The following is a 42502-nucleotide window of genomic DNA, read 5'->3' as shown; positions in this document are numbered from 1 at the left end:
CGCCCAATCCGGCCACCCCGCCCGCAGACGCCACCACCTCCCCCGCGCCCGCAGCTGCCCCCGCAGAGCCCGCGGCCGTGGCCGCAGAGCCCGCGGCGGGCGCAGAGTTGTGGGCAAACGCGATCGGGCGCGACCCGAACCGGACTTCGCCACAACTTTCCGCAGCGGGAGCCGCCGGTGCGACGCAGCTGCGGCTTCTGCTCGCCGGTGAGGTCGCACTCGACGGCGACAAGGACAGCGCCAGCGACGGCGCCAGCGCCAGCGCCAGCGCCAGCGACGAGGACAGCGCCAGCGCCAGCGACGGCGACAAGGACAGCGCCAGCGACGGCGACGAGGACAGCGCCAGCGCCGGCCCCGCTCGCCGCGGCGCGACGGTGACCCCGCTCGCCGGCGCCCCGCGCATCCGCATCACATGGGACGAGGGCGTGCACGCGAGCCTGACGCCCATCGAGTTCGACGATCCGATGCTCACGGACGTGTGGGGCCCTAGACTCGTGCGACTCGACCTCGACGTCGCACACCGGTCAACGCTGACCGTCACCGCGCGACAAGAGCACTCGACACTGCCCCTCGGGCAGACAGAAGCTGTGGGGGTCACAGAATGATGGAACAGGGATCACGACTCGCGACCGAGCGGCGGGACCTCATCCTCGAGCGGCTACTCGCGTCCGGCGCGGTGCGGGTCGCCGAGCTCACCGACGCTCTGGATGTCACCCCCGTAACGCTGCGACGCGACCTGCAGCAGCTGGAAGCGGAGGGGCTGCTCGTGCGCGTGCACGGCGGCGCGGTGCTCCCGCCCGACGGCGCACCGGCCCTGCAGGCGCGCCAGGCGAACAACGGCGCGCAGCAGACCATCGGCGTGCTCGTGCCGTCACTCGACTTCTACTGGCCGCGCGTCATCCGCGGCATGGAGCAGGCGGCCCGCGAGCAGGGCGCGAAGCTCCTGCTCCGCGGCACGTCCTACGAGATGCAGGATGAGCGGCCCGTGCTCGAGCGCATGGTCGAGCACGAGGGCGTCACCGGCCTTGTCGTCGCGCCCAACACCGATACCGACCACGCGCGCGAGGTCATGGAGTGGCTGCACGAATCCGGCCTGCCGTTTGTGCTCGCCGAACGCGACGCCGTCGTCGGCCCCGACCGCACCCCGGCCGAATCGGTCACCACCGACCACGCGCTGGGGGCCGTGCTCGCGGCCCGGCACCTCGCGCAGCTCGGGCACCGCAAGGTCGGCCTCTTCATCTCGCGGAACTCCCCCACCTCGCGCAAGATCATCGCGGGCTGGTCCGCCGCGTGCCGCGAGCTCGGCCTCACGCCAGGTGAGCATGTCGAGCGCATCCTGCCCGACCGCCGCGACCCGCGATTCTCGGGGGCAGTGGATGCCGTGCTCGACGCGGTCCTCGAGGCGGGCGTCACGGCCCTCCTCGTGCACTCCGACCGGGAGGCGATGGCGATCATCGACGTCGCCCTCGCCCGCGGGCTGAGCGTGCCGGAGGACCTGTCGGTGGTCGCCTACGACGACGAGGTCGCCGACCTCTTCACCCCGGCGCTGACCGCGGTCACGCCGCCCCGGTCCTCACTCGGGCGGGCCGCCGTGACGACCCTGCTCGCGCGCATCGCCGACCCGACGCGCCCCGTGCACCGCACCGTGCTCAGCCCGAGCTTCAACTCGCGACTCTCCACGGCGCCGCCTCGCGACAGCTGAGCCGCTTGCGGGCGTTCTCCCAGCCTTCCTGCCCGCACATCCCCCTAAGCTCTTCCGAAGCAAGGGGAGTACTCCCGTCTGCGGTGTGCCCGTCAATACGAGCGTGATTCCACGTTCCGGGGCATCGGCTCCACCATGTCAGCGTCGCTGATCTGGTCGGGGCGGAGGAGACCTTGGTGTCGTTGTCGAACACCAATCCCCCTTTGGAGTACCCCCATGCAGGTCACGACCTCTGTCTGGCTGATCACGATCGCGGTGACGATCGGATTCTTCGTCTACGAGTTCTTCGCGCACGTGCGGAAGCCGCACGAGCCGACCATCCGCGAATCCGCTCGCTGGTCGGCGTTCTACATCGGCCTCGCGCTGCTGTTCGGCGTCGGCATCGGCTTCGTCACCGACTGGCGCTACGGCGGCGAGTACTTCGCCGGCTACCTGACCGAGAAGGCGCTGTCGCTGGACAACCTCTTCCTGTTCCTCATCATCATGACCGGCTTCGCGGTGCCCAAGATCTACCAGCAGAAGGTGCTCATGATCGGCATCGTCATCGCGCTCATCATGCGCGGTGGCTTCATCGCTGTGGGGGCCGCCCTCATCGAGAACTTCTCCTGGGTGTTCTACCTGTTCGGCGCGCTGCTGTTCGTGCTCGCCTACCAGCAGATCAAGGGCGACCACGGAGACCCCTCGAACAACGCCTTCATGCGCTTCGTACGCCGCATCCTGCCCGTCACGGATGAGTACCACGGCGACAAGATGACCGTGAAGAAGGACGGCAAGCGCTTCGTCACCCCGATGCTCCTCACGATCGTCGCGATCGGCTTCATCGACCTGGTCTTCGCGCTCGACTCGATCCCCGCGATCTACGGGCTCACCAACGAGGCGTACATCGTGTTCACCGCGAACGCCTTCGCGCTCATGGGCCTGCGCCAGCTGTTCTTCCTCATCGGCGGACTGCTCGAGCGCCTCGTCTACCTCAGCCAGGGCCTCGCCGTGATCCTCGGCTTCATCGCCGTGAAGCTCGTCTTCCACGCCCTGCACGTCAACGAGGTGCCGTTCATCAACGGCGGCGAGCCGCTGCTGTGGGTGCCGGAGATCCCGATCTGGTTCTCGCTCACGTTCATCGGAGCGACCATCGCGGTCGCCACGATCGCGAGCCTCCTCAAGACGCGGAACGACCGCAGCAAGTCCGAGCGCTCCACGGTGCAGGACGAGCCCATCGAGACGGCGGCCGACGCTGCGGATGCGCCCCGCGCCGCCAGCGCGGGCCGCGCCGCGAGCGACGCGACCTCGAGCGGGTCCCCCGTCTCCGGCGGCGACTCCCGCGACGCCTAGCCGCCGCAGAACCCAGACACCGCAAACGCTGCCCGGCGTTTCACCCTCTGAGACCACTCTCAGAGGGCGAAACGCCGGGCAGCGTCGCAGATGGGGCGAAAGCTACGATGCGACGCCTCGGCGAGGACAGGGCCAGCGCTCCAGTTGACGCGCGTTAGTCAGTGTCGTACTGTGCTCCTATCGCTCGCATTAACGCGAGTTAGTCAACGAAGACAGGATTCCAATGAGCGGTCAGAATGCGTCGGCACACGGGGGTCCCGTGCGTGCGAAGGCAGTCACGATGGCCGACGTGGCACGCCACGCGGGCGTCAGCCGGACGGCAGTCTCCTTCGCTCTGAACGGTACGGACGCGGCCATCCCGGAGGGCACCAGGCGCCGCATCCGCGATGCCGCAGCCGAGCTCGGGTACCGCCCGAACGCGGCAGCCAGAGCACTCGCCGTCCAGCGCACCGGATGGTACGGCCTCGTCACGGAGATCGTGACGGCCCCGTTCGCCGTCGACATCGTGAAGGGCGCCCAGGCCGCCGCGTGGGAGCTCGGCAGCTTCCTCCTCATCGCCCCGAGCGACGAGGAGCCGACCATGGAGTCGCTCGCGATCGAGAAGCTGCTCGAGCAGCGGGTCGAGGGCATCATCATCGCCGCGACCTGGCATCGCGGCATCCGCGTGCCGGACAACGCGCACGACGTGCCCTGCGTGCTGGTGAACTGCTACGACCTCGACAACCGAGTGCCGAGCATCGTCCCCGATGAACGCCAGGGCGGGCGCACGGCTGCTCGCGCGCTCCTCGACGCCGGACACGAGCGCATCGGCCACATCACGCTCTCCCCCGGTATCGCGGCGACGGTCGGCCGCCTCGCGGGCCTCCGCGACGAGATGCGCCTGGCGGGGCTCCCCCTCGGCGACGAGCTCATCGAGTCGAGCGACGGGACAGCGGATGGTGGCTACGCCGCGGCCACCAGACTCCTCGATCTGCCCGAGCGACCGACCGCGATCTTCTGCGGCAACGACCGCGTCGCGATGGGCGCCTATGACGCCATCAAGGAACGCGGGCTCCGGATTCCCGAGGACATCTCCGTCGTGGGCTTCGACGACCAGGAGATCCTGGCCGGCTACCTGCGACCCGGCCTGACCACCGTCGCCCTTCCCTTCGAGGAGATGGGCGCGGCAGGGGTGACCATGCTCACCTCGCTGGCAGCGGGCGAGACGATCACCGATCGACAGATCGAGATCGCCTGCCCGCTGCGCTCGCGCTCGTCCATCGGAGGTCGAATCCGATGATCGAGCAAATCCCTGCCCTGCGAACTCCTACGCACGCGAAGAAAGAGACACCATGACCCTATCCATCAGACAGCGCGTCGTCACCGTGGTCGGCATGGGCGCCGTTGCCGCGGTCGCCATGTCCGGCTGCACTGCGTCCGCTTCCGGCGCCGGTGAAGCACTCCTGACGATCCCTCGCGAGGACATGGGGACGTTCAGCCAGAACTTCAACCCGTTCTCGCCGACCGCCGCCCCGATGACGCAGCAGGCGATCTACGAGTCGATGCTCATCTACAACCCCGCCGCTGGGGACACCGTGCCGTGGCTCGCCGAGTCCTGGGAGACGAGCGGTGACGGCCTCACGCAGACCTTCGACCTCCGCGACGGCGTGCTGTGGTCCGACGGCGAGGCGTTCACCGCCGACGACGTCGTGTTCACCGTCGACCTGCAGCGCGAGCTGCTCGGCGGATTCGACTACCTCGCCGACGCCAAGGCCGTCGATGCGGACACAGTCGAGTTCACGCTCTCGAAGCCGTACAGCCCGGCGCTCTACGAGCTGGGCCAGCTGACGCTCGTCCCCGAGCACATCTGGGCGGCCGAGGAAGATCCCGGCAACTTCGAGAACCCTCTGCCCGTCGGCACCGGCCCCTACACGGAGGTCACGAACTTCCAGGCGCAGTCGTTCGACCTCCTGCCGAACCCGAACTACTGGCAGGAGGGCGCCCAGAACATCCCCGGCATCCGGATGCTGGCGTTCGCCGGAAACGACGGGGCCAACCTGGCGGCCATCAACGGCGATGTCGATTGGGCCCCGCAGTACATTCCGAACATCCAGACCGCGTTCGTCGACCGCGACCCCGAGAAGCGGCACTACTGGTTCCCGCCGACGGGATCGATGATCAACTGGCAGCTCAACACGACGCTCCCGATGTTCTCCGACGTCCGCGTCCGGCAGGCGCTGTCCATGGCACTCGACCGCGAGCAGATCGTCGACGTCGGCATGTCCGGCTACACGAAGGCGGCGGACTGCACCGGGCTCTCTGGCGCGTATGACACCTGGCGCGACGAGGCGGTCGCGAGCTCCTGCGGCTGGGCCTCGCTCGACCTCGCAGCGGCGGCAGACCTCCTCGACGCGGCTGGATACCCGGAGGGCGCAGACGGGACGCGGACCACCCCGGACGGCCAGCCGTTCTCCTTCACCATCTCGGTCGGCTCGACGTCGAGCGACTGGCTCTCGGTCGCGAACATCATCGCGCAGAACCTGGGCGAGCTCGGCATCCAGGCGACCGTCGATTCGCCAGACTGGGCCTCGGTCGTCGCCGGATACGAGACCGGCGACTTCGAGACCGGCATCGTCTGGAGCGCCGCCGCGCCGACTCCGTACCAGTACTACCGCAACACGATGTCGACGGAGACCGTCGTTCCCGTCGGCGAGCAGACCTTCGACAACTACCACCGCTTCGGCAGTGCGGACGCCGATGCGCTGCTCGCCGAGCTGGCCAGCGCGTCCGAGCCGGAGCAGCAGGCAGCCGCGACCTCGGGCCTGCAGCAGCTCTTCGCGGAGCAGACCCCGGTCGTCCCCCTATTCTCGGGCCCTGAATGGGGTGCGTACACGACCGAGCGCTTCGTCGGCTGGCCGACGGAGGAGGACCCGTACGCGACCCTCGCGACCCGTTCCTCCACCACCGTGCTCGTGCTCACGAAGCTGACACCCGCCGAGTAGCAGCCGCCTTCTCTCGCCGCCGGCCGGGCCGTACCCCGGTCGGCGGCCCAGCCGCCGCCTGCCCTGAAGGGGCCGCGTCGCCATCCCATCAACTCCACCCGCTCCATCCATCGAGGAGGATGTCGTGAGCTTCATTCTGCGCAGGCTCGGGTTCTACCTGCTGGCCTTCTGGGTCTCCATAACCCTCAATTTTCTCCTCCCGCGTCTCATGCCGGGAGACCCCGTGACGCGCATGCTCTCGCGTTCTCAGCAGCGGCTCGACCCTGAGCAGGTCGATTCCCTTCGCGAGATGCTCGGCGTCAACGGCGGCCCATGGTGGCAGGAGTACCCCGAGTACCTGGTGCGCATCCTCACCGGCGACTTCGGCGTCTCCATCTCGAGGTTCCCGACCCCCGTCACGGAGGTCATCGCCCAGCAGCTGCCGTGGACGCTGCTCCTCGGCGCCGTGTCCCTGTTCATCGCCGTGATCATCGGCAACCTCCTCGGCATCCTGGCCGCGTGGCGTCGGGGCGGCGTGCTCGACTCGATCGTCCCGCCCCTACTGGTCTTCATCGGCTCGTTCCCCTACTTCTGGCTCGCGATGGGCGCGCTCTACGTCTTCGGAGTCATGCTCGGGTGGGCCCCGCTGCGGCACGCGTTCAGCGTCGGCCTCACCCCGTCGTGGGATCCGGTGTTCATCAGCGACGTCGCGGCGCACCTCGTCCTGCCTGCGCTCTCCATCGTGCTCGTGTCGATCGGCGGGTGGATGCTCGGCATGCGCAACACGATGATCGCCACGAACTCGGAGGACTACATCCTCATGGCGGAAGCGAAGGGGCTCAGCTCGTCGCGCGTCATGCTCCGGTACGGGGCCAGGAACGCGCTGCTCCCGAGCGTCACCTCCATCGGGATGAGCCTCGGCTTCATCGTCGGCGGGGCTCTGCTCACCGAGGTCGTCTTCGCCTACCCGGGCGTCGGCTACCAGCTGCTCGCTGCCGTCCAGGGCCTCGACTACCCGCTCATGCAGGGCCTGTTCCTCACGATCACCGCCGCGGTGCTCCTCGCGAATTTCCTCGTCGACCTCATCTACGTCCGACTCGACCCGCGCGTTCGCGTGCGCTGAGAGGTACCCATGTCGATCCAAAGCCCCGAGTCGCTCGCGCACGCCTCAGCCGTCCGCGACGCGAGCCAACCGCCGAGCACCAGCTCGATCGCCACCCGTGAGCCGGATGCGCAGAACCGCTCGCGCGGACGTCAGCTGACGCGCCTGCTCCGCGCCCTGCTGCGCAACAAGAAGGCGCTATCCGGGCTCATCATCCTGCTGGTGTTCGTGGTGCTCGCGCTCACCGCACCCGTGATCTTCCCAGGTGACCCGTCTCGGATCGGGTCGGGCGGAGCAACGCCACCCAGCGCGGATCACCTGCTGGGCACCACCGCGAAGGGGCAGGATGTGCTCGCGCTCACCGTCTGGGGTGCTCGCTCGAGCCTGCTCGTCGGGTTCGTCGCGGGTGTGCTCTCGACGCTCGTCGGCATCGTGGTCGGGCTCACGAGCGCCTTCTTCGGCAAGCGCGTGGACGATGCGCTCTCGCTGGTGACGAACGTCTTCCTCCTGATTCCCGGCCTCCCGCTGCTCGTGCTGCTCGCCGCGTTCCTCCCGCCGGGACTCGGCACGGTCATCGCGGTGCTCGTCATCACGGGCTGGGCTGGCAGCGCTCGGGTGCTCCGCGCTCAGGGCCTCTCGATCCGCGGCAAGGACTACATCGGCGCCGCCATCACCTCCGGAGAGCGACCGCTGTCGATCATCCTGCGGGAGATGCTGCCCAACGTGGCATCGATCGTGATGACCACGCTCCTCGCCTGCATCATCGGAGCGATCGGAGCGCAGGCCGGCCTCGAGTTCCTCGGGCTCGGCGACCCGAACACCCTCTCGTGGGGCACCAACCTGTTCTGGGCGTCCAGCGACGGCGCGCTCATGATCGGCCAGTGGTGGATCTTCGTCCCCTCCGGTCTCGCGATCGCGCTCGTCGCTTTCGCCCTCGCCCTCTGCAACTACGCGGTCGACGAGGTCACCAACCCACGGCTCCGGAGGCCGCGCACCGCGCGGACCGCAACGGCACCCACGACCGTCGACCGCAAGGAGCAGGCACGATGAGCGTCCTCGAAGTCCGCGACCTCACGGTCGACTACGTCAGCGACGAGCGGTCCGTCCGCGGCGCCGACCGCGTGTCCTTCTCGATCGCGCAGGGTGAGATCCTCGGCCTCGCCGGGGAGTCCGGCTGCGGGAAGTCGACGTGCGCGAACGCCATCATGCGGCTGCTGAAGGAGCCGGCCCGGATCACGGGCGGCAGCATCCTCTTCGACGGCCAGGATGTGCTGAGCATTGACGCCGGGCGCCTTCGCGATTGGCGCTGGCGGGAGGTGGCCATGGTCTTCCAATCGGCGATGAGCTCGCTCAACCCGGTGATGCGCATCGGCGACCAGCTCGTCGACACGCTGCGGGCTCACGAGCGCATCTCGAAGCGCGACGCATGGCGCCGCGCAGGGGAGCTCCTCGAGATGGTCAGGGTGGGCGCGGACCGTCTCCGCTCGTACCCGCACCAGCTCTCCGGCGGCCAGCGACAGCGGGTGGTCATCGCGATGGCCTGCTCGCTCCGCCCCCGCCTGCTGATCCTCGATGAGCCCACGACGGCCCTCGATGTCGTGGTGCAGCAGGACATCCTGCAGCAGATCCGGGACCTCCAGCAGGAGCTCGACTTCGCCGTGCTGTTCATCACCCACGACATGTCGCTCATGCTCGAGCTGTCCGATCGCATCGGCATCATGGTCGCCGGCCGCATCGTGGAGGTCGCGCCCGCCGCGGTCATCCGGAACGGCGCGCGTCATCCGTACACCCGGGCGCTGCTCGGGGCGTTCCCACCGATCAGCGGCCCGAGGACGAAGCTCTCCGGCCTGGCTGAGGGTGTGCGCTTCACCGATGTCCCCGACCTCGTCGAGGTCGCCCCTGGCCACCTCGTCGCTCCGAGCGGCGCACTGATCGAGGAGGAGACGCGATGAGCGTCGTCACCGAGCACGAACCCGTCCTGCGCGTGCGGGGCCTCTCCAAGCGGTTCCCCGGTGCCGGCCTCTTCGGCCGCCGCGGCGCGGTGGATGCCCTGTCCGACGTCGACCTGTCGATCGGCCGCGGTGAGATCGTCGCGCTCGTCGGCGAGTCCGGGTCGGGCAAGTCGACGCTGGCGCGGTGCGTCGCGCGCCTCGAGCAGCCGACTTCGGGAACCGTCGAGCTCGACGGAGTGGATGTCCTGCGCTCCGAGCGCCGCTCAGCCTCCCGCGCCTACCGGAACCGCGTGCAGATGGTGTTCCAGGACCCCTTCGGATCGCTCAACCCGGCCCACCGCGTCGGGGCGGTCCTCGAGCGGACCTTCCAGCTGCACGGCATGGGCCAGGGCGACGTGCACGAACGCTGCGCCCAGCTCGTCGAGTCGGTGGGCCTGGATCGCCAGGTCCTGAGCGCATTCCCGCACGAGCTCTCGGGCGGCCAACGGCAGCGCATCGCCATCGCGCGTGTGCTGGCCGTGGAACCCGATGTCATCCTCGCCGACGAACCGACGTCGATGCTCGACGTCTCCGTGCGCATCGGCGTGCTGAACCTGCTCGCCGGGCTCAGGGACGAACGCGGCATCGCCATGCTCTACGTCACGCACGACCTCGCCTCGGCGAGGTACCTCGCCGATCGGATCCTGGTCATGCACCGCGGACGGATCGTCGAGGGCGGCGAGTCGACCACGCTGCTCGCCAACCCCAGCCACCCCTACACGCGCCTGCTCGTCGGCGCCGTCCCCGACCCCAATCGGAGCTCCGCGCCGGATGTCGGCGTTCGCGCCCGCCTGCGGGAGGAGATCGCCGCGTGGACTTCCGGGCCAGCGCTCTCGCGCCGCATCGTCGACGCCGACAACGACCACTGGGTGCTCGCACCCGAGGAGAACGAATGACCGACACCACCGTCCGCGCCGACGAGCAGCTCATGAGAGCTCAATCGGACCGGCTTCGCCCCGCCTTCCACTTCACCTCGCCGGCCGGCTGGCTCAACGACCCGAACGGGGTCGCGCAGATCGACGGCCTCCACCACCTCTTCTACCAGCACAACCCGGAAGCTCCGGTGCACAACCGCATCCACTGGGGTCACGCCGTCAGCGACGATCTCGTGCACTGGCGCGATCGTCCGATCGCGCTCCGCCCCGGAGAGGGCGCCGACGGCGACGGCTGCTGGTCCGGCGTGCTCGTCGACGACGCTGGCACGCCGACGCTCGTCTACTCTGGCCGCCAGGGGCTCCGCGAGCTGCCGTGCCTCGCCGTCGGCTCGGCCGATCTCGAGGAGTGGTCGCCGCTGCCTGAGCCGGTCATCTCGACCCCTCCCGAAGGTGACCTCACGGCGTACCGCGACCACTGCGTGTGGCGCGAGGGCGACGTGTGGCGCCAGCTCATCGGCTCGGGGGTGCGCGGAGACGGTGGGTGCGCATTCCTCTACGAGTCCACGGACCTCCGCGAGTGGCGGCTCATCGGCCCGCTCGCGTCGCTCCCCGCTGGCCAGATCGCTCTCGACGACCCGGACTGGACGGGAACGATGTGGGAGTGCGTCGACTTCTTCCGGCTGCTCCCCGGCGACTCAGCTGGAACCGCGGCGACGGCAGCGCCGGACGCCGCGAGCGGCGACCCGCACGCGCTCATCTTCTCCGCCTGGCACGAGGGCGCGACCCTGCATCCGCTGATCGCCCTCGGGAGGTATCGGGATGACCGGTTCCAGATCGACCGTGTCCAGCGGCTCGATCTCGGGAGGCGCCACGCCTACGCCCCGCAGACGTACCGCGACGAGGCGGGCCGACGCATCCTCTGGTCGTGGATGCAGGAGGGGCGCACCGACGAGGCCATGATCGCCTCGGGCTGGTCGGGGGCCATGGCCCTCCCCCGGACCCTGTGGCTCGACCGTGACGGCGTCGTCCGACAGGAGCCGGTTCCGGAGTTCGCCGCCCTGCGAACGCACGAGCTCGCCGGCGACTGGTCTGGCGACACCCTCGACATCGAGGTGGATGCGCTCGTCGGGGACGGTCGCCGGCTCGCCGTGACCGTTCTCGCCACCCCGGACGGCGAGGAGGCGTGTGTCGTCGAGCTCGCTCGCCGGGACGGAGCGCTGCACCTGAGCCTCGACCGATCCCGGTCCTCCGCCGACACGACCGCGGACCGTTCGCGCCTCGCCGGCACGGTGCCGGAGCCGGGCACCGCCGACGACCGCGAGCGCCCCTCGCGTCTCCGCATCGTCGTCGATCGGTCCTCGATCGAGGTGTTCTGCGATGGCATCGCCCTGACGGCTCGTGTCTACCCCACCCGCACCGATGCGCTCGGCGCGAGAGTCGAGGGGAACGCGGCGGTCACGCGCGCGACCGCGTGGCACATGGCAGGCGCCGAGGAGCACAACCGGATCCAGCTGCACTGAACACGGCACCGACCCACCCCCGAGGGAACCTGATGACGAGCACCGCACCGACCACCTTCCGTCCCGCGTTCCACATGAGCGTGCCCCGCGGGTGGAAGAACGATCCGCAGCGCCCCATCCGCGTGGGCGACGAGTACCTCTCCTACTACCTGGCGAACGACGACTACGTCGAGGGCGGGATCGGAACTTCGTGGCGGCTCGCGACCACGCGGGACCACGTTCGCTTCAGCGATCAGGGAACGGCGATCCCCAAGTTCGCGAACGGGAACGGGGACTGCTGGTCGGGCTCCGTCGTCGTCGATGCGCACAACACGGCCGGGTACGGACGTGACGCGGTTGTCGGGCTGGTCACGCAGGCGCCGGCTGGCGTGCAGGCGGTGTACCTCTGGGTCTCGACGGATGGCGGGCGCACCTTCACGCCTGGCCCGCCCGACCCCGTCCTCGCGAACCCCGGGGTCGTCGACTTCCGCGACCCGAAGGTCGTGTGGGATGACGACCGTGCGCGCTGGTGCATGCTCCACGCGGAGGGCGACACGATCGGCTTCTACGTGTCGGCTGACCTGCACGGTTGGCGGCGGGTCGGCGAGCATCGCATCGAGGGCATCGGCCTCCTCGAATGCCCCGACCTGTTCCGGATGCGCGCGAGCGACGGCACGCGGCACTGGGTCCTCGGCACGAGTGCGAACGGCAAGGCTAGGGGCCTGCCCGCGACGTACGCCTACTGGGTCGGCGAGTTCGATGGCTCGGCCTTCACCTGCGACGAGCGGGAGGCCCTGTGGCTCGACCACGGGTTCGACTTCTACGGCGCCGTCACCTACGACGCGCATGACGCGGGCGGAGACGTCGACGAGTCGCTGCGCCGCGCCATCGGCTGGGCGAACTTCTGGGACTACCCGCACAATGCGCCATCGATGGTGACCGACGGGTACAACGGCGACGACATGATCGTGCGGGAGCTTCGCCTGCACCGACGCGGCAGCGGCTACGCGCTGAGCGCTCAGCCACCGGCCGCGCTCCTGGAGCACGCCACTCGACGCCATGCGCTGGGGACCGTCGCCGTCGCCGGGTTCTCGGACCTCGAGGTGCGGGCGGTGGCGTACGAGCTGCGCTGCGAACTGCGCTGGGACCCGAGCTCGCCACCCACCGGTGCCGGGCTGGAGCTCCGTCGCGCGAGCGGGGGTGCTCGGCGCATCGGGGTAGGGCTGTCGTTCGCGGATGCCTCGATCTCCGTGGACCGCGGTGAGACGTGGAGCCCGAGCGGCGGCGCGACGACGACGAGCATCGACGCGTCGACGGGATCGCTCCACCTTCGGATCCTCGTCGACCGGTCCAGCATCGAGGTCTTCGTCGGCGAGGGGTTCGAGGTGCACTCGCATCGTGTGTTCCCGCTGCCAGCCGACGACGGCATCCGGCTGCTCGCCGCGGGCGGCCAGATGACCTTCGCGGACCTCGAGATCATCGAGCTCGAGGTCCGCTGAGGCGCATTCGCCCGTGTGCTCAGTCCAGCGCGGCCGAGACGGGCACGCGTGGCCGGGGCTCTTCAGCCAGCTCGGCAGATGAGGGCGGGTCTGCGCCGGGACGGGAGACGGTGATCGCCGCCGCCCTTGCCGCTCGTTCCAGCAGGCTGCTCAGGTCTCCGCGATCGATGCGGCGGAGGGCCCCGCGGGCCGCGCCGTCCCTGAAGCCGAGCCGGAGCATGCCCTCGATGATCGCCGACATGAACGTGTCGCCGGCGCCCACCGTGTCGGCCACCGCAACCGAGGCCGCGGCGACGTCCGTCGTTCCGGCCTCGGTCACTGCGGTGGCACCGCTGCCCCCTGCGGTGACGACGACGACCGAGGGGCCCATCGCACGCCAGGCGCTGGCGACGTCGACGAGGCGTTCCCCGGGGTAGAGCCAGGCGAGGTCCTCGTCGCTGGCCTTCACGACATCCGCGAGCGCCACGATCTCCTCGACGCGCCCACGGACCTCGCGGTGATCGCCGAGGAGTGCAGGCCTGATGTTCGGGTCGTAGGTGACGAGCGCACCTCCGCGCAGTCGCCGGATCGCCTGGAGCACCTCGCGTGCGCCCGGCTCGAGCAGGGCCGCGATGGACCCGGTGTGCACGATGCCGGCAGTCACGGCGTCATCGACTCGGACGTCCCAGTCGAGCTGGAAGTCGTAGCGCGCCGACCCCGACTCGTCGAGGAACGCGGTGGCCGTCGACGTGGCGCCGGCGCTCGATCCCCCTCCGGTCAGGATCTCGACGCCGGACGCCTGCAGCCACGCGCGGACGCCCTCGCCGCGCCGGTCGTCGCCGATCCGCGTCAGCAGGCGGGGGCGACAGCCGAGTCGTCCGAGCGCGAGCGCCACGTTCGCGGGGCTTCCCCCTGGGCTCTCGTCGATGCTCCCGTCCACCCGGTGGACGACATCGACGAGCGCCTCGCCGATGACGAGGACGCTGGCGGTTGACAGTCCGGGCGCCACGTCTGCGGTGTCTGCGGTGCCTCGCATCCCGATCAACGCTCCGTCGAGCGCAGGAAGCTCAGCTCGCTCTGCGCCTCTTCGATGAGCGGGGTGAGCCGGTCGTTGAAGGCCTGCCCTGCAGGATGCGCCAGGTGGGCCTGGAACGCGGCGTCGTCCGCGTAGATCTCGAAGACCAGGAATCGGGCAGGCGCCTCCTGCCTGCGGTAGACCTGGAACTCCAGATTGCCTGGCTCGGCTCGCACGACCTCGGCGTAGGCGAGGATCAGCTCCAGGACTGCGGCCTCGGTGCCGGGCCTGGCCGTGAACTCCGCGTAGAGCGTCGTCTGCTCAGCGCCCGATGCGCCGTCCTCGCCCTCACGCATCAGCGGCCCCCGTCATGATCGCGACGGCGTCGGTCATGGTGTGCGACTGCGGCGTTATGGTCGCCGCTCGCTTCCCGAGGCGCTGGATGTGGATCCGGTCGGCGACCTGGAAGACGTGCGGCATGTTGTGCGAGATCAGGATGACGGGAACGCCCTGCTCGCGGAGCCGCTCGATGAGCTCGAGCACCTGCTTCGACTCCCGGACGCCCAGGGCCGCCGTCGGCTCGTCGAGCACGACGACCTTCGATCCGAACGCCGCTGCCCGCGCGACCGCGACCGCCTGCCGCTGACCGCCTGACAGGTTCTCGACGGCGACCGTGACGTCCTGCAGCGTCGAGATGCCGAGGCGCTGGACCTGCTCGCGGGCCTCCTTGCGCATCCCCGAGGTGTCGAGGGCACGGAACACCGTGCCCGCGATGCCGGGCTTGCGCCGTTCACGCCCGAGGAAGAGGTTGGATGCCACGTCGAGCGCAGGCGACACCGCGAGGTTCTGGTACACGGTCTCGATGCCAGCGTCGCGTGCATCCTGCGGTCGCTTGAAGTGGACCGGCTCGCCGTCCAGCAGCAGCTCCCCCTGGTCCGGCACGTAGGCGCCGGTGAGGCACTTGATGAGCGTCGACTTCCCGGCGCCGTTGTCGCCGATGATCGCGAGCACCTCTCCGGCGTGCAGCTGAAGGCTCACCCCATCCAGCCCCACGACCTTGCCGAAGGTCTTGACCAGCCGCTTCGCCTCGAGGACCGGGACCCCCTTCGGTGCTGTCGTGGGCTCGACCGCGTCTGCTACGAGGCTCATTTGCGTACCTTCCTGATCCACTGGTCGACGGAGACCGCGACGATGACGAGAATTCCGATGGCGAGGGTCTGATAGAGACCGTCGACGCCTGCAAGGAAGAGGCCGTTTCGGAAGACGCCCACGATGATCGCCCCGAGCAGCGTTCCCCAGATGATTCCCCGCCCGCCGAAGAGCGAGGTTCCGCCGATGACGACGGCGGTGATCGAGTCGAGGTTGAGGTCGGCGCCGGCGTTGGGGCTGGCGGCACCCGATCGGCCGATCTGGATCCACGCGGCGACCGCGAGGACGGCACCGGCGACGACGTAGACGCTCATGAGCACCTTCGTCGTGGAGATGCCCGCCAGTCGCGCGGCCTCGGCATCGTCACCGACCGCGTAGACGTGCCTCCCCCACGCGGTCCGCCCGAGTACGTACGCGACGAGCACGTAGAGCGCGAACATGATGATGACGCCGACGGTGAGCATGACGTCGCCGACCGGGAAGGCCGTGGCCGTCCACGTGAGCAGCTCCGGCATCTCCGCCTTGCGGATCGTCTGCCCGCCGCTGTACAGCAGCGTCAGCGCGACGAAGACGTTCAGCGTGCCGAGCGTCGCGATGAAGGGCGGCAGCTTGACCCTCGTGACCAGGAACCCGTTGAGGGTGCCCGCGGCCAGCGCGGCGAGCAGGCCAGCGAGCAGCGCCAGCGGGGCCGGGAACCCGTTCTGGACCGCGGTCTGCGCGGTGACCATCGACGCCAGGATCATGGCAGCCCCGACCGACAGGTCGATGCCTGCGGTCAGGATGATGAGCGTCTGGGCGATGGCGACCGTGCCTACGACCGAGACCTGGTCGAGGATGAGCGACAGGTTCCCCGGGGCGAAGAACCTGGGGTTGATCGTGCCGAAGACGATGATGGCGATCACGAGCACGACGGCCGGGCTGATGGCCGGATAGCGGTGGAGGACGCCGCGGACCCGATCGAGCGGGGTCCGCCGGTCGAGGAATTCGGCGGCGAGGTCGAGAGATGAGGTGGGAGGAGAGGTCTGAGTCACGAGTTCACTTCCTTGCAGTGGCGAGAGGCGTCGCGGCGCCGTGCGGCTGTCGCGACGGGTGCTGGACTACTTCGTGCCCCAGCAGAGCTCCGCACCCTCGGTCGTGTCGATGGACTCCACGCCGTCAGCGGGCTGGTCGGTCACCAGCGAGACACCCGTGTTGAAGAAGTCCAGGCCTTCGCTGGTCTCCGGGGTGCTGCCCGTTCCGACGAGCTCGGCGATCGCCTCGACGCCGAGCTCCGCCATCTTCACGGGGTACTGCTGGCTCGTGGCGTCGATGATGCCGTCGGCGACCTGGCCGACACCGGCGCATCCGCCGTCGATCGAGACGATCGTGACATCGTCCTTGCTCTTGCCCGCTGCCTCGAGAGCCTGGTAGGCGCCGTAGGCGGCGGGTTCGTTGATGGTGTAGACGACGTTGATGTCCGGGTTCTTGGCGAGGAGGTTCTCCATCGCCGTGCGCCCACCGTCCTCGGCACCCTGGGATGCCTCGTTCCCGACGATCGTGTACTTGCCGCCCTGTCCGCCGGAGTAGTTCCCCTGCGGGGCTTCGTCGCCGTTGACCGTGTCACTGCCGAGCTCGATGCCCATGCCCTGGAGGAACCCCTGGTTCCGGTTGTAGTCGACCGAGACCGCCTTGTCGTCGAAGAGGTCGATGAGGCCGATGACGGCATCCTTGCCACCAAGCGAGTCCGCTGCCCACTCGCCGACGTACTGCCCGGCGAGGAAGTTGTCGGTCGCGAAGGTGATGTCGACGGAGTCCGCCGGGTCCGGCACGGTGTCGAGGGCGATGACGAACAGGCCGGCGTCGCGAGCCTTCTGGACTGCGTCGAGCACGGCCGGCCCGTTCGGGGTGATGAGGATTCCCGCGTCGCCCTTGGAGATGGCCGCCTCGATGGCCTGGATCTGCGTGTCCTCGTCGCCGTCCTCCTTGCCTGCAGCGAGGGTGAGCGTCACCCCGTTCGCATCCGCTGCCGTCTGCGCGCCGTCCTGCATCGCGATGAAGAACGGGTTCGAGTTGGTCTTGACGATGAGCGAGACGCCGATGTCGCCATCTCCCCCACCCTGCGCGCCCTGGTCGGCTCCGGCGCATCCCGTCAGCGTCAGCGCTGCGATGGCGAGCACCGAGGAGGCGGCGAGAAATGGCTTCCGAGCGATTGGATTGCGGTTCTTCATTGAATTCCCCTGATCGTCTGCGTTGATTGACAACGTTGTCAACGACGTTTGTACTCCATGCGCCGAGTAGAGTCAACAGGCCGTCGAAAGAAAGGTCGATCGTGACAACAGCACCTCGGCGAGACGACCCCGCGAGCGGGCGCTCGCGCACGACCATGAAGCAGGTCGCCTCCCTCGCAGGCGTCGGAGTGAAGACCGTCTCCCGCGTCGTCAACAACGAGCCGAACGTGTCCGCGACCACCACCGAGCGAGTGTGGAACGCCGTCAGGGCCCTGAACTACCACGTGGACCTCGCCGCCGGGAACCTCCGCAGAGCCGACGGACGCAGCCGGACGATCGGCCTCCTGGTCGGCAGCGTCGACAACCCGTTCGCGGCCGCGATCCACCGCGCGGTGGAGGACGCGGCATTGCACCACAGCGTGGCCGTGTTCGCATCGTCGCTCGACGACGACGCCACCCGCGAGGAGGGTGCCGTCAGCGCATTCATGCGACGGCGCGTGGACGGCCTGATCCTGACGACGACCCAGCAGCCCACCTACCTCACCACCCTCCGCGACCGGGACATCCCGGCCGTGTTCGTCGACCGCGTCCCCCAGGGGCTTGACCTCGACGTGGTCTCGAGCGACAACCAGGCCGCGGCAGCACGGGCGACGGCACACCTGATCGAGCACGGCCACCAGCGGATCGCGCTCCTCACCGACCGGCTCTCGATCCAGACGGCCGAAGAGCGCCGTCGAGGCTTCCTCGAAGCCCTGGGTGAGGCCGGCATCCCCACACGGCTCGCCACGATCGTCACGGAGCTCCACGACGAGGAGACCTCGCGCGCGGCGCTCGGCCGACTGCTCGACTCCGAAACGCCACCGACGGCGGTCTTCAGCGCCCAGAACCTCGTCACAATCGGGGCCCTGCGCGCCCTCCGGGAGCGGGGCCTGCAGAACGAGATCGCACTGGTCGGCTTCGATGACCTCCCGCTTGCAGACCTGCTGGTTCCCGGCGTCACCGTGATCGCCCAGGACCCACAGCAGATCGGGCAGCGCGCCGCCGAGCTGCTCTTCGACCGCCTCGGCGGCGACCGTGGCCCCGCCCAGCGCGTCACCGTCCCAACCCGCCTCATCGAGCGCGGCAGCGGCGAGATCCTCGCCCCCACCTCCTGACGAGGCCATCACCCCCTCCCATCGAGGTCGACGCCAATCGACTCTTGCTTTGTCCGGTGGACAGTCTCTAGCATCGCTCGAAATGGATTGACATCGTTGTCAGTCCAGTCCGTTGCATTCGACGCACTGAGAAGAAATCGAGCGAATCCATGACATCGACGTCACCGAGACACCCGAGACCGATGCGGAAGGCTCTCGCCGCGCTGGCAGCAACCAGCATCGCGTTCGCCGTCCTCGCCGGCACAGCCGCCACAGCCACCGCCGAGGAGTCGGCCGAGGCGGGACAGGAGCAGTTCCGCCCGCAGTTCCACTTCTCCCCCGAGAAGAACTGGATGAACGACCCCAACGGCATGGTGTACGTCGACGGCGTCTATCACCTCTACTACCAGCACAACCCAGAGGGCACACGCTGGGGGAACATGAGCTGGGGCCACGCGACCTCCACCGACCTCATGCACTGGGAGGAGCAGCCGCTCGCACTCCCCCAGACCTTCGACGATTCCGGAGTCGCGATCGAGGACATCTTCTCTGGCTCCATCGTCGTCGACGAGACCAACAGCTCCGGTTTCGGCACCGGAGACAAGCCCCCGCTCGTCGCCATCTACACGAGCGCGTACACCCAGGATCATCCGACGCACCCCGGGCTCCAGGCCCAGTCGCTCGCCTACAGCAATGACGGCGGATACACCTGGACGAAGCACGAGGGCAACCCCGTCTACGACCGCGGCTCCGCCAACTTCCGAGACCCGAAGGTCTTCTGGTACGACGGTCCGGCCGGTGCGTACTGGGTCATGGCGGCCGTCGAGGCGGTCGACCACAAGGTGATCCTCGCGAAGAGCACCGACCTGCGCTCCTGGGAGCACCTCTCGGAGTTCGGGCCCGCGAACTCCACGGAGGGCATCTGGGAGTGCCCGGAGCTCTTCGAGCTGCCCGTCGACGGCAACCCGGATGAGACGAAATGGGTCATGGTCGTCAATCTCAACCCAGGTGCCGTGGCTGGCGGCAGCGGGGGCCAGTACTTCGTCGGCGACTTCGACGGCACCGAGTTCACGAGCGAGACCACCGTCGAGCCAGGCACCACGGCAGAAGGAACCCCGTTCGCGACCTTCGACGGCGGAGACTTCAGCGGGTGGACCGTCACCAACGAGTCCGGGAACGAGGCCGATGGCCCGTGGGGGCTTGCACCGGCGGCCGGGGCGCTGCCAGGCCAGGGCCCCGTCAAGGGCGCCATCGGAGCCGGCTTCGCGAACGGCTTCCACGGCGGGGACTGGCCGGTGGGCTCGCTCGAGTCCCCGCAGTTCACGATCGAATCCGACGTCATCAACCTGCTCGTCGGCGGAGGCAACCACCCGCACGTGGACGGCTCGCAGCTCGGGAACGAACCGCCGGCGGGCACCACCGTCTTCGACTTCGAGCTCGCCGATGGCGAGAACCTCCTCGGCTCAGGCTGGGAGGCGACGGGCGACTTCGCCCTCGACCCGGCACGCAGTCCCTCGACGACGAGCGGCGAGTACGCGCTCGGCGACAAGCGCGTCAACACGTGGGAGGGCGGGCCGCTCGGAGACGACAACACGGGCACGATCACGTCGCCCTCCTTCACGCTCGACGGCGATTTCGCTTCCTTCCTCGTCGGCGGGGGCAACCGCACCGACGGCACCCTCCAGGTCGAGCTGCTCGTCGATGGCAGCGTCGTGCGCACGCAGACCGGTGCCAACGCCGGGCAGATGACGTGGCAGTCGTGGGACATCAGCGAGTTCGCCGGCAAGGATGCGCAGCTCCGCGTTCGAGACGAGGCGACAGGAGGCTGGGGGCACCTCACCTTCGATCACCTCGTGATCGGCGACGAGCCCTCGCAGCTTCGCTCGGAGGAGACCGCGGTCAACCTCATCGTCGACGGCGAAGTCGTGCGCACGGCGACCGGCAGGAACAGCGAGACGCTCGACTGGTCGAGCTGGGACGTCTCCGACCTCCGCGGACAGCAGGCCACGATTCAGGCGGTCGATCAGAACAGGTCGGGCTGGGGCCACCTGATGCTGGACCAGATCATGTTCGCCGACACGAGCGTCCCATCGACGCTCGAGAGCTACGACTGGCTCGACTGGGGCCGCGACTACTACGCGACGGTCTCGTACTTCGGCACCCCGGACGGGAGCCGGATCATGCAGGGCTGGATGAACAACTGGGATTACGCCAACGACATTCCCACCTCGACGTGGCGCAGCTCGATGACGCTCCCGCGCGAGGTCGTCCTGACCTCGACTCCAGCGGGACCGCGCCTCAAGCAGCAGGTCGTCCCCCAGGTCGATGAGCAGCTCGACGTGGCAGGCGCGGCCACGCGCACGGACGTCGCCCTCAATGGCGCGGTGGATCTCGGGCTCTCGGGAGACGTCGTGAAACTCGAGGTGACCCTGGAACCGGGCGAGGCGCAGCGGGCGGGAATCACGGTCTTCGGGGACGCCGAGTCGGGAACCCGCATCGGCTACGACGCCGCGCAGGGACGCCTGTTCGTCGACCGGACGAACTCCGGCAACGTGGACTTCCACCCCGCCTTCGCATCGGTGGAGGATGCGCCGGTCGCCCTCGACGACGACGGCTCGGTCACCTTCTCCCTCTACCTGGATCGCGCATCCGTCGAGCTCTTCACGGCGGACGGGATGGTGACCATCACCGATCAGGTGTTCCCGAACGAGGGCGCGGACGCCATCACCGCCTGGTCCGAGGGCGGAGCGGCGACGCTACGACGCATCACCGTCACGCCGGTCACGCCGACGATGTGGCAGGAGCCCGGACCCGTCGTTACCCCGCCGACCGCGACGGCCACGGCAGCTCCGACCGGGGGCGCCACGCCCTCGCCGTCAGCCACCTCCGCATCCACATCCGCACCCACGTCCACGTCCGCACCCACATCCACGCCTCAGGGTGGATCGGACACCGGGACGCCGACTCCGGAGGGGCTGGCGTCGACCGGCGCGGACTTCCCCCTGGCGGCGGTCCTCTTCGGCCTGGCGCTTGTCGGCGGCGGAGCGGTGCTGGGTGCTCGACGACTCGGTCGCCGAGGTCAGTAGCAAGAGCCTCCCGGCAATAGGGCCCGGCGGGCCCTATCGCCGATCACTGCCCGGCGTTTCGCCCTCTGAGACCGCTCCCAGAGGGCGAAACGCCGGGCAGCGTCGCAGACGGGGCGGGCGCAGGGGCCGGCGGGTGTGCGGGGCGCGGGGCGGACCCCGGTTACTCCTCGAGGGGGCCGAGCGTGGCCTGCGCGACGAAGCGAGCGACGGGAGACGCCGTCACCTCGAGCTCGACGATCGCGACCGTGTTGACGCCGGCGCGGAGCACCGAGCCCGGCACGTAGAGCGTCTGCTGCGGTCCGCTGCGCCAATAGCGCCCGAGCAGGAAGCCGTTCACCAGGGCGTACCCCTTGCCCCACTTGGCGGTGTCGAGGTAGAGGTCGCTCGGCGCTTCGAGCTCGAACTCTCCGCGAAGCCCTGTGAGCCCGAGCGGCGTCTCGGGATGAGCCAGTGGCGCGGATGCGTCGGCCGCAGCAAGAGCAGCGCCGGGTGCGCTGGTGAGCGCCGAGCCGATCGCGATTCCGGCCTCAGCGACGTCGATGGGCGTCGCCGTCCAGCCTTCGAGGGGAGCCCCGTCGAGGAGCGGCGTGCCGATGATGCCCTTCTCCTCGCCGATGCGCTCGGCGTAGTTGACGCGACCCTGCTCCTCCACGAGCACGCGCAGCCGCGTCCCGGCGGGCACGACGATCGACGTCTCGTGGAGGGTGCGCGACAGCGTGCCGAAGGGGACGCCGTCGATGGAGAGCCAAGCGAAGTCGCGCACTTCCTCGAACTCCAGCAGGCGGGGTGCGGATGCGCGCGGCAGCTCGGCCTCGTAGGCGACCAGGGCGCTCAGGTGCTGCAGGGCATCGAAGGTCGGGGGCGTCGTGTGGCGTTCGGGACTGACGGGCGGGAGCCACGCATCCGGTGCCACGACGGAGAGCGGAACCTCGAACGCGGGAGCTGGGACCGCGAGGGCGGGGGTCTCCGCCGGCACGTCGGCGTACTTCGCGATGACGTCCCTGAACGCGAAGAACTTCGGGGTGGGGTTCCCTGCCTCGTCGAGCGGCGCGTCGTAGTCGTAGGAGGTCGCGATGGGCAGGTACCTGCCCTTGTGGTTCGCCCCGTTGGTGAGGCCGAAGTTGGTGCCGCCGTGGACCATGTAGAAGTTCACGGAGGCGCCGGCGGCGAGCAGAGCGTCGAGCTCGCGAGCCGCATCCTCGACGCTCGTCGTGTGATGGAAGGCACCCCACCAGTCGAACCAGCCGTCCCAGAACTCGGCGCACATGAGCGGGCCGGTCGGCTGGTGGCGCCGCAGGGTGGCGAGGCGCTCGTCGGCGCGCGACCCGAACGAGCCGGTGAGGTGCACGCCGTCGACGCTGCCGTCGCTCAGCATCTGGTCGGTGGGCTGATCGATCGTCGTGAGCGGCACCGTGATGCCAGCCTCGCGGGTGACCTCGACGAGCCGCTCGAGGTAGGCGGTGTCGTTGCCGTAGGCGCCGTACTCGTTCTCGATCTGCACGAGCACCACGGGGCCGCCGACGTCGATCTGCCGCGGCGCGACGATGTCGTAGACGCGCTGCAAGTAGGTCTCGACCTCGTGCAGGTAGCTGGGTTCCGAGCGTCGCAGCCCCACCCCGGGCATCGCGGTGAGCCACGTCGGGAGCCCGCCGTTGTGCCATTCCGCGCAGATGTAGGGGCCTGGGCGCACGATGGCGTGCATCCCCTCGGCCGCGATCAGGTCGAGGAACCGGCCGAGGTCGTTCCAGCCGGTCACATCCCACTCCCTCTTGCGGGGCTCGTGGGCGTTCCAGGCGACGTAGGTCTCGATCGTGTTGAGGCCCATGAGCTTGGCCTTGTGGATGCGGTCGGCCCACTGCTCGGGATGCACGCGGAAGTAGTGCAGCGCCCCGGAGAGCACGCGGTGGGGTTCGCCGTCGAGGAGGAAGTGCTCTTCGCCGATCTCGAAGGTCATGTGAGCAGACTCCTGTCTTCTGTCTTCGCTGACATCGGGGGTGTTGAGAGGAACCGGGGTGGATCAGCGTTGGACGGCGTCGCCGACGCCGTCCACGAGCTCGCGCAGGTCGCCCCAGCTCGGCAGCGACTCCCAGTCGCCGTCGCTGCGGCAGGCGCTGGCTCCGCACGCGGCGGCCGTCAGCATGCGCTGCTCGAGGGGCGCCCCACGCGTGAGCTCGACGAGGTAGCCGGCCGCGAAGGCATCGCCGGCGCCGACCGTGTCGACGACGTCGACCGCGAAGGCGGGCACCTCGACCTCGAGGTCGCCGTCGACGCCGGACGCGCCGTGCTCGCCGCGCTTGATGACGGCCTGCCGGGGACCGAGGGCCTGCAGGGCGCGGGCCTGCTCGAGCGGGGATGCCTCGCCGACGAGCATGGCGGCCTCGTCGTCTCCGGCGAAGACGATGTCGCTGAGCGCGGCGAGCTCGCGGTAGCGGGGAGCCGCGGCCTCGGCCGACCACAGCTTGCTGCGGTGGTTGACGTCGAACGACACGGTCACGCCATGCTCGCGAGCGAGGCGGACGGCGCTGAGCACCGTCTCGGCGGCGCTGTCGCTGAGCGCGAGGCTGATGCCCGTGACGTGGAGGACCTGGGCACCAACGATGGCCTCGCTTGGGACGTCGGCCGGCGTGATGCGGCTGCCGGCGAGTCCGCCGCGGTAGTAGGTGACGCGGCTGCGGCCCGGACGGGGCCGGTCCTTGAGCATGATCGCGGTGGGTGCATCCGTGTCGACCGTCTCGTGCAGCTGCACCTGTTCGGCCCTGAGGGCGCGGAGGATGCGCCTGCCGACGGCGTCATCGCCGACCCGGCCGATCCACGCGGCCTCGACGCCGAGTCGGGCGGCGGCGATCGCGACGTTGCTCTCCGCACCGCCGAAGCTCATCTCCGCGTCGGACTGCAGGTCGAAGCCGCCGGCCCGGCGCGCGATCACCAGCCCGAGCGCCTCCCCGATCGTGACGATGCCGCTCACGTGCGGCCGACCTTGGCGGCGCTCACGCGGGTCGCGATGTCGGCGGCCGCGCGGGCCGCCTCGGCGACCGCGTCTGCACCCTCGTCGAGCAGCTTCGAGCTGCCGAGCCAGCTTCCGCTCGCGGCGAAGACCGCCGGATGCTCGAGGTGCTCGGCGAGGTTGGCGATGCTGATGCCGCCGCTCGGCATGAACGTGATGCCGCGGAACACGGAGGCATACGTGGTGAGCAGGGACAGCCCGCCGAAGTTGCCCGCCGGGAAGAGCTTGAGCTGCGTCAGCCCGAGGTCGCGGGCCGCCGTGATGTCGCTCGGCGTGAGCGTTCCCGGGAGGATCGGAACGTCTGCGTGCTGCGCGACTCGGACGACCTCCGCCGACAGTCCGGGCGAGACGAGGAACTGCGCCCCCGCATCCAGCGCCTGCTTGGCCTGCTCGGTGTCGAGCACGGTGCCAGCACCCACGATGAGGTCGGGGCGCCCCGCGATGTGGCGCAGTGCATCCAGTGCCCCGTCGCCGCGCAGTGCGATCTCGACGATGCCGATGCCGCCCGCGACGAGACCGTCGGCGAGCGCCTCGGCCTGCGCCTGCGTGCTCGGCGTGGAGAGGGGAACGACGGAGTGGCCCTCGAACAGGGCGCTCATCGTGCGAGCCATCCGCCGTCGACGGGGAGGACGACGCCCGTGACATAGGCAGCGGCCGGGCTCGCGAGGAACACGGCGGCACCGCCGAGGTCTTCTGCCTCGCCCCAGCGACCCGCGGGGATGCGCTCGAGGATGGACCGCGAACGGTCGCTGTCTTCGCGCAGCGCCTCGGTGTTGTCGGTCGCGATGTAGCCGGGGGCGATCGCGTTGACGGTCAAGCCGCGGGATGCCCACTCGTTGCTGAGGGCGTGGACGAGGCCCGCAATGGCCGACTTCGACGCCGTGTACCCGGGCACGTTGATGCCGCCCTGGAAGCTGAGCAGGCTGGCGGTGAAGATGATGCGCCCGTTGCCGCGTTCGACCATTGCCGCGCCGACGATCTGGCTGAGCACGAACTGGCTCGAGAGGTTCACCTGGATGACCTCGTCCCACCAGTCGAGCGAGTGCTCGGCGGCGGGCGCGCGGCGGATGGTGCCTGCGTTGTTGACGAGGATGTCGGCGTGCTTCACGGATGCGCCGAACTGCTCGACGGCGGCACGGTCGGTGAAGTCGACGCCGTGGCCCTCGAAGCTGCGGCCGAGCGAGCGGACACGCGCCCCGACTTCGCCGCCGTCGGCTTCCTGCTGGGAGGACGCGGCGATGATGTCCGCCCCCGCCTCAGCGAGTGCCGTGGCGATGCCGAGGCCGATGCCGCGGCGGGCGCCGGTGACGACCGCGGTCTTTCCAGTGAGGTCGAAGCTGGTCATAGCGACCCTTTCGCGTGAGGCCAGGTCCACCTGGCGGAACTCGGTTTCATTCACCTACTATAGACGTGCCACGAACGAATCACGAGAGGAACTCCCTTGTCCCAGCAGTACCGCCCGGGTCGCCCGGAAGACATCCCCACCCTCGACCAGCAGGCACTCCGTGACCGCTACCTCGTCGAGCAGCTCCTCACGCCAGGTGAGATCCGCGTCGTCGCGACGCACTTCGACCGCGTCGTCACCGTCGGCGCCGTCCCCACCGACAGCCCCCTCACGCTTCAGACCGTCGACGAGCTTCGCAGCGAGAACTTCCTCGACCGCCGCGAGCTCGGCATCGTCAACACGGGCGGCGCCGGCGCCGTCGTCGCCGACGGCGAGCGCTACGAGCTCGCGAAGACCGCCGTGCTCTACCTCGGCCGCGGCACCGTCGACGTCACCTTCGAGAGCAACGACGCCGCCGACCCCGCCAAGTTCTACGGCTTCAGCGCCCCCGCGCACACGGCCTACCCGAACACCCTCGTCACCCCCGAAGAGGGCACGATCCGCGAGCTCGGCGACCAGGTCACGTCGAACCGCCGCACGCTGCGCCAGTGCATCCACGAGAACGGCGTCAAGAGCTGCCAGATCGTCATGGGCGTCACGAGCCTCCACGCCGGCAGCATGTGGAACACCATGCCGGCGCACACCCACGACCGTCGCACCGAGGTGTACCACTACTTCGACCTCGAAGAGGACCAGCGGGTCGTGCACCTCATGGGCGACCCCAAGGAGACGCGCCACCTCATGGTCGCGAACGGCGACGTCGTGCTCTCCCCGAGCTGGTCGCTGCACTCGGGAGTAGGATCTTCCAGCTACTCGTTCGTGTGGGCGATGGCCGGCGAGAACCAGTCGTTCGACGACATGGACTCTGTCCCGATCACCGCGATGCGGTGACGACTCCAACAACGAGGGTGGTCAGGATGGACGACGCAGGCCAGTCGCCGACCCCGCCCGCGGGCGCAAGCGAGAAGACGCTGCTTGTGCTCGCGGCGGCCCTCGCGCATCCGCGCTTCACGGACATCGTCGCCGAAGCCGGACTCGCGAAGGCCACCGTCCACCGCATCCTGGGCACCCTCGTCGCGCAGCACTACCTCGGAGGCAACTCCGAGCAGGGCTACCGGGCCGGGCCCAACCTGCTCGCCCTCGCGGGCCGGGCGCTTGCGAGCGTCGACATCTCGCAGGTCGCGGGCCCCATCGTCGACGAGCTCGCCGCCTCCGTCGACTGCACCATCCACGTGGGCGTCGCGACGGAGAGCGAGATGGTCTACCTCATCCGCCGCGACTCGGCGAAGCCGTACCGCATGCGCTCGCGCGTCGGCCTCGGCGTGCCCCTGCACAGCTCCGGCATGGGCAAGGTCGTGCTCGCCGACTGGGCGCCCGAGCGAGTGGATGCGCTTGCGGAGCGCGTCGGCCTGCCCCGGCGCACCGACCTCACGATCACCGACCTCGGCCTGCTGCACGAGGAGCTCGCCCGCGTCCGCGAGCGCGGCTACTCGACGGACCTGGGCGAGAACGAGACGGGCACCGTGTGCGTCTCGGCACCCATCCGCGACCACACCGGCGCCGTGACGCACGGCCTCTCGGTGTCCTCGATCGAGCTCGAGTACCCGGGCCTCAGCATCGAAGCCCTCGCGCCTGCCGCGATCGCCGCAGCCGACCGCATCTCCCGCGAGCTCGGCGCCCCCGCGGCGTAGGCGATACGCAGGGTTGGTGCCTCGCCCCTTTCGGCGACCCCGCGTGGACGCGTGCGTGTCCAACTTGAGTGCAGAAAACGCGCCCAGCGCGCTTCAGCAGCCGGTTTCGGTCTTTATTGCACTGAAGTTGGACAGCGACGGCGCTGAACCAGTCGTTGAAACGGGCGCGCTGAGCGTCAGTCAGGGGCGATCGCGGCGTGCAGCGAGGCAGATCGACGAGTCCTGAACCGCCGGAGCCAGCGCGATGAGCACAACTCCGACCGACACCCATCCGGGGACGAGGCCGCTGCCGAACCCCCAGATCGCGCTCGACCAGGCCTCGACGCCGAGAACGCCGACCGCTACGACTGCGCCGAGCACGGACGCACGCACGCGCACGGGACCCGCATCGACCTGCGAGAGGAGCCCCCGCCAGGCGATGACGATGAGCACGCACACGACGGCCGGAACCGCACCCCAGAGCTGTCCCGCGGACAGCACTGCCGCCTCCGGCTGGATGCGTTGCACCAGAACGCCGAGGAGCGACCATCCGATCGCCAGAACTCCCGCGACGGTCAGCAACAGGCCCGCCGGTCCAGCAGTCCGTGTGGCCATAGATCCTCCGTCAGGTGTTCACCGCTAGGCGCACCATCGCGCGAGCAGTCTCTGACCGTCCTGCCGGGCGCCATGCCTCGAAAGAACAGCTGCACCCTTAGTGAGCTTAGGGAGAGCCTACGAGAAAGTTCCTGCCATCGACCTTCAAGTTCCGCCCTGTGCGGGAGTCGTCACCGCTCCCACTCACGATCGGCGCTCACTTGGCGACCGGATGCACTCGAGGGCGGACCGTAGAACTCGGCGGGGCATTCGCCGGACAGCACCTTGGTAACGCGGCCACGCTGGAGCACACTTCGAACGGCTCGCTCGGAGACTCGTGGGTTGGGGATGAGCAGCATCCTGACCCTAGCCGCAGCCCCCGCAAGAGTCTCCCCCTCGCACGCGATGATGGCGATAGCAACATATCCGAGATCAGGAGACACGGTCTTGGCGATGTGCAGCCGTGAGCTCGCGGGCGCCTCTGCGGCGAGGAGCCGCCAGGGCCGAGAGCCCGGTCCGTCCGGGAACGCGACGACCTCAACACGGTAGTCGAGGTCGTCCACACGCGCGCGGCGCTTCACCGGGCACCGGCGAGGGTGGACAGGTAGCTTCGCACCTCGTGGATGACGTCGGTGAGATCGCTCCGCCGCTCGTGCGCAAGGCTGTTGGCCAGCCAGAACTGGATGATCAGGCTGGCGCCGATCGTGTGCTCCTCGCTGATGCCCTCGTCGATCCCCTCAATGGAGGCGGCCAGCCCTCGCGAGCTTTGGGTCTGCCCTCCAGGATCCGAGGCGGCAGCGGCTTGAGTTTCGAGGACGTGCAGCATGACTTCGGCGGCTCGGAATACTTCCACGGGGAGATCGGGACTGGGCGGGACGTCATAGGTGGATTGAGGAGAACGTTCGCGCATCGGGGGTGCGACCTCCGTTGGTGGGTGCGCCGAGAATGAACGGGGGGGGGACCTCGGCGACTGGGCGGGCGACCTCAGCTGGGGTGCATCTGGAAGCGAACGATCTTCTGTCGCCTGGCAACGCAGCGAGCCCGTTCATCCTACGCGAATTTCACCTATTAAGGCGAATATGTTCCAAAGGCTTGCGTTGTTCAGCAAAGCCAAATATAGGCTCGCAGCAACCCGCGCTTGCGTCAAAACATGACCGGGGCTGCAACTTCGTGGCCTCAATGGTGAAAACCGAACACTCTTCGCCGCGAGCGCCTAGACTCGAGTGGAGAATAGGGCGTCACTGCGAGCGCAGCCATCTGCACGAACGTGCGTTCGGATGGTGGAACATTGTTGCAAATAGGGTTTGCTCAGGCGGAACTTTTAGGTCACTCTAGGAACTTCAATGCCCGGGGATTTGCCCACATTCTTTGAGCAATGTAGCTACGTCTTGAGAACTTTTCCGGCCAGTGAGGTAGGTACCGCGAGTTGTCTGACCATGAGCGCGTCGCGTTAGCGGATGGGGAAGCCGCAGCCTGGTTCCAGCGACGCGGATGGAACGTTCGGTCGAATTCCTCAGACTTCAGGCTCGTAGCAGACGTACGAACCTTTGATCACTTCGCCCTCATGAGGCTGTGGCACACACCGGCAACCCTCGAGTATTCGGGCGATGACTCTGACATCCCTCTGTTGACGACGACGGTCGGAGTTTCGGGGGTCCACTCCATCGAGGCTTCGGGCACCCACTTCGAGCTCGCCGCGAAGAGCATGCTCGTTCAGAGTCCAACAGGTGAGGTCAGGATGGATGCCGCCCAGGCCGTTTCCCGTATCGTCTGCATCACGCCAGCCTCACGGGTTGCCATCGATGCGCCGAAGTTCGCCTCAGATGCCCTCGTCGTCACGCCCGATGAGTACGACATCAACGTCTTGATCGCCACTGCGCTGGCTTCACTCAAGTCGGCGCCATCACTCTCTCCGCTGAGGGGCAGCCGCAGCAAGTGGCAGCGTGGGATCGAGTACCTGCTCGCAGCAACGCTGTCCACCGACCCAGACGATGACACCCTGGATGGGAACGCGTACGAGGACCTCCTGAGCGCGGCATTCATGATGGTGTCCGCGCGTCTGCGCGAGGTGACGTTCGGAGTTCGGCAGCTCGAGGAATCGCTGGGCATCTCCCACACGCACCTCAACCGAATCTTCCGTTCGATCGGCACAACCCCGGGAGCGTACATTCGCCGCGTTCGCGTGGCCCGCGCCCGGACTCTCCTTCCCTCCCTCAGACCTTCGAGCACTGATTGGCACCGCGCCGCTGAATCTGCTGGTTTCAGTTCCGTTCGAGCGTTGAAAGACGCCATGCGAGCCGTGGAGACCAGTGATGTGAGAGGCGTTTCGACCGACCGGGAGGCGGTCGAGACCGCGAAACCCTGACCTCAGACCGAGGCGCGTCCCATCCACCGGCGATACGTTGCGGGAATCGCACAAGGTGGTGGAGGTGAGCAGTGCATTCCTGCTCGGAGAACGGGGCGCGTGCCTTTCAGGACCATCTGCGGCAGCAGAATGTCGATCACGCCAGCTTCCATCGAGAGCTCTTGGACCTTCTGCGCCTGAACTCAGTTGAGCACATCGCGCAGGCATTGGAGCTCCCGGTGCCAGCACTCAGCATTCTCGCGAGGGTCGCCCGGCGCTCCCAACCAAAGGGTTCTCGCCCGGCACTGCTAGGACCCTACGGTATTGCTGCGGACTACTCGCGAGGGGGTATCCCGCTGCAACTTGTCGTGGAAGAGCTTCTGAGCCTGGACTATATCCACGACTCGTCGACGTGCACGGCGGAAAGCATCCAGCACCGGGGCGCGTATGAGTTCGCTGAGGTGACGCGTGCGTGGAACGACGGCCTGTTGGAAGAACCGACGTACCGGTACCTGGTCACTGCACGCGAGTCGCTGCACAACCGCCTCTCTGAGATGGGCGAGCCGGAGCGGTCATTTTCTGCGGCCGAAGCGTGGGTCGCGGCGTGTGAGTTCGCCGCCCATCGGCAGCTCCTTCCGCCCCCTCCGGACCAAGATCGGGGCTGAACGACTGGCTGGGCTGCGAAGCGTGCTCGGGACGGTCCGGCGCCACTGCACCCGCGGGTGCGCGGGTGCCGGGTCGGTGGGACCCCTGACCAACTTCAGTGCTCAGACGGCCGTTTCGCGCCAGTTCGGGCAGAAAGCGGCCGGATCAGCACTGAAGTTGGTCAGCGGCGGCGGAGAAGGTGGCGGCGGCGGCGCGACGGCGCGCCGGCGAAAGGGGCCCGGGGCGTCACATCGACGCCGCGGGCCCCTGCCGGTGTCCGGTCAGCCGCGGGCGTTCGACTCGCTGGAGGAGCCCCTGCGGTCCGAGGCCCCCTCAGCTATGTCCGCAGCCGGCCCGTCGACCGCGAACCCCGTCTTCCGGTCGATGCTGTCGGATGCCAGCTCCAGGTTGCGCTCCCCCTCGGCGCGCGCTTCGGCTTCCTCTTCGCCGTCGAGGCTCATGAGGTGCTCGACGTCGATGTCGTTGGGGTTGTCGAGCACTTCCTGGAGTCGCTCGCGGTCGAGCGCCTTCGTCCAGCGGGCGATGACGAGTGTGCCGATGCCGTTGCCGGTGAGGTTCGTGAGGGCACGGCCCTCCGACATGAATCGGTCGATGCCGACAATGAGCGCGAGCCCCACCATGGGGATGATGTGGTCGAACGCGGCGATGGATGCGGCGAGGGTCACGAGACCTGCGCCGGAGACGCCCGCTGCTCCGTTCGAGGAGATGAGCATGAACGCGAGGAGTGCGATCTGGGTGCCGATGGGCACATCCACCCCGAACGCCTGCGCGATGAAGATGGCGCCCATGGACATGTAGATGGCGGTGCCGTCGAGGTTGAACGAGTAGCCGGTCGGGATGGTGAGGCCGACGACGTGCTTGGGCACGCCGGCCGCCTCGAGCTTCGTCATCATGCGGGGCAGCACCGTCTCGGAGGAGGAGGTGCCGAGCACGATGAGGAGTTCGTCCTTGATGTAGCGGAGGTACTTGAAGATGCTGAAGCCAGCCCAGTGGCAGATGGGGCCGAGCACCAGGAAGACGAAGATGAGGCAGGTGAGCCAGAAGGAGCCCATGAAGAAGGCGAGGTTGCCGAGGATCTCGGCGCCGTGCTTGCCGATCGTGAAGGCGATGCCGCCGAAGGCACCGATGGGGGCGACCCACATGACGATCTTGATGATGCCGAACATGACCTTCGCGAGCGAGTCCATGGCGCGCACGACCTTCTCGCCACGCTTGCCGAGCATGGCGATCGCGATGGCGGTCAGGATGGCGAGCAGCAGCACCTGGAGGAGCTGGCCGTCGACGAACGCCGACATGAACGAGGTGGGGATGAGGCCGAGGATGAAGCCGGGCAGGCCCTCTCCCCCGGCGTCGCCCGCGTCGGCGATGGTGGCGTCGGCGGCCGATCCGTCGAAGCTCGCGACGTCGTAGTTCAGGCCGGCGCCCGGCTGGAAGACGTTGATGGCGATGAGGCCGAGGCCCAGGGCGACGACGGTGGTGATGTTGAAGTAGACGGCGGTGCGCAGGGCGAGGCCGCCCGCTTTCGCGAGGTTGCCGAGACCAGCGATGCCGACGACGACGGTCGCGAAGATGGTCGGCGCGATGACGACCTTGACCAGGTTGATGAAGAGCGTCGCGAGCCAGCGCAGCTCGGAGGCGAAGGCCGGGAAGATCAGGCCGACGGCGACGCCGAGCGCGATGCCGACCAGCACCCACACGTAGAGGTGGTGCCAGAACGGTTTCTTCTTCTTGACGGGAGGGGTGCTGCCTGCTGCCCGACTTGGTGAGCTCGGGGTGGTCTTGACCGCTTTGCCCTTGTCGGGGCTCGAGTCGTGTGTCACGGTGTTCTCCTTTGAACTCCAGCGTGTGCGTCATCGGTGACGGCTCGTCTTCCAAGGGTGGGCGCCCACAAGCCAGGAGCCCAGGGGCTCGGCGCATCCTTAAGGTGTTCTTGACATTCGGTCGCGGATGCCCGCTTGTTAGGCTCGAACCGTGGCGTTTGCACCGTGGATGTCGTCGGTTGAGCTGCCAGCAGGCGGCCTCACGCGGCGAGCGTTCCTGGGAGGCGCGGCGGCCACGCTGTCTTCGCTTGCGCTCACGGCGTGCGCCTCGCCGAAGCCTTCCGGGCAGGTGCTGACGCTCGCGACCGGCCCAGAGGGGGCGGTGTTCCGGGAGATCGGGGCGGCCTACGCCGACGCGGTGAACGCCTCGTGGCCGGCCGGCGAGATGCTGGTGCGCGACACCGCCTCGTCGCTCGAGAACGCGCAGCTGCTGAGCTCGGGCGAGGTGGATGCGGCGCTCATCAACGTCGATGTCGCTGCGGAGTTCGGGGGCGAGATCGTAGCGCTTGCGCGTGTCTTCGATTCGGTGCTGCACCTCGTGGTTCCGGAGGACTCGGACATCACCGACCTGCGGGGCCTGCATGGCAAGACCATCGCGGGGGGACTCGAGCTGTCTGGCACCCGCTTCACGACGTCGGCGATCCTGGACGAGTTGGGCGTCGAGGCGGACTACGTGAGCCTTTCGCAGGCCGATTCCGTGGCGGCGCTCGCGGGCGGCGCGGTCGAGGCGGCGGCGAGCCTCACGGGCATGCCCACCCCTGCGATCAGCGAGATCGGCGCCGGGCAGCGGGTGCGCTTCATCGACGTCGGCGCGAACGCGGAGCATCTCATCGACCGCTTCTCGCTCGTGTACTTCCCGGTCACGATCCCGTCGACGATGTACGAGGGCCTGCAGGCGGCGACGACGCTCGCGGTGCCGACGGTGCTCGCGGTGAGGCCTGGCATGGCGGATTCGCTGGCCGAGTTCCTCACCGCCTGCCTGTTCGAGAACTCGGATGCGTTGTCGCACGTGCGCCCTGAGGCGGGACAGATCAACCCTCGGACGGGCGCGGGGACGACTCCCATCGCGCTGCATCCCGGGGCCGCCGGCTGGTTCACGGCGAACAAGCCATAGGGGCCACTCGCCAGCAACCGGTGACAACTGTGTACACAACGTCTACTCTTGACACATGGACTCCGTAACGCGTGAGATCAGCACCCGAGAACTTCGCGAGCAGCTCTCCGACGTGCTCGGTCGGGCCATGTATGCCGGTGAACGGGTGGGAGTGACTCGGAACGGCAAGCTCGCCGCAGTCGTCGTCAGCGTCGCGGACCTCGAAGCTCTGGAGTCGTTCGAGATGCATGGCGATGTTGAGTCGTATCGCCATGCGAAAGCGGCAGATGATGGCGACCGGGTTTCCCTCGATGAGCTTCGCGGTGAGCTCGGCGCGTGACCTACCGCGTCGAGTTCACCTCGGCCGCCGCAAAACAGGTCCGCAAACTGACTCGCCCAGTCCAACTGCGCGTGCTGGATGCGATCCAGTCGCTGTCGGAAACACCACGCCCGCAAGGGGCTCGCAAGCTGGTGGGCGAGGAGACCGCGTGGCGAGTTCGCATCGGCGACTACCGCGTCATCTACGACATCTACGACGAGGAACTCGTCATCACAATCGTGCGTGCCGCGCACCGTCGCGAGGTCTATCGCTAGCAGATGCTCCGCTCGGCTAGGACTGAGATTCCGCCAGGGGCACCGCGGCTTCGACGCGGAGGCCGCCGCCGGGCGCATCCGCGAGCGTCAGCCCGCCCCCGATATCTCGCAGGGCTTGCGCGACGATGCTCAGGCCGAGGCCGGTTCCCGGCAGGTTGCTGGTGCGGGGTGAGCGCCAGAAGCGCTGCGTGGCATGCTCGCGGTCGTCAGATGCGAGCCCGATGCCGTTGTCGTCGACCGTGACCACGTAGCTGCGCGAGCCGATGTCCGGCCTGCCAGCGACACGCACCTCGGTGCCGCCGGAGAGCTTGATGGCGTTGGTGACGAGCTCGCTCACGACGGCGTCGAGGCCGCCGGCCGGCTCCTGCACTTCCAGCGTCTCCCCCTGGAGGTGCACGGTCTGCACGGCGATGCCGGCTCGCGCTCCGGCTTCTGCCCACCGGAACGCCGCCCCGGCGAGCGCGTCGCCGATCGCCGCGATGCGCGGCGGCCGGCTCTGGAACTGGGTCGCGTCGAGCAGTCCCGCGACGGTGCCGGTCATGCGGTCGATGGTCTCGATGGCTTCGGCGTGCACCTCTCGGGCTTCGACGTCGTCGCGGAGGTACGGCTCGAGGTTCTCGACCGAGATGCGCGTGGAGGCGAGGGGCGTGCGCAGCTGGTGCGACGCATCCGACACGAACTCCTGCTGCCTCGTGACGGTCGCGGAGACGGTGCCGACCATGGAGTTGAAGGTGGACGCGAGGAGCCGCAGTTCGCTCGGGCCCGCGTCGGTGCCGGCCTTCGCGTCGAGGTCGCCGCGCGCGACGGCGTCGACGGAGCGTTCGAGTTCTTGCACGGGGCGGAGGATCCACCGAGACATGGGCCAGAGCAGCCAGAAGGCGACGGCGCCGGGAACGAGCAGCCCTGCGGCGAGGATGAGCCATTCGGTCAGGATCGTGGCGCGGGCCGTTTCGGTGGGCACGTCGAAGACGAGGGCGCCGACGACCTGCGAGTCGCGGCCGACTGGGGCGACGATCGTGAGCCGCTCTGGCCCCCACGGCCAGACGGTGGTGGTGATGTCGGGCGATTGCCCGGAGAGGGCGGCGTCCACGAGCGCGAGGTCGGCGTCGTCGACCGCGTAGGGCAGGCCCGCCGAGTGGATGATCTGCCCGTCGCGGTTGAGGAGCCAGGTGGGGGTGTCGAAGAGCTCGGCGTAGTCGTCGAGCTCGGCCTGGAGGCGGACGGGATCGGTGCCGATGGCCGTGTAGGCGGCGGTCGAGAAGCGGGCGGCATCGTTGAGGCGGTCGTTGGTGAGCTCCGCCGAGTGGCGGTCGGCGATCGTGACGGCGGTGGGCACGGCGATCATGATGAGCAGCAGCACGAGCAGCGGGACGGCGCACAGCACGAGTCGCCGGTGCATCAGGTGGGCCCGTCCGGGTTGGCGGGTGCCGTCAGGCTGTAGCCGACGCCCCGGAGGGTGGTGATGGTGACGGTGTCGCCGAGCTTGCTGCGCAGTGTGGCCATGTGGGTGTCGAGCGAGCGGGTGCCGGTCTCGACGCTGCTCTCCCAGACGCGGTCGAGGAGGTCCTCGCGCGTCACCGGCTGTCCTGCCCGCGCCGCGAGGAGCCGGAGGATCTCGAACTCCTTCTGCGTGAGCGCCTGAGCGGTGGGGGTGGCGCCGTCATCTGGGGTGATGGTCGCGGTGCGCGTCTCGGTGTCGAGGCGCAGCATCCCGACTTCGATGACGGAAGACTCGGGGATGCTCGTGGAGCGGCGCATCTCGCGGGTGCGCCGAGCGAGGCCTTCGATGCGGACGAGCAGCTCGGCGACGCTGAAGGGCTTGGTGACGTAGTCGTCGGCGCCGGCGCGGAGCCCCGCGATGCGGTCCTGCTCGCGGCCGTGCGCGCTGACGACGATGATGCCGACGGCCGGATGTTGGCGCAGCTTCGCGATGATCTGCGTGCCGAGCCCGTCGGGGAGGGACATGTCGACGAGTGCCAGCTCGGGCACTTCGTCGCGGATGCAGGCGAGGGCTTCTGCGACGTCGGCGGCCCGCGTGACGCGATGTCCGGCGTGCTTGAGAGCGCGGCTCAGCCCCCTTGCCAACTGGTCGTCGTCTTCGCAGAGCAGCACGCGCATGGGGTCGAGTTTATTTGACGCGTCTCTCGGGGGTCGGTGGCACTCTCCGGGCCACTGGCCTCGTGAGCCAGAGCCAGCCGGTGAGGGCGAGCCCCCAGAGGAGGAAGAGCGGGTCCCAGAGGAGGGCGTGCCCGATCATGGCATCCCGGTCGTAGCCGCCTTCGGGCACGAGTACCCCGAGCAGCACGGCGCCGCTCGCGACGATGTTGACGAGCCCGTAGAGCACGATGCCGGGGCCGCCCACCCAGCAGATGGCGCGCCACACTCTCGGCCACGGCATCCGCTGCGCGTCGAGAGCGACGGGAATGAGGGCGGCGAGCAGCTTGACCAGCGCGACGGTGCCCAGCAGGAGGCCGGACTCCAGTGGTTCTCGCCTCGAGAACTCGACGGCGATCGCCCCGATGGTCGACAGCAGCCAGGTTCCGCCGAGCGCCCAGGAGGCGCTGAAGGCGGCGTGCACGACGCCGATGACGGCAGCGGCCAGCACGAGGATGCGTGCGGCGTTGCGCGAGCGGCGGGTGCGGGTGCGGGTGTCTTCGCGCATCCGCGCCCCTACTCCCCCGGTGTCTGGCCGGGCTGGTCCTCCAGGTAGACGAGCCCGTTGCCGTCTGGGTCTTCGAACGAGAACATGGGTGCAACGCTCTCCCAGCGCAGCACTTCGGCGTTGTGGAGCTCGACGCCGCTGGCCTTGATCCGGTCGTGTGCCTCCTGCGCGTCGGTGGTGCCGAGGCGCACGGCGATGGGGATCTCGCTGTCGTGCGGGAGCAGGACGATGCCGACGCTCGAGCCAGGCGGGAGCACCTCGACGTAGCGGGCGCCTGGCCATGCTTCGACGTCCATGACGAGCTCGCAGCCGAGCACGTCCGTGTAGAAGGCGAGCGCCGCGTCCACGTCGGAGACGGGAACCGAGACGCTGAGCACGCGTGTTGTCTTTGCCATGGGTCAAGTCCACCGCGAGGTGAACGACGACGCCAGTGGTTGCCGTGGATGCGCAGGAAGTTCGGTGGGGCGGACCGGCCGGCCTCGAGTCGATCAGCGGCAGACGAAGCCCGCAGGCCTGCCGCCCCGACAGCTGGTGGATGCTCCGGGCGCGGCGGGCCTGCGGGCCTCGTGTTCTCGCCGTCTGCTAGCTGTTCGTCTTCGCGGAGCGCTTCCGCACGACGAGTGCGGTCAGACCGGTCGCGAGCAGCGCGAATGCGGCGAGGATGCCAGCGCCGACGTTCTCGGCGCCGGTTGTCGCGAGCGCGTCCGAGCCGTTGTCGGCGTTGCCGCCGCCAGCGACCGGTGCGGTCGTCGACGTGGCGGAGGCGGAGGGCGTGGTCGTCGCCGAGGCGGTAGGCGCCGCAGTCGCGGACGCGGTGGGCTCCGTGGTGGCGGTGGGCGCCACCGTCGGGGCTGGGGTCACGGTGGGCTCGGCGGTGCCCGGCGTACTGGGCTCGGGCTGCTCGGCTCCTGCGTCGACGAGGCTGATGTTCCCGTCGGCGTCGACCTCGACCTGAGCTGCCATGGCGGCGGCCAGGTTGAGGCGCTGCCAGCTGCCTTCTGCGCCCTCATCGAGCGGGTAGCCGGAGTCGAGCGCGGTGAGCTCGAGCACCTGGCGGCGCTGCTCGGGCGTGAGGTCGGGGTGGCTCGTGATGAGCAGCGACTCGGCGTTCGCGGGGATCGTCACGGCTTCCCCGGCGGGCGCGATCTGCGGGAAGTCGTACGACATGCGCTGCTCGTAGAGCGCGAGGGCGTCGTCCTCGGAGAGGTACGGGGTGTCGGCTTCGATGCAGTCGGCGAGGGCGGCGCCGCATCCGGCCTCGAGCACGCCGCGCAGCTCGGCCTCGGCCTCGGCGAAGAGCTCACGGAACGCCGGGTCGCTCATGCGGCGCTCGACGATGTGCTGGCCCATCATGCGTCCGCTCATCACATCGAGCGGGTAGTGCGCTGCCATGACGATGCGGTTGTTCCCGGCTTCGGAGGTGCGGGCGAGGATCTGCGGGGCGAGCTCTGGCAGCATCATCGAGAGCGACGTGCCCTGCCAGTACGCCTGCGAGGTGTGACCGCTGGGGTAGGCGCCGCTCGTGGAGTCCCAGGCGTCGCCGCCCTCCTTGTCGCGGTATTGGAGCAGCTCGGGGAAGCGGATGTAAGGGCGGTCGTAGTCGAAGTAGTTCTTCGACGGGTTCGACGAGGAGTAGTAGCCGACGAGGCCGCCGCTCTTCGCGAGGAGTGCGTCGATCTTCGGGAGCTCGCCCGCGAGGCGCGCCTCGGTGTAGATCGCACCGAGGTTCTCGCCGAGGCCGTCGGCCATGGAGACCGACATGTCGTCGTACTGGTCGACGATCGCGCGCTCGACCTGCTCGGGGGTGGTCGAGGTGTTGATGTCGACGGTCTGGCTGTCGTTGAGCGCGATGATGTCGGCGCGGTCGGTGACGAGCCAGGAGAACTGGTCCATGATCGGCACGTAGTCGTACTCGGCGTTCGACGGGTAGTCGTAGGCGAGCTGGTCGTCGGTGAACGGCTCGGCGGCGGATGCTGCCCCCGCGCCGAAGCCGGAGAGGAGCACCCCCAGCCCGGTCGTCACAGCGATGGTGGAAGCGAGGCGTCGTCGTGACGTCGTGATGCGCATGCGGGGTTCGGCCTAACGGTCGGGGGATGAACCCGGCGAGCGTAGAGGCCCGGGGAAATCAGCCGATGTCCACTAGGTGACCGGCTAGTGAACGAGGGCGCGGAGATCGGCGAGAAGCAGAACGGGGACCCGGCGCGTCCTGCGCGGGGTCCCCGTCTCGTGATCGTCTCGGCTCAGTCGGCGATCTGCGCCGCGAAGGACTGCAGCCAAGGGCGGAGCTCGGGGCCGAGCTTCGGGTCCTGGCTCGCGAGCTCGACGGTCGCCTTGATGTACTCGAGCTTGTTGCCGGTGTCGTAGCGGCGTCCGCCGTAGACGACGCCCACGACTCCGCCGAACGCCTCGGGGTCGCCGGCGAGCACCTCGAGGGCGTCGGTGAGCTGGATCTCCCCGCCGCGGCCGGGGGCTGTGCGCTCGAGGACCTCGAAGACCTCGGGGCGCAGCAGGTAGCGACCGATGACGGCGAGGTTCGAGGGTGCGTCTTCACGGGCAGGCTTCTCGACGAGCCCGGTCAGCTGGATCGTGTCGGGGCCGACGACGCCCTGTTCACGCGGGATGCTCGTGTCGTAGGCGGCGACTCCATACGCGGAGATCTGGTCGAGGTCGATCTCCTGGAGCGCGACGACGCTGGCGCCGGTCTGCTCGTGCACCTCGATCATGCGTTTGAGCAGGGATCCGCCGGAGGACATGATGTCGTCGCCGAGGAGCACGGCGAACGGCTCGTGGCCGATGTGCTGCTTGGCGCGCAGCACGGCGTGGCCGAGGCCGAGCGGGTCGCCCTGACGGAGGTAGTGCACGTCGGCGAGGTTGGTCGCGGCGTTCACGCGGGCGAGCTTCTCGTGCTCACCGCGAGCCGCGAGGAGCGTCTCGAGTTCGGCCACGCGGTCGAAGTGGTTCTCGAGCGACGCCTTGTGTCTGCCGGTGATCATGAGCACGTCGGAGAGGCCGGCCTCGACAGCCTCCTCCACGACGTACTGGATGGCGGGGCGGTCGACGACGGGGAGCATCTCTTTCGGGATGGCCTTCGTGGCAGGCAGGAAGCGAGTCCCGAGGCCTGCCGCGGGGATGACAGCCTTGGTTATTGGTGCGCGCATGGAGCTAGCGTATTGGAATTCGGTATCCAGGAGGTTTCGAAGCCCGGTCCGCGAGGTCCTGCGCGTTTCGCGGCAGGTCCGCTACTTCTGCGACTTCGTGGGCATCCGCCGCCCGAGGAACAAGGCAGCCCCGAGGAGCAGGCCGCTCCCGGCGAGGAAGATCGGCCAAGGGCCGCCTCCGTCGGTTCCGGTCGTCGCGAGGCCTGTTCCGCCATCCGTCGGTGCTGCGGTCGCCGCCGGCACGCCAGCGGTCGATGATGCGGACGGAGATCCAGGGGCCGCTGGTTGGGTCGCGGATTCGGATGGCACTGGATGCACGGTCGGCGTTGCCCACCAGGTGGGCTCGGGCTCGGTTTCGCCGGGCACCGGTTCCGTGGACTGGGTGGGAGGAGCCGTCTCCGGCGGGGCCGAGGCGGTCGGCGCCTGGGTTGAAGTGGGCGTGGCGGTCGCTGTCGTCGTCTCCGTCGGAACGGCCGTCTCCGTCGGGGCAGCCGTCTCGCTCGGAGGCGTCGTCTCGGTCGGAAGCGCCGTCTCAGTTGGAACAGCAGTCTCCGTCGGAAGCGCCGTCCCCGTCGGAACAGCAGTCTCCGTCGGAACCGGCGACTCGGTGGGGGCGGCCGTCTGGCACACCGCCGGCACCTCGGTTTCGCTGGGCGTCGGGGCAGCCGTGGGCGTCGGGGGCTCGGTGACCTCGTAGCCGAGGAAGGTGAAGGTGGGCAGGGACGCGAGGATGCAGTTGTCTTCCGCGTTCACGACGCTGATGTTGTAGTAGATGTCCCTGAAAGCGATGCCGGTGACCGTGTAGGTTCCGTCCGGGCCCGCGGGAGGCTCGAAGTGGGTGAACGCAATGCTGGTGAACAGGCCGTCTGCGTCCTTCGTCCGGGGAATCAGACCACGGTTGTACATCACGTACTCCTCGCCATCCGGACCTTCGAGGATGACCACCATGTCCTGGATCTCGCTGTCGTCTCGAGCCCGCCATTCGACGAGCACTTCCTGCTGACCCCAGATGATCTGAGGCGAGAGGAACCTCGCGGTCACGAACTCGGGAGGCGTGTTGTCAGGCCCCCCGATGTAGGTCACGTTGAAGGACGGCAGCGCGGTGAGCATCGCGTTGTCTGTCGCGTTGATCACCCGCGCGTTGTCGAACGAGTCGCGCAGCCGTGAACTCACCACTGTGTACTCGCTGATCCTCCAATACGGTCGATCGACCGTGAAGGTGACCGTTCCAGAGACGATGTCCCCGTCGACGCGGTCCGGCGCGGACCCCGCTGCCCGCTCGGACCCATCGGGAGTAGAGACGGTGAAGCCGACGCTCGCAACCCCGGCTGGGTCCCGTGCGGTGTAGTCGATGGTGAACTGGTCGCCCAGCACCAGGTCGCCAGGCGGGTCCATGGACACAGACAAGAGCTCGGGGCCGTCCTTGTCACCATTCCTGCCATCGACGTGGATCCTCGGGACATTCGCGACCGTGTCGTTGTCGCCGTGGTACGCGAAGAGGATGTTGCCTTCGACATCAACGAACCGGAAGACGGAGACGTACCAAGTGCGCGCACCCCAAGACGACCCGCCCACGACGAGCGAGTCCGTTCCGGAGACGATGTCCCCGTCCCGCGTGGTCGGCTCCGTGACGTCGAAGCCAACGTCCTGATAGTCCTGCTCCCCTCTCTTCGGGGTTACAGCTTGCAGGCTCACGTAAGAGGAGTCGATGTCCGCTTTGCTGCGAACGGTCCAGTTGAATCGGATCTCTTCGCCTCCCTTGACCTTGAGGGAGGACACGATCTCGAGGGAGAGCAGCTCGGGCTCCTCGCTGGCAACCTGCGCCACCAGGGCAGGCTCTGCCGCTGCGGGGGCTGCGGCGAGGCCTCCGACGAGGAGTCCGGCGAGCATCGCGCAGACAAGGGCGTGGAACTTCTTCATAGGGGCTCCAACGTCGGGGGATACCAGGAGCCTAGTGGATGAAGCGCTATTTGACGAACACACTTGA

37 protein-coding genes and 1 pseudogene are annotated in these 42502 nt (G+C 68.7%); 19 read left to right on the top strand and 19 right to left on the bottom strand.

Annotated features, from left to right (window positions below; all coding sequences use genetic code 11):
- The 11 genes and pseudogenes from C5B99_RS19160 to C5B99_RS03105 all read left to right on the top strand — a co-directional run.
- Positions 1–605: pseudogene (locus C5B99_RS19160) on the top strand (hypothetical protein); the annotation flags it as partial.
- A complete protein-coding gene (locus C5B99_RS03150) occupies positions 602–1702 on the top strand; it encodes a substrate-binding domain-containing protein (protein WP_104240334.1) in 1101 nt (366 codons plus the stop codon). The pseudogene C5B99_RS19160 and the gene C5B99_RS03150, both read left to right, overlap by 4 nt.
- Positions 1703–1918: 216 nt before the next feature.
- Positions 1919–3031 carry a TerC family protein gene (locus tag C5B99_RS03145; protein ID WP_104240333.1) on the top strand — a complete coding sequence of 371 codons (1113 nt, stop codon included), beginning with the start codon at positions 1919–1921 and terminating at the stop codon, positions 3029–3031.
- Between the two features lie 223 nt (positions 3032–3254).
- Positions 3255–4310 (top strand): LacI family DNA-binding transcriptional regulator, encoded by a 1056-nt coding sequence (locus tag C5B99_RS03140; RefSeq protein WP_104240332.1) that lies wholly within the window; start codon positions 3255–3257, stop codon positions 4308–4310.
- Between the two features lie 52 nt (positions 4311–4362).
- Positions 4363–6012 carry an ABC transporter substrate-binding protein gene (locus tag C5B99_RS03135; protein ID WP_104240331.1) on the top strand — a complete coding sequence of 550 codons (1650 nt, stop codon included), beginning with the start codon at positions 4363–4365 and terminating at the stop codon, positions 6010–6012.
- 124 nt (positions 6013–6136) lie between these two features.
- Positions 6137–7114 carry an ABC transporter permease gene (locus C5B99_RS03130; protein WP_104240330.1) on the top strand — a complete coding sequence of 326 codons (978 nt, stop codon included), beginning with the start codon at positions 6137–6139 and terminating at the stop codon, positions 7112–7114.
- A gap of 9 nt (positions 7115–7123) precedes the next feature.
- Positions 7124–8143: an ABC transporter permease gene (locus tag C5B99_RS03125; protein WP_104240329.1), complete on the top strand. Its 1020-nt coding sequence runs from the start codon at positions 7124–7126 to the stop codon at positions 8141–8143.
- Positions 8140–9045: an ABC transporter ATP-binding protein gene (locus C5B99_RS03120; RefSeq protein ID WP_104240328.1), complete on the top strand. Its 906-nt coding sequence runs from the start codon at positions 8140–8142 to the stop codon at positions 9043–9045. Before C5B99_RS03125 ends, C5B99_RS03120 begins: the two co-directional genes overlap by 4 nt.
- A complete protein-coding gene (locus tag C5B99_RS03115; RefSeq protein WP_104240327.1) occupies positions 9042–9980 on the top strand; it encodes an ABC transporter ATP-binding protein in 939 nt (312 codons plus the stop codon). Before C5B99_RS03120 ends, C5B99_RS03115 begins: the two co-directional genes overlap by 4 nt.
- Complete coding sequence (locus C5B99_RS03110) at positions 9977–11479, top strand: glycoside hydrolase family 32 protein (protein WP_104240326.1); 1503 nt, start codon at positions 9977–9979, stop codon at positions 11477–11479. The genes C5B99_RS03115 and C5B99_RS03110 overlap by 4 nt, the downstream gene beginning before the upstream one ends.
- Positions 11480–11511: 32 nt before the next feature.
- Positions 11512–12957 carry a glycoside hydrolase family 32 protein gene (locus tag C5B99_RS03105; protein ID WP_104240325.1) on the top strand — a complete coding sequence of 482 codons (1446 nt, stop codon included), beginning with the start codon at positions 11512–11514 and terminating at the stop codon, positions 12955–12957.
- Between the two features lie 19 nt (positions 12958–12976).
- Here C5B99_RS03105 and C5B99_RS03100 read toward each other — a convergent pair whose 3' ends face one another.
- The 5 genes from C5B99_RS03100 to C5B99_RS03080 all read right to left on the bottom strand — a co-directional run bounded on the left by C5B99_RS03100 (position 12977) and on the right by C5B99_RS03080 (position 17307).
- A complete protein-coding gene (locus tag C5B99_RS03100) occupies positions 12977–13972 on the bottom strand; it encodes a PfkB family carbohydrate kinase (RefSeq protein ID WP_104240324.1) in 996 nt (331 codons plus the stop codon).
- Between the two features lie 5 nt (positions 13973–13977).
- Positions 13978–14307, bottom strand: coding sequence for a putative quinol monooxygenase (locus C5B99_RS03095; RefSeq protein WP_104240323.1), 330 nt, complete (start codon positions 14305–14307; stop codon positions 13978–13980).
- Positions 14300–15100 carry an ATP-binding cassette domain-containing protein gene (locus C5B99_RS03090; RefSeq protein ID WP_104240322.1) on the bottom strand — a complete coding sequence of 267 codons (801 nt, stop codon included), beginning with the start codon at positions 15098–15100 and terminating at the stop codon, positions 14300–14302. Before C5B99_RS03090 ends, C5B99_RS03095 begins: the two co-directional genes overlap by 8 nt.
- The gene (locus tag C5B99_RS03085; protein ID WP_104240321.1) at positions 15097–16131 is read right to left on the bottom strand and encodes an ABC transporter permease; all 1035 of its coding nucleotides are present in this window, start codon (positions 16129–16131) and stop codon (positions 15097–15099) included. The genes C5B99_RS03090 and C5B99_RS03085 overlap by 4 nt, the downstream gene beginning before the upstream one ends.
- Positions 16132–16197: 66 nt before the next feature.
- Entirely contained in the window at positions 16198–17307 is a 1110-nt protein-coding gene (locus C5B99_RS03080; protein ID WP_104240320.1) for a substrate-binding domain-containing protein, read from the bottom strand.
- A 101-nt stretch (positions 17308–17408) separates the two neighbouring features.
- Here C5B99_RS03080 and C5B99_RS03075 point away from each other — a divergent pair, with 101 nt between their 5' ends.
- A complete protein-coding gene (locus C5B99_RS03075; protein WP_308471349.1) occupies positions 17409–18461 on the top strand; it encodes a LacI family DNA-binding transcriptional regulator in 1053 nt (350 codons plus the stop codon).
- A 182-nt stretch (positions 18462–18643) separates the two neighbouring features.
- Entirely contained in the window at positions 18644–21526 is a 2883-nt protein-coding gene (locus tag C5B99_RS03070) for a GH32 C-terminal domain-containing protein (RefSeq protein WP_104240318.1), read from the top strand.
- Positions 21527–21686: 160 nt separating this feature from the next.
- Here C5B99_RS03070 and C5B99_RS03065 read toward each other — a convergent pair whose 3' ends face one another.
- From C5B99_RS03065 to C5B99_RS03050, 4 genes are all read right to left on the bottom strand, one after another.
- Positions 21687–23480 carry a beta-galactosidase family protein gene (locus C5B99_RS03065; protein ID WP_104240317.1) on the bottom strand — a complete coding sequence of 598 codons (1794 nt, stop codon included), beginning with the start codon at positions 23478–23480 and terminating at the stop codon, positions 21687–21689.
- Positions 23481–23543: 63 nt separating this feature from the next.
- Positions 23544–24491: a sugar kinase gene (locus tag C5B99_RS03060; protein ID WP_104240316.1), complete on the bottom strand. Its 948-nt coding sequence runs from the start codon at positions 24489–24491 to the stop codon at positions 23544–23546.
- Positions 24488–25129, bottom strand: coding sequence for a bifunctional 4-hydroxy-2-oxoglutarate aldolase/2-dehydro-3-deoxy-phosphogluconate aldolase (locus tag C5B99_RS03055; RefSeq protein ID WP_219819610.1), 642 nt, complete (start codon positions 25127–25129; stop codon positions 24488–24490). Before C5B99_RS03055 ends, C5B99_RS03060 begins: the two co-directional genes overlap by 4 nt.
- On the bottom strand, positions 25126–25875 hold the full coding sequence (locus C5B99_RS03050; RefSeq protein WP_104240314.1) for an SDR family oxidoreductase: 750 nt from the start codon (positions 25873–25875) through the stop codon (positions 25126–25128). Before C5B99_RS03050 ends, C5B99_RS03055 begins: the two co-directional genes overlap by 4 nt.
- A 96-nt stretch (positions 25876–25971) precedes the next feature.
- On the opposite strand from C5B99_RS03050, the gene kduI reads away from it, so the two are divergent.
- Together kduI and C5B99_RS03040 are read left to right on the top strand one after the other, a co-directional pair.
- Positions 25972–26805, top strand: a complete 834-nt coding sequence (gene kduI, locus C5B99_RS03045) for a 5-dehydro-4-deoxy-D-glucuronate isomerase (protein ID WP_104240313.1) — start codon at positions 25972–25974, stop codon at positions 26803–26805.
- Between the two features lie 26 nt (positions 26806–26831).
- Positions 26832–27605, top strand: a complete 774-nt coding sequence (locus C5B99_RS03040; protein WP_104240312.1) for an IclR family transcriptional regulator — start codon at positions 26832–26834, stop codon at positions 27603–27605.
- Positions 27606–27785: 180 nt separating this feature from the next.
- Here the strand turns inward: C5B99_RS03040 and C5B99_RS03035 are convergent, their stop codons facing one another.
- Both C5B99_RS03035 and C5B99_RS03025 read right to left on the bottom strand, forming a co-directional pair.
- Positions 27786–28199: a hypothetical protein gene (locus C5B99_RS03035; RefSeq protein ID WP_146081923.1), complete on the bottom strand. Its 414-nt coding sequence runs from the start codon at positions 28197–28199 to the stop codon at positions 27786–27788.
- A gap of 556 nt (positions 28200–28755) precedes the next feature.
- Positions 28756–29004: a hypothetical protein gene (locus tag C5B99_RS03025; protein WP_104240309.1), complete on the bottom strand. Its 249-nt coding sequence runs from the start codon at positions 29002–29004 to the stop codon at positions 28756–28758.
- Between the two features lie 801 nt (positions 29005–29805).
- Between C5B99_RS03025 and C5B99_RS03020 the strand changes: the two genes are divergently transcribed.
- Positions 29806–30543 (top strand): helix-turn-helix domain-containing protein, encoded by a 738-nt coding sequence (locus tag C5B99_RS03020; protein ID WP_219819609.1) that lies wholly within the window; start codon positions 29806–29808, stop codon positions 30541–30543.
- Positions 30544–31448: 905 nt separating this feature from the next.
- Here C5B99_RS03020 and dctA read toward each other — a convergent pair.
- Positions 31449–33008 carry a C4-dicarboxylate transporter DctA gene (gene dctA / locus C5B99_RS03010; protein WP_104240307.1) on the bottom strand — a complete coding sequence of 520 codons (1560 nt, stop codon included), beginning with the start codon at positions 33006–33008 and terminating at the stop codon, positions 31449–31451.
- A 151-nt stretch (positions 33009–33159) separates the two neighbouring features.
- Here dctA and C5B99_RS03005 point away from each other — a divergent pair, with 151 nt between their 5' ends.
- The 3 genes from C5B99_RS03005 to C5B99_RS02995 are packed head-to-tail and all read left to right on the top strand — an operon-like array spanning position 33160 to position 34695.
- Positions 33160–34122 carry a TAXI family TRAP transporter solute-binding subunit gene (locus C5B99_RS03005; RefSeq protein ID WP_146081920.1) on the top strand — a complete coding sequence of 321 codons (963 nt, stop codon included), beginning with the start codon at positions 33160–33162 and terminating at the stop codon, positions 34120–34122.
- A 55-nt stretch (positions 34123–34177) separates the two neighbouring features.
- On the top strand, positions 34178–34441 hold the full coding sequence (locus C5B99_RS03000) for a type II toxin-antitoxin system Phd/YefM family antitoxin (protein WP_104240305.1): 264 nt from the start codon (positions 34178–34180) through the stop codon (positions 34439–34441).
- Positions 34438–34695, top strand: a complete 258-nt coding sequence (locus tag C5B99_RS02995) for a type II toxin-antitoxin system RelE/ParE family toxin (protein ID WP_104240304.1) — start codon at positions 34438–34440, stop codon at positions 34693–34695. The genes C5B99_RS03000 and C5B99_RS02995 overlap by 4 nt, the downstream gene beginning before the upstream one ends.
- A gap of 16 nt (positions 34696–34711) precedes the next feature.
- Here C5B99_RS02995 and C5B99_RS02990 read toward each other — a convergent pair whose 3' ends face one another.
- From C5B99_RS02990 to C5B99_RS02960, 7 genes are all read right to left on the bottom strand, one after another.
- Complete coding sequence (locus tag C5B99_RS02990) at positions 34712–36094, bottom strand: HAMP domain-containing sensor histidine kinase (protein ID WP_104240303.1); 1383 nt, start codon at positions 36092–36094, stop codon at positions 34712–34714.
- Positions 36094–36813, bottom strand: coding sequence for a response regulator transcription factor (locus tag C5B99_RS02985; RefSeq protein WP_104240302.1), 720 nt, complete (start codon positions 36811–36813; stop codon positions 36094–36096). Before C5B99_RS02985 ends, C5B99_RS02990 begins: the two co-directional genes overlap by 1 nt.
- Positions 36814–36823: 10 nt before the next feature.
- Positions 36824–37357, bottom strand: a complete 534-nt coding sequence (locus tag C5B99_RS02980) for a DUF3995 domain-containing protein (RefSeq protein ID WP_104240301.1) — start codon at positions 37355–37357, stop codon at positions 36824–36826.
- An 8-nt stretch (positions 37358–37365) separates the two neighbouring features.
- Positions 37366–37752, bottom strand: a complete 387-nt coding sequence (locus C5B99_RS02975) for a VOC family protein (protein ID WP_104240300.1) — start codon at positions 37750–37752, stop codon at positions 37366–37368.
- A 187-nt stretch (positions 37753–37939) separates the two neighbouring features.
- Entirely contained in the window at positions 37940–39424 is a 1485-nt protein-coding gene (locus C5B99_RS02970) for a phosphatase PAP2 family protein (protein ID WP_104240299.1), read from the bottom strand.
- Positions 39425–39597: 173 nt separating this feature from the next.
- Positions 39598–40515 carry a UTP--glucose-1-phosphate uridylyltransferase gene (locus C5B99_RS02965; protein WP_104240298.1) on the bottom strand — a complete coding sequence of 306 codons (918 nt, stop codon included), beginning with the start codon at positions 40513–40515 and terminating at the stop codon, positions 39598–39600.
- An 81-nt stretch (positions 40516–40596) separates the two neighbouring features.
- Positions 40597–42435: a hypothetical protein gene (locus C5B99_RS02960; RefSeq protein ID WP_104240297.1), complete on the bottom strand. Its 1839-nt coding sequence runs from the start codon at positions 42433–42435 to the stop codon at positions 40597–40599.
- Positions 42436–42502 lie beyond the last annotated feature (67 nt).

This window comes from Pseudoclavibacter sp. Z016, from assembly GCF_002931215.1.
Lineage (GTDB): Bacteria > Actinomycetota > Actinomycetes > Actinomycetales > Microbacteriaceae > Pseudoclavibacter.
The sequence above is the reverse complement of the archived record's forward strand: the minus strand, read 5'-3'. Positions and strand labels throughout refer to the sequence as shown.

Bases quoted from the DNA above. Each gene is read 5' to 3' on its own strand.
- C5B99_RS03150 (WP_104240334.1), top strand. From the start codon at position 602: ATGATGGAACAGGGATCACGACTCGCGACCGAGCGGCGGGACCTCATC.
- C5B99_RS03145 (WP_104240333.1), top strand. From the start codon at position 1,919: ATGCAGGTCACGACCTCTGTCTGGCTGATCACGATCGCGGTGACGATC.
- C5B99_RS03140 (WP_104240332.1), top strand. From the start codon at position 3,255: ATGAGCGGTCAGAATGCGTCGGCACACGGGGGTCCCGTGCGTGCGAAG.
- C5B99_RS03135 (WP_104240331.1), top strand. From the start codon at position 4,363: ATGACCCTATCCATCAGACAGCGCGTCGTCACCGTGGTCGGCATGGGC.
- C5B99_RS03125 (WP_104240329.1), top strand. From the start codon at position 7,124: ATGTCGATCCAAAGCCCCGAGTCGCTCGCGCACGCCTCAGCCGTCCGC.
- C5B99_RS03120 (WP_104240328.1), top strand. From the start codon at position 8,140: ATGAGCGTCCTCGAAGTCCGCGACCTCACGGTCGACTACGTCAGCGAC.
- C5B99_RS03115 (WP_104240327.1), top strand. From the start codon at position 9,042: ATGAGCGTCGTCACCGAGCACGAACCCGTCCTGCGCGTGCGGGGCCTC.
- C5B99_RS03110 (WP_104240326.1), top strand. From the start codon at position 9,977: ATGACCGACACCACCGTCCGCGCCGACGAGCAGCTCATGAGAGCTCAA.
- C5B99_RS03105 (WP_104240325.1), top strand. From the start codon at position 11,512: ATGACGAGCACCGCACCGACCACCTTCCGTCCCGCGTTCCACATGAGC.
- C5B99_RS03100 (WP_104240324.1), bottom strand. From the start codon at position 13,972: ATGCGAGGCACCGCAGACACCGCAGACGTGGCGCCCGGACTGTCAACC.
- C5B99_RS03095 (WP_104240323.1), bottom strand. From the start codon at position 14,307: ATGCGTGAGGGCGAGGACGGCGCATCGGGCGCTGAGCAGACGACGCTC.
- C5B99_RS03090 (WP_104240322.1), bottom strand. From the start codon at position 15,100: ATGAGCCTCGTAGCAGACGCGGTCGAGCCCACGACAGCACCGAAGGGG.
- C5B99_RS03080 (WP_104240320.1), bottom strand. From the start codon at position 17,307: ATGAAGAACCGCAATCCAATCGCTCGGAAGCCATTTCTCGCCGCCTCC.
- C5B99_RS03070 (WP_104240318.1), top strand. From the start codon at position 18,644: ATGCGGAAGGCTCTCGCCGCGCTGGCAGCAACCAGCATCGCGTTCGCC.
- C5B99_RS03065 (WP_104240317.1), bottom strand. From the start codon at position 23,480: ATGACCTTCGAGATCGGCGAAGAGCACTTCCTCCTCGACGGCGAACCC.
- C5B99_RS03055 (WP_219819610.1), bottom strand. From the start codon at position 25,129: ATGAGCGCCCTGTTCGAGGGCCACTCCGTCGTTCCCCTCTCCACGCCG.
- C5B99_RS03050 (WP_104240314.1), bottom strand. From the start codon at position 25,875: ATGACCAGCTTCGACCTCACTGGAAAGACCGCGGTCGTCACCGGCGCC.
- C5B99_RS03040 (WP_104240312.1), top strand. From the start codon at position 26,832: ATGGACGACGCAGGCCAGTCGCCGACCCCGCCCGCGGGCGCAAGCGAG.
- C5B99_RS03035 (WP_146081923.1), bottom strand. From the start codon at position 28,199: ATGGCCACACGGACTGCTGGACCGGCGGGCCTGTTGCTGACCGTCGCG.
- C5B99_RS03025 (WP_104240309.1), bottom strand. From the start codon at position 29,004: ATGCTGCACGTCCTCGAAACTCAAGCCGCTGCCGCCTCGGATCCTGGA.
- C5B99_RS03000 (WP_104240305.1), top strand. From the start codon at position 34,178: ATGGACTCCGTAACGCGTGAGATCAGCACCCGAGAACTTCGCGAGCAG.
- C5B99_RS02990 (WP_104240303.1), bottom strand. From the start codon at position 36,094: ATGCACCGGCGACTCGTGCTGTGCGCCGTCCCGCTGCTCGTGCTGCTG.
- C5B99_RS02985 (WP_104240302.1), bottom strand. From the start codon at position 36,813: ATGCGCGTGCTGCTCTGCGAAGACGACGACCAGTTGGCAAGGGGGCTG.
- C5B99_RS02980 (WP_104240301.1), bottom strand. From the start codon at position 37,357: ATGCGCGAAGACACCCGCACCCGCACCCGCCGCTCGCGCAACGCCGCA.
- C5B99_RS02975 (WP_104240300.1), bottom strand. From the start codon at position 37,752: ATGGCAAAGACAACACGCGTGCTCAGCGTCTCGGTTCCCGTCTCCGAC.
- C5B99_RS02970 (WP_104240299.1), bottom strand. From the start codon at position 39,424: ATGCGCATCACGACGTCACGACGACGCCTCGCTTCCACCATCGCTGTG.
- C5B99_RS02965 (WP_104240298.1), bottom strand. From the start codon at position 40,515: ATGCGCGCACCAATAACCAAGGCTGTCATCCCCGCGGCAGGCCTCGGG.
- C5B99_RS02960 (WP_104240297.1), bottom strand. From the start codon at position 42,435: ATGAAGAAGTTCCACGCCCTTGTCTGCGCGATGCTCGCCGGACTCCTC.